This is a genomic window from Blautia wexlerae (assembly GCF_013300825.1).
Classification (GTDB): domain Bacteria; phylum Bacillota; class Clostridia; order Lachnospirales; family Lachnospiraceae; genus Blautia_A; species Blautia_A wexlerae_B.
Map to the genome: position 1 here is coordinate 1 of NZ_JAAIMY010000025.1, position 49,401 is coordinate 49,401.

Annotated in this window: 38 protein-coding genes and 1 tRNA gene; 10 read left to right on the forward strand and 29 right to left on the reverse strand. The window is 42.2% G+C overall.

Annotated features, from left to right (window positions below; all coding sequences use genetic code 11):
- The first annotated feature begins 621 nt into the window (after positions 1 to 621).
- Both G4417_RS12400 and G4417_RS12405 read left to right on the forward strand, forming a co-directional pair.
- Positions 622 to 1,143, forward strand: coding sequence for a hypothetical protein (locus G4417_RS12400; RefSeq protein WP_173683708.1), 522 nt, complete (start codon positions 622 to 624; stop codon positions 1,141 to 1,143).
- A gap of 51 nt (positions 1,144 to 1,194) precedes the next feature.
- Positions 1,195 to 1,671 (forward strand): putative ABC transporter permease, encoded by a 477-nt coding sequence (locus G4417_RS12405; RefSeq protein ID WP_173683709.1) that lies wholly within the window; start codon positions 1,195 to 1,197, stop codon positions 1,669 to 1,671.
- A gap of 30 nt (positions 1,672 to 1,701) precedes the next feature.
- Here the strand turns inward: G4417_RS12405 and G4417_RS12410 are convergent, their stop codons facing one another.
- Positions 1,702 to 2,325, reverse strand: a complete 624-nt coding sequence (locus G4417_RS12410; protein WP_173683710.1) for a hypothetical protein — start codon at positions 2,323 to 2,325, stop codon at positions 1,702 to 1,704.
- 926 nt (positions 2,326 to 3,251) lie between these two features.
- On the opposite strand from G4417_RS12410, the gene G4417_RS12415 reads away from it, so the two are divergent.
- Entirely contained in the window at positions 3,252 to 3,605 is a 354-nt protein-coding gene (locus G4417_RS12415; protein ID WP_173683711.1) for a hypothetical protein, read from the forward strand.
- On the opposite strand, the gene G4417_RS12420 is transcribed toward G4417_RS12415, so the two are convergent.
- Positions 3,573 to 3,911 carry a hypothetical protein gene (locus tag G4417_RS12420; RefSeq protein WP_173683712.1) on the reverse strand — a complete coding sequence of 113 codons (339 nt, stop codon included), beginning with the start codon at positions 3,909 to 3,911 and terminating at the stop codon, positions 3,573 to 3,575. The two genes, G4417_RS12415 and G4417_RS12420, sit on opposite strands and share 33 nt — an antisense overlap.
- 642 nt (positions 3,912 to 4,553) lie before the next feature.
- On the opposite strand from G4417_RS12420, the gene G4417_RS12425 reads away from it, so the two are divergent.
- The 3 genes from G4417_RS12425 (at position 4,554) to G4417_RS12435 (ending at position 7,023) form a co-directional block, all read left to right on the forward strand.
- Positions 4,554 to 4,748, forward strand: a complete 195-nt coding sequence (locus G4417_RS12425; protein WP_173683713.1) for a KTSC domain-containing protein — start codon at positions 4,554 to 4,556, stop codon at positions 4,746 to 4,748.
- A gap of 371 nt (positions 4,749 to 5,119) precedes the next feature.
- Positions 5,120 to 6,358 (forward strand): IS110 family transposase, encoded by a 1,239-nt coding sequence (locus G4417_RS12430; protein ID WP_173683714.1) that lies wholly within the window; start codon positions 5,120 to 5,122, stop codon positions 6,356 to 6,358.
- Between the two features lie 449 nt (positions 6,359 to 6,807).
- The gene (locus tag G4417_RS12435; RefSeq protein ID WP_173683715.1) at positions 6,808 to 7,023 is read left to right on the forward strand and encodes a hypothetical protein; all 216 of its coding nucleotides are present in this window, start codon (positions 6,808 to 6,810) and stop codon (positions 7,021 to 7,023) included.
- Positions 7,024 to 7,829: 806 nt separating this feature from the next.
- Here G4417_RS12435 and ppdK read toward each other — a convergent pair.
- Both ppdK and G4417_RS12445 read right to left on the reverse strand, forming a co-directional pair.
- Positions 7,830 to 10,460: a pyruvate, phosphate dikinase gene (ppdK, locus tag G4417_RS12440; RefSeq protein ID WP_055058049.1), complete on the reverse strand. Its 2,631-nt coding sequence runs from the start codon at positions 10,458 to 10,460 to the stop codon at positions 7,830 to 7,832.
- 351 nt (positions 10,461 to 10,811) lie between these two features.
- Positions 10,812 to 12,068: a 6-phosphofructokinase gene (locus G4417_RS12445; protein WP_173683716.1), complete on the reverse strand. Its 1,257-nt coding sequence runs from the start codon at positions 12,066 to 12,068 to the stop codon at positions 10,812 to 10,814.
- A gap of 362 nt (positions 12,069 to 12,430) precedes the next feature.
- On the opposite strand from G4417_RS12445, the gene G4417_RS12450 reads away from it, so the two are divergent.
- Both G4417_RS12450 and G4417_RS12455 read left to right on the forward strand, forming a co-directional pair.
- Complete coding sequence (locus tag G4417_RS12450; protein ID WP_173683717.1) at positions 12,431 to 13,306, forward strand: aldose 1-epimerase family protein; 876 nt, start codon at positions 12,431 to 12,433, stop codon at positions 13,304 to 13,306.
- 151 nt (positions 13,307 to 13,457) lie between these two features.
- The gene (locus G4417_RS12455) at positions 13,458 to 14,330 is read left to right on the forward strand and encodes a homocysteine S-methyltransferase family protein (RefSeq protein WP_173683718.1); all 873 of its coding nucleotides are present in this window, start codon (positions 13,458 to 13,460) and stop codon (positions 14,328 to 14,330) included.
- Between the two features lie 190 nt (positions 14,331 to 14,520).
- Here the strand turns inward: G4417_RS12455 and G4417_RS12460 are convergent, their stop codons facing one another.
- The 11 genes from G4417_RS12460 to glgB all read right to left on the reverse strand — a co-directional run bounded on the left by G4417_RS12460 (position 14,521) and on the right by glgB (position 28,137).
- Entirely contained in the window at positions 14,521 to 15,663 is a 1,143-nt protein-coding gene (locus G4417_RS12460; RefSeq protein ID WP_330598728.1) for a DUF362 domain-containing protein, read from the reverse strand.
- A complete protein-coding gene (ptsP, locus tag G4417_RS12465) occupies positions 15,660 to 17,294 on the reverse strand; it encodes a phosphoenolpyruvate--protein phosphotransferase (protein WP_173683719.1) in 1,635 nt (544 codons plus the stop codon). The genes G4417_RS12460 and ptsP overlap by 4 nt, the downstream gene beginning before the upstream one ends.
- A 9-nt stretch (positions 17,295 to 17,303) precedes the next feature.
- The gene (locus tag G4417_RS12470) at positions 17,304 to 18,338 is read right to left on the reverse strand and encodes a polyamine ABC transporter substrate-binding protein (protein ID WP_119253049.1); all 1,035 of its coding nucleotides are present in this window, start codon (positions 18,336 to 18,338) and stop codon (positions 17,304 to 17,306) included.
- Positions 18,339 to 18,427: 89 nt separating this feature from the next.
- Positions 18,428 to 20,272, reverse strand: coding sequence for an extracellular solute-binding protein (locus G4417_RS12475; RefSeq protein ID WP_173683720.1), 1,845 nt, complete (start codon positions 20,270 to 20,272; stop codon positions 18,428 to 18,430).
- Between the two features lie 11 nt (positions 20,273 to 20,283).
- On the reverse strand, positions 20,284 to 21,099 hold the full coding sequence (locus G4417_RS12480; protein WP_022381260.1) for an ABC transporter permease: 816 nt from the start codon (positions 21,097 to 21,099) through the stop codon (positions 20,284 to 20,286).
- On the reverse strand, positions 21,099 to 22,145 hold the full coding sequence (gene potA / locus G4417_RS12485) for a spermidine/putrescine ABC transporter ATP-binding protein (protein WP_202018839.1): 1,047 nt from the start codon (positions 22,143 to 22,145) through the stop codon (positions 21,099 to 21,101). The genes G4417_RS12480 and potA overlap by 1 nt, the downstream gene beginning before the upstream one ends.
- Positions 22,146 to 22,244: 99 nt before the next feature.
- On the reverse strand, positions 22,245 to 23,018 hold the full coding sequence (locus G4417_RS12490) for an ABC transporter permease (protein WP_118330422.1): 774 nt from the start codon (positions 23,016 to 23,018) through the stop codon (positions 22,245 to 22,247).
- A complete protein-coding gene (locus G4417_RS12495; RefSeq protein WP_173683721.1) occupies positions 23,015 to 23,878 on the reverse strand; it encodes an ABC transporter permease in 864 nt (287 codons plus the stop codon). The genes G4417_RS12490 and G4417_RS12495 overlap by 4 nt, the downstream gene beginning before the upstream one ends.
- Positions 23,865 to 25,064 (reverse strand): ABC transporter ATP-binding protein, encoded by a 1,200-nt coding sequence (locus G4417_RS12500; protein ID WP_173683722.1) that lies wholly within the window; start codon positions 25,062 to 25,064, stop codon positions 23,865 to 23,867. Before G4417_RS12500 ends, G4417_RS12495 begins: the two co-directional genes overlap by 14 nt.
- Positions 25,065 to 25,703: 639 nt before the next feature.
- A tRNA-Thr gene (locus G4417_RS12505) sits at positions 25,704 to 25,776 on the reverse strand.
- A gap of 60 nt (positions 25,777 to 25,836) precedes the next feature.
- A complete protein-coding gene (gene glgB, locus G4417_RS12510) occupies positions 25,837 to 28,137 on the reverse strand; it encodes a 1,4-alpha-glucan branching enzyme (RefSeq protein ID WP_173683723.1) in 2,301 nt (766 codons plus the stop codon).
- 253 nt (positions 28,138 to 28,390) lie between these two features.
- On the opposite strand from glgB, the gene G4417_RS12515 reads away from it, so the two are divergent.
- Entirely contained in the window at positions 28,391 to 29,365 is a 975-nt protein-coding gene (locus tag G4417_RS12515; RefSeq protein WP_025577613.1) for a carbohydrate kinase family protein, read from the forward strand.
- 192 nt (positions 29,366 to 29,557) lie between these two features.
- Here the strand turns inward: G4417_RS12515 and G4417_RS12520 are convergent, their stop codons facing one another.
- The 7 genes from G4417_RS12520 to tgt form a co-directional block, all read right to left on the reverse strand.
- Entirely contained in the window at positions 29,558 to 30,721 is a 1,164-nt protein-coding gene (locus tag G4417_RS12520; RefSeq protein WP_173683724.1) for a phosphoglycerate dehydrogenase, read from the reverse strand.
- The gene (serC, locus tag G4417_RS12525) at positions 30,721 to 31,803 is read right to left on the reverse strand and encodes a 3-phosphoserine/phosphohydroxythreonine transaminase (RefSeq protein WP_055058074.1); all 1,083 of its coding nucleotides are present in this window, start codon (positions 31,801 to 31,803) and stop codon (positions 30,721 to 30,723) included. Before serC ends, G4417_RS12520 begins: the two co-directional genes overlap by 1 nt.
- Entirely contained in the window at positions 31,787 to 33,478 is a 1,692-nt protein-coding gene (gene ilvB, locus G4417_RS12530; protein WP_173683725.1) for a biosynthetic-type acetolactate synthase large subunit, read from the reverse strand. The genes serC and ilvB overlap by 17 nt, the downstream gene beginning before the upstream one ends.
- Before the next feature lie 75 nt (positions 33,479 to 33,553).
- Positions 33,554 to 35,227 (reverse strand): dihydroxy-acid dehydratase, encoded by a 1,674-nt coding sequence (gene ilvD / locus G4417_RS12535; protein ID WP_118521614.1) that lies wholly within the window; start codon positions 35,225 to 35,227, stop codon positions 33,554 to 33,556.
- A 37-nt stretch (positions 35,228 to 35,264) separates the two neighbouring features.
- Entirely contained in the window at positions 35,265 to 36,347 is a 1,083-nt protein-coding gene (leuB, locus tag G4417_RS12540; RefSeq protein ID WP_008703487.1) for a 3-isopropylmalate dehydrogenase, read from the reverse strand.
- Positions 36,348 to 36,512: 165 nt separating this feature from the next.
- Positions 36,513 to 36,812, reverse strand: coding sequence for a preprotein translocase subunit YajC (gene yajC / locus G4417_RS12545; RefSeq protein WP_173683726.1), 300 nt, complete (start codon positions 36,810 to 36,812; stop codon positions 36,513 to 36,515).
- 248 nt (positions 36,813 to 37,060) lie between these two features.
- The gene (gene tgt / locus G4417_RS12550) at positions 37,061 to 38,212 is read right to left on the reverse strand and encodes a tRNA guanosine(34) transglycosylase Tgt (RefSeq protein WP_008703492.1); all 1,152 of its coding nucleotides are present in this window, start codon (positions 38,210 to 38,212) and stop codon (positions 37,061 to 37,063) included.
- 295 nt (positions 38,213 to 38,507) lie between these two features.
- On the opposite strand from tgt, the gene G4417_RS12555 reads away from it, so the two are divergent.
- A complete protein-coding gene (locus tag G4417_RS12555; protein WP_173683727.1) occupies positions 38,508 to 42,749 on the forward strand; it encodes a 2-hydroxyacyl-CoA dehydratase in 4,242 nt (1,413 codons plus the stop codon).
- Between the two features lie 226 nt (positions 42,750 to 42,975).
- Here G4417_RS12555 and G4417_RS12560 read toward each other — a convergent pair whose 3' ends face one another.
- The 7 genes from G4417_RS12560 to G4417_RS12590 form a co-directional block, all read right to left on the reverse strand.
- Complete coding sequence (locus tag G4417_RS12560; protein WP_173683728.1) at positions 42,976 to 44,604, reverse strand: putative polysaccharide biosynthesis protein; 1,629 nt, start codon at positions 44,602 to 44,604, stop codon at positions 42,976 to 42,978.
- A gap of 45 nt (positions 44,605 to 44,649) precedes the next feature.
- Positions 44,650 to 45,324 (reverse strand): uracil-DNA glycosylase, encoded by a 675-nt coding sequence (gene ung / locus G4417_RS12565; RefSeq protein WP_008703498.1) that lies wholly within the window; start codon positions 45,322 to 45,324, stop codon positions 44,650 to 44,652.
- Positions 45,325 to 45,356: 32 nt separating this feature from the next.
- Positions 45,357 to 46,115, reverse strand: a complete 759-nt coding sequence (hisF, locus tag G4417_RS12570) for an imidazole glycerol phosphate synthase subunit HisF (RefSeq protein ID WP_173683729.1) — start codon at positions 46,113 to 46,115, stop codon at positions 45,357 to 45,359.
- 1 nt (position 46,116) lies between these two features.
- Positions 46,117 to 46,755, reverse strand: coding sequence for an imidazole glycerol phosphate synthase subunit HisH (hisH, locus tag G4417_RS12575; protein ID WP_173683730.1), 639 nt, complete (start codon positions 46,753 to 46,755; stop codon positions 46,117 to 46,119).
- A 258-nt stretch (positions 46,756 to 47,013) separates the two neighbouring features.
- Entirely contained in the window at positions 47,014 to 47,253 is a 240-nt protein-coding gene (locus G4417_RS12580) for a hypothetical protein (RefSeq protein ID WP_173683731.1), read from the reverse strand.
- Positions 47,241 to 47,828 carry an AAA family ATPase gene (locus G4417_RS12585; protein ID WP_173683732.1) on the reverse strand — a complete coding sequence of 196 codons (588 nt, stop codon included), beginning with the start codon at positions 47,826 to 47,828 and terminating at the stop codon, positions 47,241 to 47,243. Before G4417_RS12585 ends, G4417_RS12580 begins: the two co-directional genes overlap by 13 nt.
- 12 nt (positions 47,829 to 47,840) lie before the next feature.
- A complete protein-coding gene (locus G4417_RS12590) occupies positions 47,841 to 49,208 on the reverse strand; it encodes an MATE family efflux transporter (RefSeq protein ID WP_173683733.1) in 1,368 nt (455 codons plus the stop codon).
- Positions 49,209 to 49,401 lie beyond the last annotated feature (193 nt).

Below are 49,401 nucleotides of genomic sequence, written 5' to 3' on the forward strand. Positions count from 1 at the left end.
TGCCGACTCCGTCATCATTAAGTGTTTCCCTGCAGTCAGGAAATTCTACACATACGCTGATCCACCAGTTCAATCCGTCAAAGGATATTCTCGGGTTCATATATTTAGCATTTGTCGGAATACGTCCATGTTCTGCAAGTCTTACCCAATTCATTTTTTGTTTATTTGCTTTCTTGCTGGAAGAAAAGCCTTCAAATTTAACGTGTGTATTACTGAAGCGTATCTTAACGTTGTCCTGATAGAACTTCGGCATTGCTCTCTTTTTTGACTTGAATCTTGGGAATTTCTGCAAACCCTTAAAAAAGTTCTTATACGCAGTACAGGCATCTTTGATCGCCTGTTTGGTTACATTATAGGTAAACATTATAAAAGGAGAAAACCGAAATGTTGTACTATAAAGTAATTAATGACAATATATTTATTGGTATATCTACTGCTTTGGATTTATGCAAATATAAATTGCGTGATGGTTTACCGCCACTTATGCTTACTTGTAATCTTGACGAAGCTCAATATATTGTTTGTGCCGACAACTATTATCATGATTCCTAGTTGCGTCCGGAAACTGTAAAAGGTCTATACCCTTCCGCTTCTATCATAGAAATTGATAAAGAAGAATTTATGGCACTCAACAAATCAATAGAGTCTGGAGAACAAATCGAAGTTCCGAAAACACCAGAGATACCAGATATTGATAATACGCCATCAGACCCAAATCAGGAAATTACAGTTGAATATGTAAAAAATACAAAAATAGCAGAGATGAATATGATGTGTACGAATCTTATTCAGAAAGGATTTGATATAAAGTTAAGCGATGGAAGCTCTTATCACTTCTCTCTTACCGAACAAGATCAACTCAATCTTATTACACTTTCTACTATGGTTGCATCTGGAGAAACCGAAATCCCATATCATGCCGATGGTGAACTTTGTAAATTCTATACAGTAAATGATATTAATGCCATCTTGACTGCTGCAACCGCTTGGAAAACCTATCAAGTTACATACAATAATTCTCTAAAAAAATACATCAATTCACTTGAAAAGATAACCGATATTTCTGCCATTACTTATGGTATAGAAATTCCTGTTGATTATCAATCAGATGTATTGAAAGCACTACTTATGCAACAACAATAATTATGTTGCACTTAAATAATCGGAGTGTCAATATTTTTATAAGGAGTGTATATGAAAGACAAATTTTTAAAGAATTTAGTTTTGTTTCTGGTTGGCTTCTGTTCTTATATCACTATAGAAACACTGTTTCGTGGATATAGTTATTGGCAAATGGGGATATGTGGTGGACTGGCAATTGTAATTCTTGATAAAATAAATGATATAATCTCATGGGATATTGACATTGTTATTCAAGGACTGACTGGCTCGCTGCTCATTACGCTGATGGAACTTTCTATTGGTTTGGCTTGGAATTATCTGCCAATTCCTCATATGTGGGATTACTCAAATCTGCCACTCAACTATCATGGGATTATCTGTGTTCCATTTATGGTTATTTGGTTCTTTTTATCATGGGTAGCAATCTTACTGGCAGACTGCATTAATTACTATGTTTTTGAAGAAATGCCAGTGCCATATTATAGATTATTTGGAAAGATTGTTTTTAGGTTCAAAGAAAAAGAATGTAAATTAAATAAAAGGGTGTAGTTATTTTCACCCTTTTATTTTTTTACGATTTTAAACATAGTCTATATCTATACCTTCATTATGGAATTTGTTCAATAAATATTCTTGGCTTATGTCCAAATTAATAATTTTAGGAACTGTTATCTTTTCTAAACTATTTCTTATTTCTGCATTTTTGCAAAGATCATGGAAATCTATGTACGTATGTACTGCATATAATCCGTTTATTTCATCCACAAACCATCCGGCAAGACCTACTGGACATACAATCCAACCTGATACAGATTTACCCGAAGAATTAAAAAAATATTTTTTATTATCTATCGTTACAAAGCCTTTATAAAAGTTAACTTGACTTTTGGAATTGAGATAATAGTATTTTGTACCGATTTGTTTCTGGATATTTTTCTCGGCACATCTTTTTCCGTTTGGTTGGTAATAATAGTTATAACCTTTAATTTTGACAATCTTATTTTTTACCATTCTTCCTTTTTTGTCAAAATAATAATAGTATTTCCCGATCTTTTTCGATCCAGTAATCTTCTTATTATTAATATAATAATATTTATTTTGACCATTTATTTTCCATCCATTTGTAGCTGCATTAATTTGATATGATGGAATTAACAATATAAGAAAAATCAACATAACACATATAATTTTTTTCTTTTTCATACTCAATACCTCCCCATAGTTTATCTTATTTACATTATATTATATTATGTTTTATGCTCTTTATCAAGCACATTGTATCATAAAACAAAAATGACCCAGAGAACTGTATTTCTACAATTCTCCAGGGTCGATTTTTACGTTTGGACACTTTCGGGGATGGTTGGCTATTTTACCTCTTTAGAGGATATTTAGCTTTGCCCCTTAACAATATGCTGTTATGGGGCACACCACTTCATCCTCAAAGGGGGCAAATCCCGCATCGTCCTAATAGAAATCAAGCCCATATCCTCAGAATTTGGAATAGAAACTAAATAAAATTTATCTTTTATTGAAGTATGAAAAATCGCATAAATTCAAGGTTTTGCTCTATGCAGTAAAACAAAAAAGACCCTGAAGAACTGTATTTCTACAATTCTCCAAGGTCGATTTTTACGTTTGGACACTTTAGGGCTGGTTGGCTATTTTACCTCTTTAGAGGATATTTCGCTTTGCCCCTTAACATTATTGTCAAAGGGCAATCTCTTTTATTCAGTTTTAAGACAAAAGCTCTATCCTCTTGATATTCTCTTGATATTCTCTCTTGATGCACTCTCAATCATTAAAATACTACCAAAATTTCACTCTAACTTTTGCCCTGATATTGCCCTTTATAACCTTGTTATTTTGAGAAAATATATTTTCCTTGTTATGACTGATAACTGTATTACAATTAACTGCTTAACTGCTGCCCTTGATAATTTGATAATATAACCGTCTACTGATTAACGCTTTCAGATTAACGCTTAAAGCTGTTCGCTTTCAGATTTACGCTTTACTCAGATTGATATTTTATTTCTATCACATTCTTTAATAATGTTGTATAATTCCTTCTGTATAGTTTTATCTGATATAGTTTCATCTATATAACCATATACAGGAGGTTTTCTATGAACAACACAAATAAAGATGTACTTACTAAAAATGTACTTACTGCTGCCCTTAATGATTATTTGTTACATATCCAGATTGACCCACTTGGAGATGTAACATCACAGGTCAATGCTGCAAAAGCTCTTATCAATTATATTTCTACCAATGATGATATAACTGCCGATTGGGTAAAATCTAATTGGATAATCTTATTACCAGCGATTGACTATCATCGAAATTCATTAAAAGAAAGTATTCATAATGCCATACTTGACAATGATGAAGATAAGCTTTCTGAACTAAGAGCTGAAAACAGGAATTTACAACCATTCCTTAATTTACTGAAACCATTCAGGACACTCACCAGCTAAAATATCATAGTCTGTTCCATTACGGACTCTTTCTATGATTCTCTTTTGTCTATCGTCATATGGCTCTTTCCAAGTGCTATTTTTTATATGGAACAATACATTAAATCTAGCTCGCTGCGAATTATATATTTTATAATCCACATCTGTCCATTCTGCCATTGGTTTTGTTATACGGAAATTCTTGAGGATGTAGTCGTAATATTCCGAAAACGGTACATCCTCTGGGATTTCTTCGCCTATATGTTTGAAATTCACTTTGAGGTATTTTGAATATTCCCAAGAATCTCGTCCATATTGTTTAGCCACTTTTTCTAATTCTTTTAACTCAGTTTCGGTTATTTCAGTTATTTCTTTTTAGTTATCTGGTACTTTTGCAGACAACTTTTCTTTATTACTTGTTTCCAAATTCAACACTCCAATCATATTTTTCTATAGATATTTTATATAGATTTTGTATATATAGATATTTTAATTGAAGTTGTGTTCCCACCACCCTCCCCTAGTCCAGTCTTGGGGGTTCTCAACCTGTAAGCAGTTCCTATTTCCATACGATTTCTCGTATAATAAGTGGAGGATTTTTTGATGCACCACCATCAAATTTCCTCTGCCTAAGAGTTGCTTACAGAAAGTTCTGTCTAGGTTAGTTCTGTTTAAGTTAGTTCAGCTCTCTCGCCAGAGCTTTACTATATAAACCTATACAGAAGGGAGGTGTTCGTTATGGATATTAATTTCAATAAGTCTACCAACATTACTTGGAAGCCTGATAATATCTTAGAAGTCGCATCTAGGATGTTCCTACCTCATAGGATGTTTATACCCTTCAGGACTTCCTATCTCTGTATGTTCCTATCTCTAAACAAATTCTCGTATACTAATAAGTGAGGGATTATTGATGCCCTTTTCACCATCAATAATTCCCTCTAATTTGTTATGGAGGGAGGTGTCATTATGGATATTAATTCTATTTCTTGGGATTCAACTTTACTGAAAGTTCAATTCTCAAATGGAAAAGTAATTGCCTTTGAAAATATTACTTTTTCTGAATATCAGCAGTTGTTGTCTTATTTAACTGCTGCTGACAAACCATCAATTGAAGCTATGCTTAATGAGCTAGAAATGTACCATGTTCATCATGTAGCTTAATTTTTGAAAAGGTTGCTCTATTCACAGTAGAGTAGCCTTTTCTTTTTGTTGCGTATCTGTTATAGTAGCGTGTCTATATTAGACGGTCACATTATCAAATTATCAACGAATCATGAAAGCTTATCTCAGCCTATAATGAAAATAGGATACTGACTCCACTACTTTTTTCACTTCTCTTTTTGCCTTACAATAGTCTTAGGCAGGATTAAGTTTGATTGCACCTTGGAGGATTTGCACCCCGTTTGTCAACGTAAATGATTTGCCCTTGAGCACAGCATATTGTCGCACCTTTTATGAATAGCACAAGTAGCAAAGTCCGTATTATCTCGGGCAAATCTCCTGCCGATTCTATAGTAAAGGAGTTGTTCTGTATGAAAGACCTTCTGGAAATTTCCTGTGGACTGGATGTCCACAAAGAAAAAATTGTTGCATGTATCCTGACTGGTCCTCTGGGCAAGCCAACCCGTTCTGAAATCCGTGAGTTTTCTACATTGATTCCGGATATGATAGCATTACGGCATTGGATCGTTTCTAAAAACTGCCATCATGTAGCTATGGAAAGCACCGGTATCTATTGGATGCCGATTTATGAAATACTGGAGGATGCTTTCTCTGGTGACATTACCCTGCTTGTTGTAAATGCACGCCATATGAAAAATGTTCCTGGTAAAAAGACCGATATGCGGGATTCCGAATGGATTTCCACTTTGCTTCGCGCCGGACTTTTGAACGGAAGTTTTATTCCCGAAAGAAGAATTCGGGAATTCCGCGATCTAAATCGTTACCGTAAGAGTGTCATCCGCGATATTACATCACAGAAGAACAGGATTGAGAAATTTTTACAAAGTTCCGGCTTCCGTCTATCATCCTTTATTTCTGATATTTTTGGCGCTTCGGGTAGAAACATCATTCTGCATTTAATTGAACATGGGCAGATTGATAAAACTGCTTTAGATTCTTGTCTCAAAACCAAGACCAGAAACCGTATTGATGAAATTCTCATGTCCGTGAACGGAACACTGTCAGAACACCAAAAGGCATTTTTAAGGATTCTCATGACTCATTACGATTCTTTAAAGAAACATCTTGCTGAAATTGAAACGAGTCTCGAGGAAGATATGGATCCATTTGCCCTGCAGGTTGAGCAGTTGAATAGCATCTATGGAATAAGCACAACTGCTTCCTGTGCAATTATTGCTGAAATCGGTATTGATATGAAGCCGTTTAAAACTGCGGAACACATCTGCTCATGGGCCGGTCTGTGCCCAGGTAATAACGAAAGTGCTGGAAAACGAAAAAGCACCTCTGTCACAAAAGGCAATCCTTACATAAAAAGTATGCTCTGCGAAATTGCCTGGGTGATTGCAGGGAAACGCAACACTTATCTTTCGGCATGGTACTGGAGAATCAAACAGAAAAAAGGAGCCAAAAAAGCGATTGTCGCACTTGCCCGAAAACTTCTTGTCATCATCTACACAATGTTAAAACAAGGAACTCTATTTGACGAATCCTGTTTTGAAACAAGACGTAAGCACTGTGAACAAAAACAGCTTTCTCGTTATATACGGGAATTGGAAAAGCATGGCTATCATGTGGAAGCTCAAAGCTAGCCTTTCTTAAATACGATCAATATCTCACTACAGGCAGCCAATACTGTGACTGCTTTATAGTGATGCTTTCATAATTGTTGAAAACATTTGTTGTCAAGGTTCAGTTTTTTGCTACGAGTTTTATTTTCGTAGCAAGGTTCTGTTGTCATAAGTGTTTTTGTTCCTCATAAAATTCGTATTTTATGAGGAAATCAAGACCTCTAAAAGCCCTTAAAACAAGGTATTTCTCCAATTATCAAAAACTGCTGCCAATAGCCTGTTTGAGCTTATAATAGCCTGTATTAAGCCTATATTAGCCTGTTTATTAACAAAAAAGACCCTGTAACCATTTATCAGTTCCTCTTTTCTCTACTATTCTCGTATAATAATATTGTGGTCTGTTAGTACCAATAACAGGCTGCAACACTTATATAACAGATTAATACTGTGCAGAGGAAAGAGGTGATATTATGAATATTCTTACAAGTCCAGTTCATACAAGCCAGAACCCAACACCAATTCAGGCAATAAACTGGAAAAGCAACTCTCTAACCATTACCTGTCAATCAGGTAAGGTTATTGAATTTTGTCCTGTTTCATTTTTTGAGTATATGGAAATCTCCAAAGCCATAACTCTTAATGAAGTTTTGATGTACAATCCTTTACTTATTAACAGGATAAAATAATACTTTTCCAATGATGGGAGCTTCCTATTCGCAGTAGGATGTTCCCATTTTTTTGTTAGTTGTAAGAAATTCATTATGGGTTACAAGGTCATTCTTTTCTGTATTTTGTCTATTTACTTTTCCTCAAAACACTGTAAAATAGTATGCGGTATACCAAAACTACATAGGAAGGAGCATATCTATGGATATATTGCAATTACTGTTTTTTATTGTCATTGCAATAGTGCTTATTATGTTAGTAGGGAAAGTCTCATTTTCCAAACACACTCAATCAATTCACATCCGTCTATTCGGTATGGTTGATTTTGAAGCACATTTTTACGAATCTAATGACAATAAGAATACTAATCAGTAGTTGTTGCTTTTTTTCTTGCGTTTGTATACTAAATCTCCTTAATGGCTCAGTAGTAATTATCTACTGGGCTGTTTTTAATTGATATTTAGTGTGTATGACATAGTGTTTAAGTAGTAATAAATGACATACAGGCAGTTCAAACAAATTGACTTGCACAAATTGTGTAACAAAAAAGACCTTGTAAGTCTGATGAGAAATATACTATGAGAAGTTATCTCTTTATTGAGAAGTTATTCTTGAAGTATTATCTCTATCAGACCAACAAGGTCAATTCTTATGCTTGGACAATTACTTGATTTTGATTGATTATGATTATGAAATATAATCATTTTGAATAACCATTTTGAATCAAGTTTTCATGTTACAGGACGGTCGTTTTGAGGAAACTAACTGGATAGAAAGTTTGCCCTAAAACTGGATAATCGGATTTGCCCTGTGACAATTATGTTAATTATGCATTCTTCTCAGCGATAGCTGCCTGTGCTGCTGCGAGACGAGCGATCGGTACACGGAATGGTGAGCAGGATACATAGTTAAGACCGATCTTGTGGCAGAATTCTACAGAAGACGGATCTCCACCATGCTCGCCGCAGATACCTACGTGAAGGTTCGGGTTAACCGGTTTGCCGAGTTCGATAGCCATCTTCATCAGCTTGCCAACACCAACCTGATCCAGTTTTGCAAATGGATCATTCTCGAAGATCTTAGCGTCATAGTATGCGTTGAGGAATTTACCTGCATCATCACGAGAGAAGCCGTATGTCATCTGAGTAAGGTCGTTTGTACCGAAGCAGAAGAAGTCTGCTTCTTTAGCGATCTCATCAGCTGTAAGAGCTGCTCTCGGGATCTCGATCATTGTACCAACTTCATACTGAAGATCAGAACCAGCGGCTTTGATCTCAGCATCAGCTGTCTCAACTACGAATTTCTTAACATATTTAAGCTCTTTTACATCGCCAACAAGTGGGATCATGATTTCCGGTTTGATTGTCCAGTCCGGATGAGCTTTCTTAACTTCGATTGCTGCGCGGATAACTGCTGTTGTCTGCATCTTAGCAATTTCAGGATATGTTACAGCAAGACGGCATCCACGATGTCCCATCATCGGGTTGAACTCATGAAGAGAAGCGATGATAGTCTTGATCTGCTCTACAGTTTTGCCCTGAGCATCTGCAAGTTTCTTGATGTCAGCTTCATCTGTAGGAACGAACTCATGAAGAGGCGGATCCAGGAAACGGATAGTAACAGGGTTACCTTCCAGAGCTTCAAAGAGACCTTTGAAGTCATCCTGCTGATATGGAAGAACTTTTTCAAGTGCTTTCTCTCTCTCTTCTGCTGTTTCGGAGCAGATCATTTCACGGAATGCATCGATACGTCCCTCACCGAAGAACATATGCTCTGTACGGCAAAGACCGATACCTTCTGCACCAAGCTCTACAGCTTTCTTAGCATCTGCAGGAGTATCTGCATTTGTACGAACTTTCATTGTTCTGTACTTGTCAGCCCATGCCATGATGCGTCCGAACTCACCAGCGATTGTAGCGTCTACAGTCGGGATGATTCCGTCGTAGATGTTACCGGTTGTACCATCGATGGAGATGAAGTCTCCTTCGTGGAATTCTTTACCAGCAAGTGTGAATTTCTTGTTTTCTTCGTCCATAGCGATATCACCGCATCCGGATACACAGCACTCACCCATACCACGGGCAACAACTGCTGCGTGAGATGTCATACCACCACGAACTGTCAGGATACCCTGAGCAGATTTCATACCTGTGATGTCTTCCGGAGATGTCTCAAGACGTACAAGTACGACTTTCTCTCCTCTTTCAGCCCATTCAACAGCGTCATCAGCTGTGAATACGATCTTACCGCAAGCAGCTCCAGGAGAAGCGCCAAGGCCTTTACCCATTGGTGTAGCAGCTTTCAGAGCAGCAGCATCAAACTGTGGGTGAAGAAGAGTATCAAGGTTACGTGGGTCGATCATAGCTACAGCTTCTTCTTCTGTTCTCATTCCCTCATCAACAAGGTCACAAGCGATCTTTAAAGCAGCCTGAGCTGTTCTCTTACCGTTACGTGTCTGAAGCATATACAGTTTACCATGCTCTACAGTAAACTCCATATCCTGCATGTCTCTGTAGTGTTTTTCAAGTGTTTCGCAAACCTGTTTGAACTGTACGAATGCTTCCGGGAATTTCTGTTCCATTTCGGAGATGTGCATAGGTGTACGAACACCGGCAACAACGTCTTCACCCTGAGCATTTGTAAGGAATTCACCAAACAGACCGTTAGCTCCTGTAGCAGGGTCACGTGTGAAGGCAACACCTGTACCACAGTCATCGCCCATGTTACCAAATGCCATCATCTGTACGTTAACTGCAGTACCCCAGGAATATGGGATATCGTTGTCACGACGATATACATTTGCACGTGGGTTGTCCCATGAACGGAATACGGCTTTGATAGCACCCATTAACTGTTCCTTAGGATCAGTTGGGAAATCAGCACCGATTTTTGCTTTATATTCAGCTTTGAACTGTTCAGCTAATTCATGAAGGTCTTCTGCAGTAAGTTCAACATCCTGCTTAACACCTCTTTTAGCTTTCATCTCATCGATAAGTTCTTCGAAATATTTCTTTCCGACTTCCATAACTACATCAGAGTACATCTGGATGAATCTTCTGTAGCAGTCCCATGCCCAACGAGCATTGCCGGATTTTTCAGCAAGTACGTTAACAACGTCTTCATTTAAACCAAGGTTCAGGATAGTATCCATCATACCTGGCATAGAAGCTCTCGCACCAGAACGAACGGAAACAAGCAGAGGATTTTCTTTGTCACCGAATTTCTTTCCGGTAACTCCTTCCATTTTGGTGATTGCTTCCATGATCTGAGCCATAATCTCATCATTGATCTGTCTTCCGTCTTCATAGTACTGAGTACAAGCTTCTGTTGTGATTGTGAAGCCCTGAGGTACAGGAAGACCAAGGTTTGTCATTTCAGCAAGGTTGGCACCTTTACCACCCAGAAGGTTTCTCATATTAGCGTTACCTTCTGTAAACATGTAAACCCATTTTGCCATTTTACATTTTCCTCCTAAATTATTGTTCTTTTGTAACTATTCAGCATTCTGTTGTGAAGTAACTGAACAGCCACACCTTTCGCACATAAGTAAATATATGTTTCTTATACGCACATAATTATTTTATAGAGTTTGTGTCATTTCGTCAAGGTTATTCTGCTAAAATCAGCTAAAATTTTTATATATTCTGCATAAAGTGATTTATTTTATTATTCTTATTATTGTTAAGGTTTTCTCAGTCCTTTATTCTGGTCTTTATCTATATTTTTCTCTCACATATATAACAGGAAAAAACGGGAAGCAAAACAGATAAGTTGATCTGCCCGGCTGCCCGTTTATAATTTTTATCAATTATTTCTTTCTGCCTTTTTTCACGTTCAGTACCAGATGTCTTGGCATACCATTTACCATGATAGGCTGATAATCTCCCTGGATCAGTGGTTTGATGTAATCCACAAAATCTTTGGTTACATTTGTAGCATCTTTATTCATCCATTCTCTCGGAACAAGTTTCTCCTCATTTGCAATTCTGTGTACATCGTAGATACCTGTAGCTGCCATGTACGGATCATCGGAAACACGATCAATAACAACCATTTTACCTGTGTCACCTTCATCTGCAGCTTTAACTGCAGCACCACCTACCATGAATGCTTCATCAATATCCACTCTGGATGCCATATGGGAAGCACTTCTCTGTAATGTGGAAAGTTCAACAGCTCTTGTCTTGCATCCGCACTCTGCTGCCAGGAAGTTTGCCAGATAAGTGGCTGTTCCCTGAAGCTGTTTATGCCCGAATGCATCCACATAGTCTCCCACGCTTCCAAGCTCACATACATATCTTCCGTCTGCCAGCTTAATTCCCTCGGAAACTGCGATCACAATAGATGCTTTTTTATTCAGAAGATCTTTTACTTTTGTAAGGAATTTCTCAACATCAAAAGGCACTTCCGGCAGATAGATCAGATCCGGTCCGTCGCAGTCCTCGGATTTTGCCAGTGCTGTGGCACCTGTAAGCCATCCGGCATTACGTCCCATGATCTCCATGATCGTAATCATATTTTTCTTATAAGTAAGTCCCAGTGCATCGCGGATCACTTCTTTTGTGGATGCGCCGATATATTTTGCAGCACTTCCGAATCCGGGTGTATGGTCTGTCAGCGCCAGGTCATTGTCGATTGTTTTCGGAACACCAAGGAACTTCTGAGTCTGTCCTGTGAGAATCGCATAATCAGACAGTTTCTTGATCGTATCCATGGAATCATTTCCGCCAATGTAGATAAACGCATAAATATCCAGTTTATTTAAGATCTCAAAAATTTTCTCATAAATTGCTTTATCTTCGTGAATCTCAGGAAGCTTGTAACGGCAGGAACCTAAAAATGCAGATGGTGTTCTTTTGAGTAATTCGATATCCAGTTCTGAATGAATCTGTGTTGACAGATCAATATACTGTTCATCCAACAGTCCCTGAATGCCGTGAAGCATTCCGTATACTTTGTCAAATCCTCGTTCAATGGCATTCTTGTAAACTCCGGCAAGACTGGAATTGATTACTGCAGTAGGTCCTCCTGATTGTCCAACAATGATATTTCTTTTTTTCGCCATAGCAATGACCTCCTTGTTTTCACGTTTTGTTCATTATGTCTTAGTCCCGCAGGACTCGTTGAGGTAAATTGTAACAAATATTTTTTTATTCGTCAATCATTTATTGTGGTTTTTACACATATGATTTCTGTATTTCGTCACTATATCAGTGTATTTTTCGATTTGCCACGACATTTCAAGTCTATTTTTGTATATTTATAACTATAATTAATCCGGTCCATGTGTTATACTTATAGACAGATTGATTCCGGCATCAACTTATAGCAATCAAAATCTTTTTGAAAATTGCCGGACATCAATGTCCGTAACTATTCGGTACCTTCGCAGTTACACAATATTTATCTATCAAGGAGGAGTCATTTATGATTCATACAATTGAAAACGACTATCTGAGAGTATCTGTAGACGATCATGGTGCTGAGCTTTGCAGCATTTTTGATAAAATACATAACAGAGAAGTGATCTGGCAGGCAGATCCTGCTTACTGGAAACGCCATGCACCGGTTCTTTTTCCTAATGTGGGACGTCATTTTGAGGACCATTATCGCATCAACGGGATCGAATATCCTTCCAGTCAGCATGGATTTGCCAGAGACAGCGAATTTACCTGCGTGGATATGACTGCTGATTCCATCACCCATAAGCTGAAATCTTCTGATGCCACAAGAGAAAATTATCCATATGATTTTGAGTTGAAGATCAAGCATGTTCTGGAGAAGAACCAGGTCAGTGTATGCTGGGAAGTAATCAGCCTTAATGACGAAACCATGTATTTTACCATTGGCGGCCATCCCGCTTTCAATGTACCTGCCGGAGGAATTGGTTCCCAGGAGCAATATCATCTTACTTTTGACGGCCAGGATTCCCTCTCCTATCTGCTGATCGATATGTCATCAGGCACCGCTGTTGCAGATAAAGCTTATACCCTGGAACTCGAGAATGGTTCCTGCCTTATTGATGCTCATATGTTTGACAAAGACGCTCTTATTTTTGATAACCAGATTGAAAAAGCCGGTATCGCTTTCCCTGACGGAACTCCTTATCTGGAACTGAGCTGTCATGGATTTCCAAGCTTTGGCATCTGGTCCGTCCCGGGTTCTCCTTTTGTATGTCTGGAACCATGGATGGGACGCTGTGATGATTTTGGATTTAAAGGCGAGCTTCCGAAAAAGAAATATATCAACACTCTGAACAAGGATGAAATTTTTACTGCATCATATGAAATAAAAATTTATTAATTTTCTCCATTTATCCTGAGACCTGTGCTATAATATCACAGTATATGAAAGTCATCCTGTCCGGTATCCACGAATTTCCCATGCATGTAGGCATGACTGATTCATGGCAGCCACTCAGGACTTTCATAGTAAAACACAGGAGGAAATTTCCATGACTAAAGAAGAATTTCAGAAGCTGACACAGAATGTTGTATTGCTTGACGGAGCAACCGGTTCCAATCTTATGGCTTCCGGTATGCCAAGAGGAATCTGTACAGAAGCATGGATCATGGAACACAAAGAGATTCTGCAGAATCTCCAGAAGGCTTATGCAGAAGCAGGAAGCCAGATTGTATATGCCCCCACTTTTGGCGGCAACCGTTACAGCCTGGGACTTCACGGACTGCAGGATAAGCTGGTGGAAATGAACCATGCACTTGTAAATATTTCCAGAGAGGCAGTGGGACATAAGGTTTATGTTGCAGGTGATATTACCACAACTGGAAAGATGATGGAACCTGCCGGTGATCTCACCTATGAGATGGCATATGAAACATACTGTGAACAGATTAAAGTTCTTGAAGATGCAGGTGTTGATCTGATTATTGCGGAAACTATGATTAATATCGAGGAAACACTGGCTGCGCTGGATGCCGCAGCAACTGTAAGTTCTCTTCCTGTAATGTGTACAATGACCGTAGAAGCTGACGGAAGCATTTTCAGCGGAGGAAATGCTGTGGAGGCTGCGATTGCCCTTGAGGGTGCAGGTGCTGTGGCAGTTGGCATCAACTGTTCTGTAGGACCCGACCAGCTGGTATCCGTTGTCCGCAATATCAAAGAGAACGTATCCATTCCTGTCATCGCCAAACCTAATGCAGGTATGCCAACGATTGATGACCAGGGAAATGCCATTTACAGTATGGACGCCAAAAACTTTGCAGAACATATGAAGGTTCTGATTGAAAATGGTGCGTCTGTTGTCGGAGGATGCTGTGGTACTACTCCGGAATTCATCCATGAGATAAGCAGAATCCTCGGAAGATAGATTTTGTATCTTCGACAGCCATAGTCAGACGAATAACGAATATTCGCAGCCAAAGCAGGGAACTTTCCTGATTCGGTTAAAGAGGGATATGACTCAAAAAAGCACATAACTTAGGATAGAATCTGTCTCAATCCGAGATATTCTCATCCTCTGTTATGTGCTTTTGCGCTTTTTATTATCTGCTTTTCATCTACTTCACTTTGATTGCTTTTTTCGGGCACATCTCCTGGCAGCAGAAACAGCGGATACACTTTCTGTAATCATATACCGGCGGCTTTCCCTTGCCTTTTCTGAAATCCACAGCTTTCCCCGGAACCGGGCAGCTCTGGACACAAATGCCACAACGGACACATTTATCAGCTTCTATATATGGTTTCTTCTGAAATATTTTTAATGCTCCCGCCATTTTTGTCCAGATATTCTTTCGTACTTCTGTACGGTCTACATTAAAAGCCGGATTTCCGTATTTTTTCACTGCCTCTGCCATGGAAATCTCCCCGTCTGGTGTCAGAAGGGTAATCTCCTCTTCTTTCCATGTACCAAGTCCCATTTTCTCACCATGATAGTTCGTCGGAACCATCTCCGGTTTCAGATAAACCAGACGGCTGAATACACTGTCCAGTGCGACCGGATCTGTGGACATCAACAGCACGTTCATAGGAACCGGATCTCCCGAACCCGGTCCATTGCCCTCCATGGCTACAATGCCATCCATCACATACAGCTTCGGTGCCACACATTTATTCAGATCAATAAGCATTCTGGCAAAGCTGTCTGCGCTTGGGTACTGCGTGTGCCCTTTCGCTTTATGGAACCCATATACAAACCCATAACTGTTCTTAACTGCACCAGTGATACGTTCTAATGCATGTGTTTTCATCTTACTCAGGGAAATCACACAGTCCTGCTCCAGAAGTTCTTTTGGCAGAATAAATTCTTTTGCCTGAATTCCCTGCGGATAAGCAGTTTTCACACCCTCAGAATAATCAACAGCCGGAATATGATATTTCTCCAGATAAGTATCCATTCCTGTTCCGCGGATCACTGCCTGAGTAGTTCCATGACCGCAGGAATCCGCAAGCACAATATTCTCATATCCACTTTCACACAGGATTCGCGCAAAAGCTCCTACTACAACCGGATGTGTGATCACTGCTTTCTCTACATCTGCTTTCTTCAGCAGATTCGGCTTCAGCAGGATCTTCGCATCCTTTAGAATCAGAGTCTCCACTCCACCCAGAAAATCCAGGCCCTGTTTCAGCAGCATATGGATTTTTTCTTCATCATATTCCCTGCAGGGAAGTAATACTACTTTACTTTTCACCAAATTCACGCACCCTTATCATCTTTGGACAGATCTGCCTGTCTCAGTGCTTTTCTTACCGGTAAAATACATGCCGGCACTACAGAAAGACAGTCCACCCCCATCCTCAGAAATTCTTCTGTCAGAGCAGTATCTGCTGCAAGTTCTCCGCAGATGCACACACGCTTATTCTCCGCATGTCCCGCTTCGATCACCATCCGGATCATGCGCAGCACTGCCGGGTGATGGTCATTATATTTCTTCCGCAGAAGTGGATTCTGTCTGTCCATTGCCAGTGTATACTGACTCAGGTCATTAGTTCCAAGACTCAGGAAATCTACCCTTCTGGCAAGTTCCCAGCTGATCATGACTGCTGCCGGAGTCTCGATCATGATTCCTGTTTTTATATGTTTATATGGAATTCCTTTTTCATCCAGCCCGCTCTTAACTTCCCGGATAATCTCTTCAATCTCATCCATTTCCTCTTCTGAACTGATCATTGGATACATCAGTGCCAGGTTTCCATAGGCACTCGCCCTGAAAATTGCCCGAAGCTGTGCCTTGAACATTCTTTTTCTGTCAAGACAGAGACGGATTCCTCTGTTCCCCATGATCGGATTTGTCTCATCCGGGATATTCAGATATTCTGCCTGCTTGTCTGCGCCAAGATCTGCCGTACGGATTACAGTGATCTTTTCTCCCATAGTCTCCGCAATCTTTTTGTATGCAAGAAACAACTCATTTTCACGTGGATAATTCTCTCTTCCAAGATACTGGAATTCACTGCGCAGAAGCCCAATCCCGGCAGCTCCGTAATACAGCACACTGTTCAGATCATCCATATTTCCGATATTGGCATAGATTTCAATTCTCCTGCCATCTTTTGTGATATCCGGTTCCCTCCTTAATTTCAGAAGCTCTTCCCTTTCTTCTTTATCAGCCTGTCTGCGGATCTCATATTCTTTTTTTACCTCTTCATCCGGATTAATATAGAAAGTTCCGGTATATCCATCCACAATAGCCTGCTGTCCGTCCCACTCCGAATCTGTGTCAATTTCTACCAGAACCGGTATATTCATGGTTTTTGCCATAATGGCGGCATGAGACATATCGGAACCATGATGGGTAACAATAGCCATCAGTTTGTCCTTATCCATCTCCATCAGTTCTGTTGGTGTAATGCTCTCCGTCACAACGATCACAGGCTCTTCTCCAAGATCTATTCTGGGAGAGATACCTCCCAGTTCACTGATCAGGCGTTCAGAAATCTCCCCTATATTATCCAGCCGTTCTTTAATCGCAGGTTCTTCCAGAGTTCTGAAAGTCTTAAGCATCTCATCCCTTGTAGTCATCACCGCATAGGCAGAATTTACTTTTTCACCCTGTATGACACTTTCAATGGCACGCTGAAAGCTTTTTCCCTCCAGCAGATTCTTCTGTCTGAGAAAAATCTCAGCCTGAGTCCCCTGAGTTATACAGTTTTTTTCATATAAATCTGCCAGTTGCTCCATAACTCTGACGCGCGCCTGCCGGAAAATATTCAATTCTGCTTTTACATCTGTGATTTCGTACTGGCGTATCTGATATTCACTTTTATGATAATACAGTATTTTACCGATGGCAATTCCGGAAAAGGCACCGGTTCCCTTGTAAACATCCATATTAACTCCTTAGTCGCAGGCAGCCTTGAATTCAGTCCAGTTCTTCTGATACTGTGCGTCTGCGTCCTGGCTTACATTCTGGACGATCTCGCCCTTTGTAACGTCATCCGGAACTACCAGATCCGGATTTACCAGCTCATCTGCTGCTTTATTTGTACTGTAATAGCCGATATAATCTGTGCATTTCGCTGCAACCTCCGGCTGCATGATATAATCCATGAAAGAATATGCCGCATCTTTATCCGGCGCTTCACTTGGAATAAACATACCCATAATACCAAATCCAAGTCCCTCTTCCGGATATACCACCTTCAGATCAGGATTCTCAGCCAGTGCAGCTGTTACCTGCGAAGTGTAAAGGAATCCTACGCTTGCCTCTCCGTTAAGAAGTGCATTCTGTGTATTGTCATCCTGGATCAGACGTACATTCGGAGCAAGTTCCAGAAGTTTCTCCCCTGTCTTCTTAATCACATCAACGTCCTCTTCATTCATGCTCTCGCCCATGGAAAGCTGGGTGATACCATTGATCACACGATAATTTGCAGTCAGCGCAATGCTGTCCTCAAGAGACGGATCCCAGAGGTCTTTATATCCTTTGATATCAATATCCACCTGCTCCGGATCGTAAACGATCAGTGGGATACCTGCTCCGTAAGGAACTGTGTATTCATCATCCGGATCATAGAACTGTCCCTGATATAATGGGTTGATATTCCCGATATTCTCCAGAGAATCCTTGTCAAGCTTCTCTGCAAGTCCTTCCTGGATCGCAGTTTCCAGAATATAATCATCTGCGATTACAATATCATAGTCGCCGCCCTTTGCCATGGAAAGCTTCTCAAGCATGGTTTCATCTGTATCGAAGTTTGAATAAACAACTTTAACTCCTGTCTCTTTTTCAAAATCATCCAGAACTTCCTGCGGGAACATTCCCTCCCAGGTAAAGAGAACAAGTTCTTTATCATCTCCTGCATCCTTGAATCCGGTGAATGCTGTTCCTGCCATTAATGCACACATCACTACTGCAAGTACTCTTTTTTTCATAAATGATCTCCCTTCTTATGCTCTGCATTGTTGTCTGTATCAGCCACTGTCCGCCTTCCACTGTATCGGCAGACAGCGGCTATCCTTTTTTACTTTGCTTTTACTTTTGTCCAGAGTTCCGCAAATTTCTGCTTGATCTTTGGTTTCTGATAAGCAAAGATTTCGTTATTCAGGTTGGTTGTATCCGGAATATAAGAACTGATTCCGGCATAATCCCCCTCCTTCATTGTTTCAAAAGCACTCTTCACTGTAGAAGTATACCCTACTTCTTCCGTATTGGAAAGAGCAGATTTATCACTGATCATAAAATTAATAAATTCATGGGCAAGCTGTACTTCGCTGCAGTCCTTTGTGATAACCATTGCATCATACCATCTGTTGGTTCCCTGTTCCGGTGTGAAGTAGTCCAGATTCGGGTTTTCGCTGATAATGTAAGATGCATCTCCGGAGTACACAACTGCCAACGCTTTGTTTCCTGAAATCATATTGTCGATCACATCATCGCCTGCATAGATCGGATCCATAGTGTCACGCTGATCAATCAGCCACTGATAAGCCTCCTCGATCTCAGACTCATTTGTAGTATTCATGGAATACCCAAGTGCCTTTAATGCTATCATAAAGGAATCTCTCTCAGAATCATACATGTAAATATTTCCTTTATATTTAGGATTACGCAGAAGATTCCATCCATCTTTCAGATCAGCCTCATCTACTACTGTCTTATCATAAAGGATTCCTACTGTTCCCCAGAAATACGGGCAGGAATAACGGTTGCCCGGATCATAGCTCTGGTTCATGACATCATCCAGCAGATTTTTCTTATTCGGAATTTCTTTCCAGTCAAGTGCCTGCAGATATTCTTCTTTGATCAGTCTCTCAATCATGTAATCAGACGGGATCAGCACATCATAAGTCTCACCGCTTGAAAGCTTGGTGTACATCATCTCATTTGACTCAAAAGTCTCGTATACGATAGTACAATCATACTCTTTCTCGAAATCCTCCAGCAGAGAAAGATCCATGTACTCTCCTGCATTGTAAACTTTCAGCACATGAGTGGACTGCGCCACGAATCCCCATTTAATCAGCCCTGCTGTAACGGCAACAACCAGAACTATAGAGACAATTTTTACTGCTTTTCTATTCAGCTTCCTGGCTTTATTCTTAAACTTCGGAAGCAGATTGGACAAAAGCAGTACCACGATGATGACTACGATCACGATGGTTGACAAAGCATTGATCGTCGGATTGATACGCTTTGTCATATTATATACAACAATAGAGATATTCTTTACACCATTTCCTGATACGAAATAGGAAATAACGAAATCATCAAATGACATGGTAAATGCAAGCAATGCACCTGCAAAAATACCCTCTTTGATCATGGGCACGATAACCTTTGTCAGAGCCTGAAAAGGAGTTGCCCCAAGGTCCATGGCAGCATTTGCCATATTCGGATCCAGAGCCCTTACCTTCGGATAAACGCTGGTAATTACATACGGGGTACAGAATGCAATATGTGCCAGCAGCATAGTCAGATACCCTTTTCGAAATCCCAGAGAAGAGAACAACAGCATCAGGCTGATGGCTGTTACGATCTCAGGATTCAGGATCGGAATATTATTAATACTCAAAAGTAGCTCTTTGATTACCTTCTTTGATTTGGATAAGCCGATCGCTGTAATGGTTCCAAGTATTGTAGAAACAATGGTTGCAATGATCGCAATGGTAACAGATACATAAACCGCCTTAATTACTTCCCCATTACCGAGAAGTTCCTGATACCAGCGCAGGGAAAAGCCTGTAAATCTGGTCAGTGACTTGGATGAGTTAAAGGAAAAGATCATCGTCACCAGAATCGGCAGGTAAAAGAAAGCAAGGCAGAGTACTACATATAACATTGAGAAAAATTTATTATTACGTTTCATGCCGTCCTCCCTTATTCATCTTTATCCATCTTCTTCATCAGGCTCATAAAGATCAGAATGAGCACAGCCAGAATCAGAGAAATCGCACTTCCGAAGTTCCAGTCACCAACTGAGATAAACTGAGACTCGATCAGGTTACCGATCAGCATGTACTGTCCGCCTCCGAGAAGTTTCGGAATAACGAATGTGGAAATAGACAGCAGGAATACCATCATGATTCCATTGAGTACGCCGGGGATGGACAATTTCCAGATAACCTTTGTGAAGGTCTGGAATTTATTTGCCCCCAGGTCATAGGCAGCCTCGATAAAGGATTTATCCATTTTACTCAGGGATGTGTGGATCGGGATGATCATAAACGGCATAAAGTTACAGACCAGACCAACCACTACGGAAAAGTCCGTATACATCATTGTCACCGGGGAAATCCCCAGTAATCCAAGCAAATGGTTGATGATACCATTGTCTGACAGCAGGTTCATCCATGCATAGGTACGCAGAAGCATATTGATCCATTCCGGAATAGTTACCAGCAGGATCAGAAGACTCTGGGATTTCTCCGGACATTTGGAAATAATATATGCCAGCGGATAGCCGAGTCCCAGACAGATGACCGTCGTCAGGATTCCAAGCTTAAAGGACTTGAAAATAACGCTCATATACGTTGCTTCCAGGAATTTGCGGAAATTCTCCAGTGTAAAGGAGAACGTCAGCACTTCGTTTCCGTCTTCTGTAAATGCATATAATGCGATCAGTATCAGCGGGATGACAATGACCACAAATGCCCACACAAGATATGGTTTGATAAGATTTCTGTACTGTTTCATCAGTAGCTTCCCATCTTACACATAACATGGATGTCTTCAGGCCCGAATTTCAGTCCCACTTCCCTTCCGACTTCCGCATAATCTGTGGTATGAACCATATAAGTACGAAGCTCTGTCTCGATCAGGATTTCATAATGCACACCCTTGAAGGTAATATTGCGCACGATTCCCCTGATCTTTGCCTGACCGGGATCTACGATATCCAGATCCTCAGGTCTTAATACAACTTCAATCTCTTCATTATCTTCAAATCCCTTATCCACACATTCAAACTCAAATCCGTCAAAAGCAACCAGATAATCACGGATCATAGTTCCCTCGATAATATTAGATTCACCGATAAAGCCTGCAACAAAACGGTTTTCCGGCTCATTGTAGATATCTGTAGGAGAGCCGATCTGCTGAATCTCACCGTTATTCATAACAACAACCGTATCTGACATGGACAGAGCTTCTTCCTGGTCATGAGTAACATAAATGAAAGTGATGCCAACTTCCTGCTGGATCTTCTTTAATTCTACCTGCATCTGTTTACGGATCTTTGCATCCAGTGCACCCAGAGGCTCATCTAAAAGCAGAACCTTCGGCTCATTTATCAGAGCCCTGGCAATGGCCACTCGCTGCTGCTGTCCACCGGAGAGCAGAGTTACATCTCTTTTCCCAAAGCCCTCCAGACCAACCATCTTCAGCATACGCTCCACCTTCTGGGCGATGACAGTTTTATCGACCTTCTTTAGATTCAGCCCGAAACCGATGTTCTCCGCCACATTTAAATGAGGAAAAAGAGCATACTTCTGAAACACAGTGTTAACCTCTCTCTTGTACGGGGGAAGCTTGGAAATCTCAATCCCGTTAAACAGTACTTCTCCGTCACTTGGTTCTTCAAAGCCTGCAATGATTCGAAGCGTGGTTGTCTTTCCACATCCGCTGGGTCCCAAAAGCGTCAGGAATTCCTTTTCGTAAATATCCAGATTGATGCCGCGCAAAACCTGCTGATCATCAAAATTCTTGGTCAGATTTTTTAACTCAATCAGTTTGTTCATCATCTTTTCCTTCCTCTGAATGTATTTTTCTCTGTTTTTTATAATCCGGCTGTTCCAAAAGCATTGACCGGCTGTTCAGAATGTTCCTAAAAGCTATATCATTTATTTTTTCTTCTTTGTTATCAGTGAATAAACAATAAAAATAATCAGTGTAGCTGCCAGCAGAATGGTACACAACGCATTGATCTCCGGCGTCACTCCCGTTTTCAGCTGTGTGTACACCTTGATGGGCAGCGTAGACAGACGGGGTCCGTTTACAAAGATACTTATTACCACATCATCCATAGACATGGCAAACGCAAGCAGCGAACCCGAAATTACCGCCGGCATAATTAATGGCAGCGTAATATCCCAAAATGCCCGGAAGGGTCCTGCACCCAGATCCCTTGCAGCTTCTTCCAGTGCCGGATCCATGCCTGCCAGTCTTGCCTTCACTTCCATCAGAATATAAGGCACGCAGAATACCGTATGGCCTATTAACAGTGTCAGCATGCCAAAGGGCAGGTTCAGCATATAAAAGAATGCCATCAGCACCATACCAAGGATGATCTCCGGTATCATTAACGGCAATATGGAAATGTATTCCAGTGCCCCTTTTGACTTCCAGTGAATCCTTGATAACCCAACTGCGCCCAGAGTACCGATCACTGCGCTTACCAGACAGCTTAATACCCCAAGAATCAGGCTGTTCACCAGTGCTTCCAGCATTGCTCTGTCATGGATCAGTTCCTGATACCATTTCAGAGAAAAGCCTGTAAATTTCACCGGCAGTTTGGATTCATTAAATGAAAAAACAATCACTACTGCGATAGGGAGATACATCAGAAAGAAAATCAGCCCCATATAAAATCCGGCAAATCTTGAATTCTTTTTCATCCGATTCCCTCCAGTTCTCTGGCATTTGTCACTTTCCTGTAAATCATGATCAGTATAGTTGTAAGTACCATCATCACCACAGCAAGTGCCGCTGCAAATGGCCAGTTACTTCCTCTTGTCATCTGATCCTGTATCAGGCTTCCCACAAGTACCACTTTATTTCCGCCCAGGATATCTGCAATAAAGAACAGTCCCATGGATGGCACAAAAGTCAGGATCACACCCGAAAGCAGCCCGGGCAGTGTAAGCTTCAGTGTTATGGTAAAAAATGCCTGCAGTCTGGATGCCCCAAGATCTCTGGCAGCCTCCACATAAGACCAGTCCAGCTTCTCTGCGCTGGAGTATACAGACATGATCATAAACGGGAGAAGTACATAAATCATACCGATCACAATTGCCGGATAGCTGTACAGGATAGACAGCGGTTTCTCAATAATCCCAAGTTTCATTAATGCAAAGTTCAAAAGTCCTTTTTTCTGTAGAATGATGATCCAGCCATACAGACGGATCAGGGAATTTACCCAGAACGGCGTGGATAACAAAAGCTGTGCCTTTTTCTTTCTGTGCTCCGGCAGCCTTGCCATGAAATACCCGAACGGATAGCCGATCAAAGCGATCACTATCGTGCTGGTAAATGCCAGCTTCAGCGATTCCGCAAATGTATTCAGGTATACAGGTTCCAGAATATTTCTGTAATTGTCCAGCGTAAATTTCCAGGTCACCCCAAATCCTCTGGACGGCGTAGCAAAACTCAGCGCCACCATATAGATAAGGGGACATACCACAAACACAATAGTAAAAATATACAGTGGAAGTGTCATCCATGCAGAACTGTCAGAACGGTTTCTACGCTTCTTCATGAATGTCCTCCCTGTCTACCAGTACTGCATCTGTCGGCAGAAAACTGCATCTTACTGTCTGGCCTTCTGCGACGGATGCGTCGATTCCGTACCTGCTGGCGATCAATTGTGTACCATCACTCAGCTTCAGAGTTACACGAAGCTGACCTCCTGCAAAGTTCTTCTCTGTAACAGTCGCCTGTAAGCCCGATATACTATTCATATCATGTATATCTGAAATCCCGCCTGTCACACTTATATCAACAGTGTCTCTGTGATCTGTACCGGTATCACCGATTACAGTAGCTTCCTGTAACAATATATTTTCGCTTCTAACAGCCAGAGTTACTTCCTCTCCTGCTGCAAGGTGCTGTTTTTCCTCTGTATCCTGCTGACTTGTTTCAAGCTTTACAATTACCCTGTCATTTCCGATTTTTACGATTACATTCTCTCCCTGAACACTCTCTGCAACCCCATGCAGGATATTGGCATTTCCTACAAATGTTGCTACATAACTGGTCTTTGGATGATTATAAATCTCATCCGGTGTTCCGATCTGCTCAATACATCCGTCCTTCATCACCGCGATCCTGTCAGACATATTGATAGCTTCTTCCTGATCATGAGTGATATAGATAAATGTAATTCCCAGCTTCTTCTGCAGATGCTTCAGTTCTATCTGCATTGCACGGCGAAGCTGCAGATCCAGTGCTCCCAGCGGCTCGTCCAGAAGCAGTACTTTGGGATTATTCACCAGTGCTCTCGCAATGGCAACTCTCTGTTTCTGACCGCCCGAAAGTTCGGAAGGCTTTCTTTTTTCATATCCTTTAAGCTGTACCAGTTCCAGCATCTGAGAAACTTTTTTCCTGATCTCACTCTTTGGAACTTTTTTCAGTTTCAGGCCATAGCCAATATTCTCCGCAACATTCATATGCGGAAAGAGCGCATAATTCTGAAATACTGTATTCACATCCCTCTGGTTCGGCTCCAGACCTGTCACTTCTCTGCCGTCCAGCCAGACACTTCCTGCATCGGGCTGTTCCAGACCGGCAATGATTCGCAGTGTTGTCGTCTTGCCACATCCCGAAGATCCCAGCAAAGTAATAAACTCCCCTTTACTGATCTCAAGACTGATATTATCCAGAACTGCTTCGCCTTCTGTAAAACTTTTCTTTATCTCCTTCAGTTCAAGTGAAACCTCTGCCAACTATACTCAGCTCCTTTCATGTAAAAAAGATACCAACCTCTTTATACTAAAAAAGATACGAAACCACGCGTAAAAGCTCTCGCCCCTACATCGGTTTATGCCAATGCTGACGCCTGTTACAGTGCCAGTCTCTGCATGGTTTCGCATCTGTATATGTCCATTTTCCCAATTATAGATATATCCGGTCCGTTTTTGTTCCATCCAGTCTGCGTGCACTCCTGACCATGATGTCCACATAAGAAAACCGGAAATCAACCATTCTTCTTGATAGATTCCCGGTCATTATTTATTTGGTATAATCCAAAAGTTATATTAAAGGATAGGCCCAAGATTGTCAAGTAAATTTGTTACTGTTCACTCCGTTCACAGTAACTTAGCCAAAATTCATTCCAGATTGCCTGCGGCAATGGAATTTTGGCTTGTATGTCTCGGGATTTTTGCATATTCATGCCAAAACACCTCGCGGGATAGTGGCGTGTGGACAGTAACGTAAATTTCTCTTTACAATCATTTCAATTCCTACCGGCAATTTTAAGGTACTCACCATACGAACCTCCATAAAAGTATAAAAAATCCACTATACTCTGCTTTTCAGTATAGCGGATTTTCTATAAAATTACAATTGCCCAATATCTTTCAAGCTGAAAATGAGACTCGAACTCACGACCCCTTCATTACGAGTGAAGTGCTCTACCGACTGAGCTATTTCAGCTTATGCTGTAATCTGTCAGAAATTGATAATTCTGACAGTCACAGCATTTAGTTTATAACATTATTTCTTCTCTGTCAAGTCCTTTTTGACTGGTATTTTCTCCTCCGTTTTATTCACTATTTGGGGTGCTTCTTTTGTCACCTTTTTCGTCACCGGTTTCACTGCGGTTTTTACAGCTGCTTTTGTTTTCCCGGCAGCCTTTCGTACAGTTCTTGTCTTGGTGATGGATTTCTTGATCTGGCTGTGCTCGGCAGCAGGCTTTTTCTCAATTTCTTCCGGAGTGCAGGTAAAGACTGCCACGCCAAGTGCCGGAAGCTTCAATGTGATGGAATACTCTCTCTCATCACACTCAGCCTTCTTCGCTGCTTTAACTCTCGTATTTACTACACCATTACCACCGTACTTTTTATCATCACTGTTAAAGATTTCTTTATATTTGCCGGCAAAAGGAACTCCCACATTGTAGTTTTCATATGGGATTGCCGCGAAATTGCAGACAGCCAGAACAGTTTCTTCCGGTTTCTCTGTCTTTCTCATGAATGCGATCACATTCTCCTCATACTTCATCAGCTGAACCCATTCAAATCCATCATATTCATCATCCAGCTGATAAAGTGCAGGATGAGCAAGATACATATTATTGAGGTCTTTGACAAATACCTCCAGTTCCTTTGGCATATCTTTATCCGGTGCCATCATCTTGCATCCCGGATGAAGCATCATATAAGCATAAGCCTCTCTGATCTGCGCATTCTTCTGTTCTTCACTTCCAGGCAGCTTATCTGCGAAATCCTTCAATGTACCAACATCCCTGCTGCCAAGCGTCAGAATATAATGTTCACAGTATGCATAGAGCATGGACATGGTCAGCTGATCATGGTAATTCTTTCTCTCAATAGGATCCTTACTCAGATATTCAAGCAGATCTTTTGTCCATCCGCCACTCCATTTATAGTCAAATCCCAGATGGTCATTTCCCACACTGTCTGTCAGCTCCGGCCAGAGTCCGTTCTCCTGAGCAACTAAAAGCAATCCGGGATTTCTCTCCTTTATCACAGAATTCAGATGCTTCAGAAATTCCAAAGCATCCAGGTTCTCATTGGTTCCGTAAATATTAGGTGTCCACTCTCCCGGATTTCTGCCATAGTCCAGATACAGCATGGCATCCACATCATCCATACGCAGACCGTCAGCATGGTAGACCTCAGCCCAGAAGCAGGCATTGGAGATCAGAAAATCCTTAACCATCGGGCTTCCATAATTATAGAGCAGTGTTCCCCAGAACGGATGAATAGCCTCTGCCGGATTCTGTCTCTCATAAAGAGGTGTTCCGTCAAATTTCTCCAGGCCGGAGACATAACGCGGGAACTGTGCAGGTGTCCAGTCAAGAATCACACCGATTCCTGCCTGATGCAGTTCATCTACCAGCTTCTGAAAATCCGCCACGCTTCCAAATCTGGAAGTAGGTGCATAATATGCATATGTAGAATAACCACCTGTAATATCATCCAGGTATTCCATCACAGGATGAAGTTCCACATGGGTAAAATCTTCCTCTGCCAGAAATTCCACCAGTTCCTCAGCAGATTTCCATTCCTCCAGAGATGTTTCATATATAGAAACCGGCTGTTTCCTGTCATCAAATCTGGAACGCTCTTTCATCCAGTCTCCGTCATTCCACTGAAAAGCACTTACATCTGCTACCACAGATGCTCCCTCAGGATCATGCTCTGCACTGTTCCCATAAGGATCAGCCTTTAACAGAACTTCGCCGCCTTTGACTTTAATTTCATATTTATAGTGTGTTCCTGCCTCTACTCCGGGTACAAACAGCTCAAAGATACCGGACATAGGCATACGATGCATAATAGTCGCACGTCCGATCCATCCATTAAAATCACCTGCAATATTTACACTCACTGCGTTCGGAGCCCAGACAGCGAAAAGAGTACCTTTCACTCCTTTAATCTCCACAGGGTGTGCGCCCAGCTTCTTATATGCCTCATAATAAACACCTGCGCAGAAAGCCTTCTCCTCTTCTTCTGTGATCTGGCATGGAAAAGCATAGGGATCATAACATTCGGTCTCTGTTTCTCCCATTTTTATAAGGAATCTGTATTCCGGCACCTTGCGTACAGGAAGCAATACTGCAAAATATCCTGCCTCGTCCTCTTTCTCGCAGACATAGGTTTTCTTTCCACTGATTACACTGACTTCTTCTGCATCAGGAAAAAATCCCTGAATAAGAACTCCGTCCTGTGTGATCCTTGGTCCCATCACATCTCTGGGAGCAGTTTCCTCTCCATACACAATAGCTTCAATCCTCGGCCAGTCCATATAGCCGTATACTTTTTCGTCCATAGCTGCGTTACCTCCCCGATTGTCAGAAATACGATGATCGGTTACTCTTACCGGCAGCGTATTTATGGTACATTAAACGTCACCTGTAAACAATAACAAATCAAGTTATGTTTATTTTAGCATCTTTGCACAAAAAAATAAAGAAAATTGTTTGACAAATTCCCTTTCCTGCGCTAAATTTATGTTATTAACTATGGAAAGAATCTTGTTCCGGATACTATGCTTCTTTCCATCACAACAAGGAGGATACAAAATGGGAAACAAAGCCTTTGACGTAACCGCATTAGGCGAATTATTGATTGACTTTACTGAAAACGGTAACAGCGCACAGGGAAATCCGATGCTGGAAGCCAATCCGGGCGGTGCTCCATGCAATGTGCTTGCAATGCTTGAAAAACTTGGCAAAAAAACTGCATTTATCGGCAAAGTCGGAAACGACATGTTCGGAACCCAGCTTAAGAATGCTGTAGAGGAAGTAGGGATCGACACCCGCAACCTTGTGATCGACAACGAAGTACACACAACACTTGCCTTCGTACATACTTATCCTGACGGAGACAGAGATTTCTCCTTCTACCGTAACCCGGGTGCAGATATGATGCTAACCAAAGATGAAATCCAGGAAGACCTGATCAGAGATTCCAGAATCTTCCACTTCGGAACTCTTTCTTCCACTCACGAAGGAGTACGCGAGGCAACCCGCTATGCCATCGATGTTGCAAAAGAAGCCGGATGTATCGTCAGCTTCGACCCGAACCTTCGCCCGCCATTATGGAAATCTCTGGATGACGCAAAGGCAGAAATCGAATACGGCCTTGGCAAATGCGATATTCTGAAAATCTCAGATAACGAAGTTGAATTCCTGTTCGGAACTACAGACTATGACAAGGGTGCCGCACTTCTGAAAGAGAAATACAACATTCCGCTTATCCTTATCACACTTGGAAAAGACGGAAGCCGCGCTTACTACAAAGACATGAAAGTAGAGGCTGCTCCTTTCCTTCAGGAAAAGACTATCGAAACAACAGGTGCAGGCGATACCTTCTGTGCAAGTTCCTTAAACTATGTTCTGGAACATGGTCTGGACAATCTGACAGAAGAGAACTTAAAAGAACTGCTCACATTCGCAAATGCGGCAGCTTCTCTTATTACTACACGTAAGGGTGCTCTTCGCGTTATGTCCACCAAAGAAGAAGTTCTTGACTTTATGAAATCAAGAGGATGCTGATTTAACATCATAGTTTTTTAAGGAAGCCCTCTGGCACCGCCAGACCGGGCTTCTTTTTTATCCTAACATGAAAACAAAAATATCTCCCGGCAATTGAAAATCTCAATTGGACAGGAGATATTTTAAATATATAAATCTCTATTGCAAATCAACAGTCATTATAAAAATACTAAACCATTAACTTGTATCTTACTATTTTACCACACGAACTCTGGAAACGCCTTCAATTGCTTTTAGCTCATCCAGTGCTTCTTTGGATGCTGCGCTTTCCAGATCGATGAGAGTATAAGCATATTCGCCTTTACTCTTGTTTGTCATATCTGCGATGTTCAGGCCTTCTGCACCAAGGATCTTGGTAAACTGGCTGATCATGTTCGGGATATTTTTGTGGCAGATGGCGATACGTCCTACTGCCACGCAGGTTCCCATATCACAGTTCGGGAAATTTACAGAGTTTTTGATATTTCCGTTCTCAAGGAAATCTCTCACTTCTTTTACTGCCATCACTGCACAGTTTTCTTCGGATTCCTCTGTGGATGCTCCAAGGTGTGGAGTTACCAGAATTCCCTTATGTCCTGCTACTGTATGGTTTGCAAAGTCTGTCACATATTTCTTCACTTTTCCGCTGTCCAATGCTTCGATCAGAGCATCCTCGTCAACCAGAAGATCCCGGGCAAAGTTCAGAAGTACTACGCCGTCTTTCATCTTGTCTAATGCTTCTTTGTTGATCATCTGTCTTGTGCTGTCAAGAAGAGGTACATGGATGGTGATGTAATCACACTGGGAATAAATCTCATCCAGGCTCTTGATGTGCTTGATGGTGCGGGAAAGATTCCATGCAGCATCAATGGAGATGTATGGGTCATATCCGTATACTTCCATTCCAAGTGCAGAAGCAGCGTTTGCCACCATTGCTCCGATGGCACCAAGACCGATGATACCCAACTTCTTGCCCATGATTTCGCATCCTGCGAACTGTTTTTTCTGTTTCTCAGCAAGTTTATCGATATCTTCCTGATCTTTCTCTTTGGCAACCCATTCGATACCGCCTACAATATCACGGGAAGCAAGGAGCATACCTGCAAGTACAAGCTCCTTCACACCGTTTGCATTGGCGCCCGGTGTATTGAATACTACCACACCTTTTTCTGCACAGTCCTTTATCGGAATATTGTTGACACCTGCACCTGCACGTGCGATTACCTTTACGCTCTCAGGAAGTTCCATGTCATGCATTTTTGCACTTCTTACAAGGACTGCATCACACTCCTGCAGATCTTCGCTTTTCTTATATTCTTCATCAAATAATCCCAGACCTTTTTCTGCAATGGGATTCAGGCAATGATACTGAAACATTATGCATTTTCCTCCTCAAACTTCTTCATGAAAGCAACCAGCGCTTCCACACCTTCTTTTGGCATAGCGTTGTAGATACTTGCACGCATACCGCCCACTGTACGGTGTCCCTTTAAGTTTACAAGTCCTGCCTCTTTTGCTTCTTTTACAAATTTGGCATCCATGTCCTTGTCACCTGTTACGAATGGTACATTCATAAGAGAACGGTCTTCCGGTACAACAGTTCCTTTGAACAGCTTGCTCTGATCAAGGAAATCATAGAGGATTTTCGCTTTCTCAATGTTACGTCTCTGCATTTCTTCCAGGCCGCCCATTTTCTTCAGCCATTTGAAGACCTTACCGCATACATAGATGCAGTAGCAGTTTGGAGTATTGTAAAGAGAACCTGCATCTGCCTGTGTTTTGAATTTCAGCATAGTAGGTGTTCCTTCCAGAACATCGTCTGTGATCAGATCTTCGCGGATAATGGAGATTACCATACCTGCAGGTCCGATATTCTTCTGTACACCGCCATAGATAATTCCATATTTGGATACATCAACAGGCTCGGATAAGAAGCAGGAGGAAACATCTGCTACCAGAGTTTTTCCTTTTGTGTTGGGAAGCTTCTTGAATTTTGTTCCGTAAATTGTGTTGTTTTCACAAATGTATACATAGTCTGCATCCGGGCTGATCGGAAGGTCGCTGCAGTCAGGAATATAGGAGAAAGTCTTATCCTCGGAAGAAGCGATCTTGTTTGCTTTTCCATATTTCTGTGCTTCCTGGTATGCTTTCTTTGCCCACTGTCCTGTTACAATGTAATCAGCAACCTTGTTCTTCATAAGGTTCATAGGGATTGCTGCAAACTGCTGGGAAGCTCCGCCCTGAAGGAATAATACCTTATAATTATCCGGAATCTTCATCAGATCACGAAGATCCTGCTCTGCCTCGTCAATGATCTTCTGGAAATCAGCACTTCTGTGGCTCATTTCCATTACAGACATACCGGAGCCCTGATAGTCCATCATCTCCTCTGCTACTTCTTTCAGTACCTCTTCCGGCAGTACAGCCGGTCCTGCGGAAAAATTATACACTCTGCTCATTGTTTTTCATATCCTCCTCATCAAAAATATCATCAATGCTTGCGCCTGCCGGTACCATGGGGAATACGCTGAGATCCTGATCGATCATACAGTCAAGTACGATAGGTCCCGGACATGCCAGAGCCTCTTTTAATGCCGGCTCTACCTCTTCCATCTTTGTGATACGGATTGCTTTTGCTCCCATGGCTTCTGCCAGCTTCACAAAATCTACTGCATCATTTAAAATTGTATGGGAATATCTGTGGTCGTAGAACAAGGTCTGCCACTGACGTACCATTCCCAGTACATGATTGTTCAATACGATTTCTATTAAAGGTCTGCCACAGCGGACTGCTGTTGCGATCTCATTCATATTCATACGGAAGCAGCCGTCACCTGCAATGTTTACCACAGTTTTGTCCGGTCTTCCCATCTTGGCACCGATGGCTGCACCCAGTCCATATCCCATAGTTCCCAGGCCACCGGAAGAAAGGAAGGTTCTTGGCTCTTTGTATTTGAAATACTGAGCTGCCCACATCTGGTTCTGTCCAACCTCTGTTGTGATGATGGCATCTCCTTTTGTCAGTTCGTACAGCTTTTCAATAATGTATGGGCCTGTAAGCTGGGAGTGATCATATCTTAAGGGATATTTTTCCTTCAGTTCACTGATTTTTCCGGTCCATTCAGAATGCTTCATCTGTGGAAGCTTCTCCAGGATCCGTTTCAGTACTTCCTTCTCATCCCCGATAACGCTGGCATCCACAACAATATTTTTGTTGATCTCTGCAGCATCTACATCAATCTGAAGAATCTTTGCCTGTTTTGCAAAGGTCTTTGTATTTCCGGTGACACGGTCACTGAATCTGGCTCCAAGCACGATCAACAGGTCACATTTGGAAACTCCCAGGTTGGAAGCCTTAGTTCCATGCATTCCCAGCATACCTGTATACAGAGGATCTTCTCCTGAAAATCCACCTTTTCCCATAAGGCTGTCACACACCGGCGCATCAATTCTGTGTGCCAGCTCTGTCAATTCCGGGGAAGCATTGGAAATGATGGTGCCACCGCCGGTAAAGATAAATGGTTTCTTTGACTCACTGATCAACTGGACAGCAGTGTCAATATCTTCTGACTTAATTGTATCTACCTTCGGCAGAACAGCCACCGGACGCCGGGAGGTATATTCATATTTTGCACCTGTCACATCCTTTGTCACATCCACCAGCACAGGACCCGGACGGCCACTCTGTGCAATATAGAATGCTCTGCGGACAGTATCTGCCAGAGTCGTAATATCCTTTACAATAAAGCTGTGCTTTGTGATAGGCATTACGATTCCGGTAATATCCACCTCCTGGAAGGAATCCTTTCCAAGAAGGGGTGTTCCTACGTTACATGTGATGGCTACCATTGGTACGGAGTCCATGTATGCAGTTGCGATTCCTGTTACCAGGTTGGTAGCTCCCGGACCGGAAGTTGCGAGACACACGCCGACTTTTCCGGTTGCTCTTGCGTAACCGTCTGCTGCATGGGAAGCTCCCTGTTCATGGGAGGTCAGCACATGTGTGATCTGGTCTTTATATTCATAGAGGGCGTCATATACATTCAGGATGGCACCGCCCGGATATCCGAATACAGTGTCAACGCCCTGTTCTTTTAAACATTCAACGATGATTTCAGCACCTGTAAGCTGCATCTTTACGTATCCTCCTAACTTTTCAGGCAGGAATCACAGGTTATGCCGCAATTCCCGCCGGGTACTTGTTCATCTTTATTTTGCTTTTGGTACCTCAAGGATTGCTCCTCTGTTTCCGGAGGTTACCATAGCAGCATATCTTGCAAGATATCCTGTTGTTACCTTTGGCTCACGAGGCTGCCATTTTGCTTTTCTTGCCTGCATTTCTTCATCGGAAACCTTAATCTCCAGTTTCAGTTCCGGAATGTTGATGCTGATGATATCGCCTTCTTCAACAAGTGCGATGGGGCCGCCGACTGCTGCTTCCGGTGATACATGTCCGATGGATGCTCCTCTGGATGCACCGCTGAAACGTCCGTCTGTGATCAGGGCTACAGAAGATCCCAGTCCCATACCTGCGATTGCAGATGTAGGGTTCAGCATCTCTCTCATACCAGGACCGCCTTTCGGTCCTTCGTAACGGATAACTACTACGTCACCCTCTACGATCTTGCCGCCTTTGATAGCTGCGATTGCGTCTTCCTCGCAGTCAAAGACTCTTGCAGGTCCTTCATGGACCATCATCTCTTCTACAACTGCAGAACGTTTTACAACACCACCGTCCGGTGCAAGGTTACCCTTAAGAACTGCAAGTCCGCCTGTCTGGCTGTATGGATTGTCGATCGGTCTGATAACTTCAGGATTTAAGTTTACACAGTCTTTGATGTTCTCTCCTACTGTCTTACCTGTGACTGTCATGCACTCAGTATGAAGAAGTCCCTTCTTATTCAGTTCGTTCATAACTGCATATACACCGCCTGCTTCGTTCAGGTCTTCCATGTATGTAGGGCCTGCAGGTGCAAGGTGGCAGAGGTTTGGAGTCTTTGCGCTGATCTCGTTTGCAAAGCTGATATCAAAGTCCATTCCAATTTCATGAGCAATAGCCGGAAGGTGAAGCATACTGTTTGTGGAGCATCCAAGTGCCATGTCTACTGTCAGGGCATTGAGGATTGCTTCTTTTGTCATGATATCTCTTGGACGGATGTTCTTTCTGTACATTTCCATAACCTGCATACCTGCATGTTTTGCAAGACGGATACGCTCGGAATATACAGCAGGGATGGTTCCGTTTCCTTTCAGACCCATACCAAGAACCTCTGTGAGACAGTTCATGGAGTTTGCAGTGTACATACCGGAACAGGATCCGCATGTAGGACATGTTTTCATTTCACATTCTGTCAGTCCGTCCTCATCAAGCTTGCCTGCTGCGTAAGCACCTACTGCCTCGAACATACTGGAAAGGCTTGTCTTGTGTCCGTTCAGATGTCCGGCAAGCATTGGACCGCCGCTTACAAATACAGTAGGAACATTCAGTCTGGCTGCTGCCATCAGAAGTCCGGGTACGTTCTTGTCACAGTTTGGAATCATTACCAGTGCATCAAACTGATGTGCCATTGCCATTGCTTCTGTGGAATCTGCGATCAAGTCTCTGGTAACCAGAGAATATTTCATTCCAACGTGTCCCATTGCAATACCGTCGCATACTGCGATTGCCGGGAACATAACAGGTGTCCCGCCTGCCATTGCCACACCAAGCTTAACTGCCTGTGTGATCTTGTCAAGGTTCATATGACCCGGTACGATTTCATTGTAAGAACTTACGATACCTACCAGAGGTCTGTCCATTTCCTCTTTTGTCATTCCAAGAGCATTAAACAGGGAACGGTGAGGTGCCTGCTGTGTGCCTGTTTTTACTGCATCACTTCTCATTATCTATTTCCTCTTTTCTTAATTGTTTATCATTTACTTACAGAGCTGCTGCGATCAGATCGCCCATCTCTTTTGTTCCTACAAGTTTGCATCCCTCTGACATAATATCACCTGTGCGGTATCCCTCTGTCAGGACTTTCTGCACTGCTGCTTCTACTGCATCTGCTTCTTTATCCATATCAAGGGAGAAGCGAAGCATCATTGCTGCGGAAAGAATGGTTGCAATAGGGTTTGCCTTATCCTGTCCTGCAATATCAGGTGCAGAACCATGGCTTGGCTCATAGAGACCGAATTTTGTCTCATTTAAGCTTGCAGATGAAAGCATTCCGATGGAGCCTGTTACCATACTTGCCTCGTCTGAAAGGATATCTCCGAACATATTCTCTGTCAGGATAACATCGAACTGTTTCGGATCACGTACAAGCTGCATTGCGCAGTTGTCAACCAGCATATGCTCTAAGGTAACATCCGGATAATCTTTGGCAACTTCCTCTACCACTTTTCTCCAGAGTCTGGAAGAATCCAGAACATTTGCCTTATCTACGCTTGTTACTTTATTTCTTCTCTTACGTGCGATCTCAAATGCTTTGATGGCAATACGGCGGATTTCGTTTTCATTATAGGAAAGTGTATCAATTGCTTTCTTCACACCATTCTCTTCAATAGTCTGACGTTCTCCGAAATACAGACCGCCTGTAAGCTCACGTACAATGATCATGTCAAATCCGTCTCCGATGATCTCATCGCGGAGAGGGCAGGCTTTTCTCAGCTCATTGTAAAGATAAGCCGGTCTTAAGTTTGCAAAAAGATTTAATGCCTTACGGATTGCAAGAAGTCCTGCTTCCGGGCGTTTGGACGGTTCAAGCTTATACCATGGAGAAGTTTTTGCATCTCCGCCAATAGAGCCCATCAGTACGGCATCTGATGATTTGGCAGTAGCAATTGCCTCATCAGTAAGGGGTACGCCGTGTACATCGATGGATGCGCCGCCTAACAGAACTTCTGAATAGGAAAAGCTGTGTCCATATTTCTCGCATACCTTGTCCAGTACTTTCTTTGCTTCTCTTACGATTTCCGGTCCGATTCCGTCGCCGGGGATCAATGCAATCTTATAATCCATAATAATTTCCTCCAAAATACTCTAATTGCGTAATTGTTATTATAATAACGCACTTTCCGACAGATTTCAACCTATTAAAGTGAAAAAATACAAAAGTGCCAATCAAAAAAGCAGAACCACAGTCATCACTGACTATGTGTTCTGCTTTTTATCATTTCACTTTCATTATTCAGCAGCGCTTCCGGCTTTCTCAACTTCAGCGATTGCCTGTTTTCTCATTGGAATACGGCAGTTTTTGTTGTTACCGAATTCTACGATCACGTCTTCTTCTGTCATGTCAATGATCACGCCATAAAAGCCGCTGGTAGTAACAATGCTGTCACCAACTTCCATGTCATTTAACATTGCCTGAAGTCTCTTCTGCTCTTTTTTCTGAGGGCGAAGCATTAAGAAGTACATAATTCCGAACAGTACTACCATCCAGACAATAGCGCCAACCATACCCATTCCGCTTGATGCGTTCATTTTGATTCCTCCTGTAACTTTTCCTGTTATTCTGCATATTTGCAGTCCATCATGTATTCACAGACCGTCCTGACGGCTGCTCATACTGAAGAGCTGCTTTGCGATCCACTTATAATCTCCGTTACCTTCTGTATGAAATCTTGTTTTCATGCATAACAATCTGATTAAAGCGTCACTACACATCATACACAAAAAACCGCTTTACTTCAAGAGTTTTTGGCATATTTAATAATAATTTTATATACAAATTATCTTTTCGAGTTTATTTTGCCCTCTTCAAAGCCTTCCAGCCGCATTTTCTTATATTCTGCGAAGTTTCCTGCATCAAGCGCATCTCGGATCTCTTCCATCATATGATTGTAGAAATACAGATTGTGAAGTACACAGAGACGCATTCCCAGCATTTCCTTTGCTTTCAGAAGGTGACGGATATAGGCTCTGCTGTAATGCTGGCATGCAGGACACTGACAGCCCTCTTCTATAGGACGTGTGTCCAGTTCATATTTTGCATTGAACAGATTCATCTTTCCATGATTGGTATATACATGTCCATGGCGGCCGTTACGGCTTGGATATACGCAGTCAAAGAAATCAATTCCTCTCTCAACACCTTCCAGAATATTTGCCGGTGTTCCCACACCCATCAGGTAAGTAGGTTTATTCTGAGGAAGATAGGGAACTACCGCATCCAGGATTCTGTACATCTCTTCATGGGTTTCTCCAACTGCCAAACCGCCGACCGCATAGCCATCCAGATCCATTTCAGAGATCGCTTTGGCATGCTCAATACGGATATCTTCATAAACAGCACCCTGGTTGATTCCAAACAGAAGCTGTTCTTTGTTAATGGTATCCGGCAGACTGTTCAGTCTTGCCATTTCTGCTTTACAACGGGCAAGCCATCGTGTGGTTCTGTCTACAGACTTCTGCACATAATCCCTGTCAGCCACACTGCTGGGACATTCATCAAATGCCATGGCAATAGTGGAAGCAAGATTGGACTGGATCTGCATACTCTCTTCCGGACCCATAAAAATCTTATGTCCGTCAATATGGGAATTAAAATAAACTCCCTCTTCTTTGATCTTTCTCAGCTTTGCAAGGGAAAATACCTGAAATCCGCCTGAGTCTGTAAGGATTGGTTTGTCCCATACCATAAATTTATGAAGGCCGCCTAACTGCTTTACTATTTTATCACCCGGACGCACATGAAGATGATAAGTATTTGATAATTCTACCTGTGTTCCGATCTGCTGTAAATCCATGGTGGATACAGCGCCTTTAATCGCACCGATCGTTCCCACATTCATAAAAACAGGAGTCTGGATCGTACCATGCACTGTATGAAACTCCGCACGTTTGGCACGCCCCTCTGTTTTCAGAAGTTTATATTCTGCCATTTTTCTTCTCCTCTTGATAAAAATCACTTTTTTCATTATATCTTGAAATAGCTGAATTTTCAACTACAAATCACTCAAACCTTGGTAAACTTTCATCTTGTCTTTTCCAGACCATTAGCGTATAATATTACGGAATATTCCATATCTGGAAACAGATATTTAATAGGAAAGAACAGGATAGATTTTTACTGTTTACTTCGTGTCCGGCAACACGCTTTGCATGATATCAGCAGCAAACAGTAAGGAAAAATTCAACTTTGTTTATATACAATACGAGGAGGCTTGAATTTACTTTATGAATTACAAAACACTTGGAATTGACATTGGTTCCACTACTGTAAAGATCGCGATCTTAGATGAGAATGAAAATCTCATTTTTGCGGATTACAAGCGTCATTTTGCCAACATTCAGGAAACCCTTGCAGACCTTCTTCAGGAGGCCTTTGACCAGTATGGTGAGATGACTCTCCATCCTGTGATCACAGGTTCCGGCGGTCTGACCCTTGCCAACCATCTGGGCGTTCCTTTTACTCAGGAGGTTATTGCCGTTTCTACTTCTCTGCAGAAACTAGCACCAAAAACGGATGTTGCCATTGAGCTTGGCGGCGAGGATGCCAAGATCATTTATTTCGAAAACGGAAACGTAGAACAGCGTATGAACGGTATCTGTGCAGGCGGTACCGGTTCTTTCATCGACCAGATGGCTTCTCTTCTCCAGACAGATGCCACAGGTCTGAATGAATATGCAAAAGATTACAAAGCCCTCTACCCGATTGCTGCACGCTGCGGTGTTTTCGCCAAAACGGATATCCAGCCGCTGATCAATGACGGTGCAACCAAACCGGATCTGTCAGCTTCTATTTTCCAGGCAGTTGTAAACCAGACTATTTCCGGTCTTGCCTGCGGAAAACCCATTCGTGGACATGTTGCATTCCTGGGTGGTCCGCTTCACTTCCTGTCCGAACTGAGAGAATCCTTTATCCGTACCCTTAAACTGGATGAGGAACACACTATCATTCCGGAGAACTCCCATCTTTTTGCAGCCATTGGTTCTGCATTAAATGCAAAAGAAGACAACTCCATTTCCCTGACAGAAATGAAAGACAGACTCCGCAATTCCATTAAGCTGGATTTTGAAGTAGAACGTATGGAACCACTTTTTGCTTCTCAGGAAGAATACGATACATTTGCGAAACGTCAAAGTTCCTACAAAGTAAAAACAGGAGATCTGGCTACATATAAAGGAAACTGCTATCTGGGTATTGATGCAGGTTCCACCACAACCAAAACTGCACTGGTAGGCGAAGATGGAACACTTCTCTATTCTTTTTACAGCAGCAACAACGGAAACCCGTTAAAAACTACCATTCGTTCTATTAAAGAGATTTACGAACTGCTTCCCGAGGATGCAAAGATTGCTTATTCCTGTTCTACAGGTTACGGCGAGGCTCTGATTAAAGCTGCTCTGATCCTGGATGAGGGCGAGGTTGAGACCGTATCCCATTACTATGCAGCTGCGTTCTTTGACCCGGAGGTAGACTGTATCCTGGATATCGGCGGACAGGATATGAAATGTATCAAGATCCGCAACAAAACCGTTGACAGCGTACAGTTGAATGAAGCATGTTCCTCCGGATGCGGTTCCTTCATTGAAACCTTTGCCAAATCCCTGAATTATACAGTACAGGATTTCGCAAAAGCTGCTGTTTTTGCACAGCATCCTATTGATCTGGGTACCAGATGTACCGTATTTATGAATTCCAAGGTAAAGCAGGCGCAGAAAGAAGGTGCCGAGGTTTCCGATATTTCCGCAGGTCTGGCTTACTCTGTTATCAAAAATGCTCTATATAAGGTTATCAAGGTTTCTGACGCTTCCGAACTTGGCAAACACATTGTTGTGCAGGGTGGTACCTTCTACAATGATGCAGTTCTGCGAAGCTTCGAAAAGATTGCCGGCTGCGAAGCTATCCGTCCGGATATCGCCGGAATCATGGGTGCATTCGGTGCTGCACTGATTGCCCGCGAACGCCATCAGGAAGGCGCAGAAACTAGTATGCTCTCCATTGATAAGATCAACGAGCTGAAATATACAACTTCTATGGCAAACTGTCGTGGATGTACCAATAACTGCCGTCTGACTATCAACAAATTCTCCGGCGGCCGCCAGTATGTAAGCGGTAACCGCTGCGAGCGTGGTATTGGCAAGGAAAAGAATAAAGATCATATTCCGAATCTTTATGAATATAAATATAAACGAATTTTCTCCTACACGCCGCTTACTGCTGATAAGGCAACGCGAGGCAAAGTAGGTATCCCGCGTGTTCTGAATATGTTTGAGAATTATCCTTTCTGGTATACTTTCTTTACAGAACTGAAGTATGAGGTTGTGCTCTCTCCTACTTCCACCAGAAAGATTTATGAGCTGGGTATTGAGTCCATTCCAAGTGAATCTGAATGCTATCCTGCCAAACTTGCCCATGGCCATGTAACCTGGCTGATCCGCAATGGTGTGAATTTTATTTTCTATCCATGTATCCCATATGAACGTAACGAGTTCCCGGATGCAGTCAATCACTATAACTGCCCAATCGTTACCTCGTATGCCGAAAACATTAAGAATAACGTAGACGAATTAAATGATCCGTCTATTACCTTCCGCAATCCGTTCCTTGCATTTACTTCTGAGGAAATTTTGGCAGGCCGTCTGGTAGAGGAATTTAAGGACATCCCGGCTGAAGAAGTCAAAGCTGCTGTGCATAAGGGCTGGGAGGAAATGGCTGCTGCACGCCGCGATGTACAGAAAAAAGGGGAAGAAACCCTAAAATATCTGGAAGATACAGGACGCCATGGTATTGTCCTTGCAGGACGCCCATATCATATTGACCCGGAAATCCATCATGGTATCCCAGATTTAATCAACAGCTATGGTATTGCCGTACTTACTGAGGATTCCATCTCTCATCTGGCACCTGTGGAACGCCCGATCCGCGTCAATGACCAGTGGATGTACCACTCCAGACTGTATGCTGCTGCAAACTATGTAAAGACACGCGATGACCTGGATCTGATCCAGCTGAACTCTTTCGGATGTGGGCTGGATGCAGTTACTACTGACGAGGTTTATGAAATCCTTGACGGAAGTGACAAAATCTATACCTGCTTAAAGATTGACGAGGTAAATAACCTTGGTGCTGCAAGAATCCGTATCCGTTCCCTGATCGCAGCGATCCGCGCGAAGAAAGCACAGGGACAGAAACGTACTGTCAAACCCGCTTCCATTGATAAAGTATCCTTTACAAAGGAAATGAGAAAGGACTATACCATCCTCTGCCCGCAGATGTCACCGTTCCATTTCAGCCTCCTGCAGGCAGCATTCAATTCCTGCGGATACAACCTGGAGGTGCTTCCGAATGACAATAAGCATGCAGTGGATGTTGGTCTGAAGTATGTAAACAATGACGCCTGCTATCCGTCTCTGATCGTTGTGGGACAGATCATGGATGCTCTGCTTTCCGGTAAATATGACCTGAACAAAACGGCCGTTGTCATGTCACAGACAGGTGGCGGATGTCGTGCTTCCAACTATATCGCATTTATACGACGCGCATTAAAGAAAGCCGGTATGGAACAGATTCCGGTTATCTCTGTTAACTTAAGCGGTCTGGAAAGCAATCCCGGATTCAAACTTACGCTTCCATTAGTGAAGAAAGTTGCTTACGGTGCCGTATTCGGAGATATCCTGATGAAATGCGTATATCGTATGCGTCCTTATGAACTGGAAGAGGGAATCGTAAACAGGAAACATAAAATCTGGGAACAGCGTGTAATCTCTTTCTTAAGCGGAAGCAGTGTCAGCCACAGCCAGTTTAAGAAAATGTGCCGCGAAATGGTTCACGAATTTGATACCATTCCGATCAGTGATGTGAAGAAGCCTCGTGTGGGCATCGTAGGTGAGATCCTTGTCAAGTTCCTGCCTGCTGCAAATAATCATCTGGCAGAGCTTCTGGAATCTGAAGGCGCTGAGGCAGTTGTACCGGATCTGATCGATTTCATGTGCTACTGCTTCTATAATCAGAACTTTAAGGTAGAAAATCTTGGATTCAAGAAGTCCAAGGCAACCATGGCAAACTGGGGAATCAAAGCAATCGAATGGGTGAGAAAGCCTGCAAGCGAAGCTCTTGCACAGAGTCGCCATTTTGCACCGCCTGCTGATATCAGAGATCTGGCAAAAATGGCATCTCCGATCGTTTCCACCGGAAACCAGACAGGTGAGGGATGGTTCCTGACAGGTGAGATGATGGAACTGATCCATGGAGATGTTCCGAATATTGTTTGTATCCAGCCTTTCGGATGTCTGCCGAACCATATTGTGGGTAAGGGTGTTATCAAAGAAATCCGCAGAGAATATCCGACAGCCAATATTGTAGCCATCGACTATGACCCGGGTGCAAGTGAAGTCAATCAGCTCAACCGAATCAAACTGATGCTCTCCACAGCTCAGAAGAATCTGAAAAAAGTAGAAGAAAAAAATGCATAAATAATACCGTAATGGATATATTGCAATGTATTTTACCTTGCAATATATCCGCCTTAGAGCGTATTTGAAAAATCATTCTCGCAATCTACATATCCTGCTTTGCGAAAAGCATTTTTCAAACGCGCTCAAAAAAGAGTTATATTTCAGAAATTTTAAATGTGTTTCTATTTCAGAACTACATTTAAACCATGAAATATAACTCTTTTGTTTTTTATAATTTCAGTGTTTAATTATTCTGCCAGAACGGAAGTTTCTCTGCAATCCTTATCAGATAGCTTCCACCCGGAATTCTTCTAAGCTGTGATTCTGACGGCTTGCTGATAACCAGATAAGCAAACAAATAAACAATCGCAGCAACAGGAATGGAAACGATCAGACAAATGAAATTGGATTTTACAAAAATATTCAAGCCATAGCAGATACAGCCTGCAACAATTCCCATGGGAACAGATGCAAGAACAGGATACAGATATCCTTCTTTCCACGGGTTTTTATACTGCAAATACTTCTTCATCGCCCTGTCGTTTAATACACATACAACCACAGAATAGATCACCATTGCGATCAGAAGTGCATAAACTCCAAGGTTTGTAGTAAACAGTAACACTATCACTACCACAATATCCACAACCAGTGCGATTGCAGCCGTAATCACCGGAATCCTCTGCTGTCCGATTGCCTGCAGAACTCCATTGGAAATATTTGACATTCCATTGAGCAGGATTGAAAACGAACCAAGGATCAACAGATTGGCTGCCAGTCCTGTGGAATTTCCGTAAAGCAAAAATACAATCGGCTGTGCAAGCACTGCCAGTCCCATTGCACATGGGGCAGAAACTACCATAGAAAGCTGTACGGTCTGGTCAATACACTCTCTGGTCGCTTCAATGTCTCCGGTGGCATACAGGGCAGAAACTTCCGGAATCATGGAAGTAGGTGCCGTACTGGACAGGGTCAGAGGAATATTAATAATTGTCATAAAGTAAGTGGCATACTCTGCATATAAAATACCGATCTGTGCGGCATCTCCACCTCTTCTTCCCAGAATATCCGAGAAAAGATACCCATTGATATAAGCATTTACATTATAAACAAAGGCGCTGAGAATGATCGGCGAAACAACCAGGATGATCACACGAAAAATCTCTTTGTAGGACTCTTCCTGATGTCTGTGATCTCTCTCTACCCGGTGCAGGATTTTTCTGCGGTTTACACCATATACCAGAAGCATGAATGCCAATGCAGTCACCACTCCGGCTCCGGTTCCTACTGTGGAACCTGCTGCCCCCCATTTTGCAATGCTGTTCCCTGTTCCATCTGAGAATGCATTGATGAATCCCCAGGCTGCCAGAAGACTGACTGCCGCATTAAATACCTGCTCAATGATCTGGGAGATAGATGTTGGCATCATATTTCTGTATGCCTGAAAATATCCTCTGAATACCCCAAGAATACCGGACAAAAAAATCGTCGGAGCCAGGATCTGAAGTGCCGGAATTGCATCCTTCTGATTCTGAGGGATGATCAATCCTGCTCCAAAGAGACAGAATAAACCGACCACTCCACCAATCACCATGGCATAGATCATAGCACCCTTAAAGAACTTATGTGCATTTCTGTAATCCTTCAGAGCAATACGCTCGGAGATAAGCTTGGATACCGCCTGTGGAATACTAAAGGATGCGATCATCAGAAGGATCATATAGGCATTCTGCGCAAGGCTTGTATAGCCCATTCCCAGACTTCCGATAATATTGGAAAGGGGACTCTTGTACAGAAGACCGATCACCTTGGAGATCATAGCTGCAATCATCAGAAAGGATGCATTTTTTACTAAATTGTTTTTCTGATTCATGTTATCACTGTGTGTCTTTTACCTGACTACACATTACCTCTTTTCTTATATATTTTCTATCTGCCAGTCGATTGGTTCCAAACCATTGGCAACAAGAAATTCGTTTGTTTTACTGAAATGTTTACACCCGAAAAATCCCCTGTAAGCAGACAAAGGACTTGGATGAGGTGCCTCCAGGATCAAATGCTTCGGATTATTCAGCATGGATTTTTTCATCTGCGCCGGACGTCCCCAGAGTAGAAATACAATAGGACGATCCTGCTCATTCAGAACCTGGATCGCAGCATCCGTAAACTGCTCCCAGCCGATCCCCCTGTGTGAATTTGCCTGATGGGCACGTACAGTCAGAACTGTGTTCAGAAGAAGCACCCCCTGCTTTGCCCATTTCTCCAGATAGCCGTTATTGGGGATATAGCATCCGCAGTCATCATGGAGCTCCTGATAAATATTCACCAGAGACGGCGGAGTCTCCACTCCTCTCTTCACGGAAAAACAAAGCCCATGAGCCTGTCCGTCATTATGATAGGGATCCTGACCCAGAATCACTACCTTCACTTCATTTAACGGTGTAAAATGAAATGCATTAAACAGATCATCTGCAGGAGGAAAAATCTTCCTGGTCTGATATTCTGTCATCACCGTTTTATATAATTTTGCATAATACGGCTGGTGAAACTCTCCCTTCAGGGCTTCCAGCCAGTCACCTGAAATTGCTGACATACCTTATCCTTCACCTCTTGTATTTTTCGTGGTCATCGTCTGACAGAAATTCCCCTGTCAGACAGATAATCCTTCACCTGAGAAATCTCCAGTTCTTTATAATGGAACAAAGACGCAGCCAGTGCAGCATCTGCTCCCCCTTCGGTCAGTGCATTATAAAAATGCTCCAGTGTCCCAGCACCCCCTGATGCAATCACAGGAATGGAGACAGCATCAGCGATTGCTCTGGTAAGAGCCAGGTCATATCCTGCTTTTGTACCGTCACAGTCCATACTGGTGAGAAGAATTTCCCCTGCGCCCAAAGCTTCCACTTTCTTTGCCCACTCTATGGCATCAATTCCTGTATCCAGTCTTCCGCCATGTTTGTAAATATTCCATCCGCCGTCTTCTCTGCGCTTGGCATCAATAGCCACAACTACGCACTGGCTTCCAAACTTGTCAGCCGCCTCACTGATCAGTTCCGGTCTGTCAATTGCTGCAGAATTTACGGAAATCTTATCTGCTCCTTCTCTCAGCAGTTTCTTGAAATCATCTACAGTACGGATACCGCCGCCTACTGTAAACGGGATAAATACATTGGCAGCAACCCGTCTTACCATGTCAACTACCGTATCTCTCTGTTCGCAGGATGCTGTAATATCGAGAAACACCAGTTCATCTGCTCCTGCTGCATCATAGGCTTTGGCAATCTCCACCGGATCACCCGCATCGCGAAGCTGCACAAAATTTACGCCCTTTACCACACGTCCGTTATTTACATCCAGGCAGGGAATAATTCTCTTTGTAAACATCTTATTTTCCCTCCTTCTCAGTATTGCCGTCTTTTCCCACAGCAGCAAAATTTTCAAGTATCTTCAGTCCCCATTTGCTGCTCTTTTCCGGATGGAACTGGCAGGCAAATACATTGTCCTTTTCTACGGAAGCATGAATACAGGTGCTGTATTCTGTAGTAGCCTTTACAATCTCAGGCTCCTCTGCCTGCAGATAATAAGAATGCACAAAATATACATAGGTCTGTTCCGGGATTCCCTGAAACAGTCTGCCATTATTCTGAAAATGCAGGGAATTCCATCCCATATGTGGAATCTTAAGCCCCGGCGCAGGCGGAATCTTAACAATTTTCCCTTTCAGGATTCCAAGACCTTCCACACCCGGTGTCTCCTCGCTGCTTTCAAACAGAAGCTGTAATCCCAGACAGATTCCCAGAAACGGAGTCTTCTTCTCTACAATCTCATGGATCACAGGCACAAGTCCGTATGTATGAAGATTCTCCATAGCCTGTCCAAAGCTTCCCACGCCCGGCAGAATGACTTTATCTGCATTTAACAGAATCTGTGGATCGCGGGTTACTGTTGTTTCTTCCCCAAGATAATGAAGTGCTTTTTCCACACTTTTAATATTTCCGGCATCATAGTCGATTATTGCTATCATTTTATCCTCCTGATGTCATTATCTTTTTTCCTCATTATGGTAATCCGAAATCTATCCGGATCACACGTCAGACCGGAATAAAATATCCGATTAAAACGCTACAATACAGTATACCCCAAAAACAGACAGTTGCAAAGTGCTTTCTTTTTTCTACACAAAAAAAGTGTGTACCTTGTCACATAAGCTGGACTTACGCTGACAGAATACACACTTTTCACAGCAAAGTTTCCTGTTTTTTAATCAAATTTTGCAGGTTATTTAATTCAGATAATCACCAACCGGCGATGTATTATACTGTTTCTTAATCTCAATCACAATAGAACCATCCTCATTTGTTTTTTCTGATAAGATTCTGTACTCTGTCCCGCTCTTTTCCAGCTGCGCTTTATACTTTTCACACTCCTGTACAATCGTCTTTTTTGCATACTCTGTCGTTTCTCCGTCATGGTTGGAAAAACACAATGTCTGAGTGATACAAGCTGTTTTTATTTCGCGCATTCCATAATTATCATCTCACATCTGTCATATCCAAGCTGTGAGCTGTTCAGGCACAGTGTGTAATTGCTGGCTTTTCCCCAGTTCTGATCTGTGTAAAAGTTATAATTTGTTCTTCGCCTTTTATCTGTGTCTGCCATCATTTTCACAGCTTCCTTCTCTTCTACATTGTATAAACTAGTAATACGCTGTATTTTTTCCGGCATGTCCCCATGAATAAATACATTCAGCACATCGTCCCTGTCTTTCAGGATATAGTCTGCATTTCTTCCAATGATCACACAAGGCTCCTTCTCCGCCAATTCTAAAATAATATTTCTCTGTGCCTCATACACCATGTCCTCCACAGATTTTCCTGTGATATCACGACCGGAAAATGCATATGCGAACAAACCCTTTTTCGGTGATAATTCCGCATTTTCCTGAATATATTCCGGTGATAAGCCAGACTTTTCTGCAATCTGACCAATGATATTTTTATCATAATAGGCAATTCCAAGTTTCTTTGCCACTTCTTCTCCGATAAAACGTCCACCGCTTCCAAATTCCCTGCTGATCGTAATAATTCTTTTTGCCATCTCTGATTCCTCCTACTTTAAAACATCAACCTTATTTTTTCTGATTTTCTTTAAAAATACATATCCTACAAAACATGAAATTATCTCAGTAATTGGAAATGCCCACCAGATCAACCATACTCCCATCTGACCATTTCTGACAAACAGAGAAAAGATTCCCGCCAGTGGCAGAATGATAATAAGCTGTCTCAAAAGTGAAATCACTAGTGATTCCAGGCCGCCATCCAATGCCTGGTAAATTCCCTGATAAGCAACATTAATTCCGGCAAACAAGAAACTCACTGAAATCACTCTCATCGCGGCAATAAAATATTCTCTTGACTGTCCTGCATTAAACAGCATTGCAAACGCTCCGGGGAAAATCTCCGTAATTGCAATTCCCAGAATCATTAATGCAATGGTATAAATAAGTCCATATTTGATACCATCCTGAATTCTCTTTTTACTTCTCATTCCATAAGCAAATGCAATGATCGGAGTGATCGCATCTCGCAGACCAAAAGCAAGGAAGAGAACAAACTGCTGGACTTTATAGAACAATCCATAGGCTGTCTGTGCTGATGGATTGAACTTCAGGATCAGATTCATCACATAAACCATAATAGACATCAGAGCCTGCGCAATAATTGCCGGAAGTCCGATTGCATAGATTTCTTTTATAACACCAGCATTCGGTTTCATGTATTTCGGTCCATGCCCGAATTCCCTGTTCAGTTTCATATGAAAAATAAGCAGCAATACAGCAGAAGCAACCTGACCAATTACAGTTGCGTAAGCTGCACCTTTCACTCCCATTTCAGGACAAGGTCCAATACCATAGATCATGATCGGATCGAGAATAATATTTACAACAGCACCAACTACCTGTCCGATTGTAGAATAAAGAGAACGACCTGTTGCCTGTAATAGCTTTTCAAATAAAGAAAAGAAAATAATACCAAAAGAAATCACACAGCATATCCGCAGATAGCTGACTCCCATTTCAAGTACTTCTGCATCAACTGTCTGTGATGAAATATATACTTTCACTCCAAAAATACCAAACAGTAAGCAGACCACATAAATGATCACACCCAGGAACAGACTGTTTCCTGCTACCTTTGCAGCCTTTTCCCTGTTTCCCTGTCCAAGTGTCCTTGCAAGAAGTGCATTGGTTCCTACACCTGTTCCGATTCCTGCCGCTACCATAAGCATCTGAACCGGAAATACCAGAGTGAGGGCATTTAATGCAGCTTCACTGCCCACTCTCATATTTCCTACAAACGCACTGTCTACAATGTTATAGACCGCCTGCAATGCCATGGATAAGATCATAGGGATTCCCATCTGGATCATCAGCTTATTCACCGGCATATCCTTCATTTTGTTGCTTTCTGCCATTTTACTTTAACTCCTCTCTTTTCTGCACAAAAAAAGTGCGCACCCTGTCACATAAGCTGGACTTACGCTGACAGGCTACACACTTTTTTCATGGCAAATATTTTATTTTAACAAAATCTGCTCCTTGCTGACTGGCATTCTTATTCCGTAAAAGTATAACGTACAAAAGAACCCTGATTGTCTCCTGTTACTA

Coding starts and splice junctions, on each gene's coding strand:
- G4417_RS12400 (WP_173683708.1), top strand. CDS start 622: ATGGCACTCAACAAATCAATAGAGTCTGGAGAACAAATCGAAGTTCCG.
- G4417_RS12405 (WP_173683709.1), top strand. CDS start 1,195: ATGAAAGACAAATTTTTAAAGAATTTAGTTTTGTTTCTGGTTGGCTTC.
- G4417_RS12410 (WP_173683710.1), bottom strand. CDS start 2,325: ATGAAAAAGAAAAAAATTATATGTGTTATGTTGATTTTTCTTATATTG.
- G4417_RS12415 (WP_173683711.1), top strand. CDS start 3,252: ATGAACAACACAAATAAAGATGTACTTACTAAAAATGTACTTACTGCT.
- G4417_RS12425 (WP_173683713.1), top strand. CDS start 4,554: ATGGATATTAATTCTATTTCTTGGGATTCAACTTTACTGAAAGTTCAA.
- G4417_RS12430 (WP_173683714.1), top strand. CDS start 5,120: ATGAAAGACCTTCTGGAAATTTCCTGTGGACTGGATGTCCACAAAGAA.
- G4417_RS12435 (WP_173683715.1), top strand. CDS start 6,808: ATGAATATTCTTACAAGTCCAGTTCATACAAGCCAGAACCCAACACCA.
- ppdK (WP_055058049.1), bottom strand. CDS start 10,460: ATGGCAAAATGGGTTTACATGTTTACAGAAGGTAACGCTAATATGAGA.
- G4417_RS12445 (WP_173683716.1), bottom strand. CDS start 12,068: ATGGCGAAAAAAAGAAATATCATTGTTGGACAATCAGGAGGACCTACT.
- G4417_RS12450 (WP_173683717.1), top strand. CDS start 12,431: ATGATTCATACAATTGAAAACGACTATCTGAGAGTATCTGTAGACGAT.
- G4417_RS12455 (WP_173683718.1), top strand. CDS start 13,458: ATGACTAAAGAAGAATTTCAGAAGCTGACACAGAATGTTGTATTGCTT.
- ptsP (WP_173683719.1), bottom strand. CDS start 17,294: ATGGATGTTTACAAGGGAACCGGTGCCTTTTCCGGAATTGCCATCGGT.
- G4417_RS12470 (WP_119253049.1), bottom strand. CDS start 18,338: ATGAAAAAAAGAGTACTTGCAGTAGTGATGTGTGCATTAATGGCAGGA.
- G4417_RS12475 (WP_173683720.1), bottom strand. CDS start 20,272: ATGAAACGTAATAATAAATTTTTCTCAATGTTATATGTAGTACTCTGC.
- G4417_RS12480 (WP_022381260.1), bottom strand. CDS start 21,099: ATGAAACAGTACAGAAATCTTATCAAACCATATCTTGTGTGGGCATTT.
- potA (WP_202018839.1), bottom strand. CDS start 22,145: ATGATGAACAAACTGATTGAGTTAAAAAATCTGACCAAGAATTTTGAT.
- G4417_RS12490 (WP_118330422.1), bottom strand. CDS start 23,018: ATGAAAAAGAATTCAAGATTTGCCGGATTTTATATGGGGCTGATTTTC.
- G4417_RS12495 (WP_173683721.1), bottom strand. CDS start 23,878: ATGAAGAAGCGTAGAAACCGTTCTGACAGTTCTGCATGGATGACACTT.
- glgB (WP_173683723.1), bottom strand. CDS start 28,137: ATGGACGAAAAAGTATACGGCTATATGGACTGGCCGAGGATTGAAGCT.
- G4417_RS12515 (WP_025577613.1), top strand. CDS start 28,391: ATGGGAAACAAAGCCTTTGACGTAACCGCATTAGGCGAATTATTGATT.
- G4417_RS12520 (WP_173683724.1), bottom strand. CDS start 30,721: ATGTTTCAGTATCATTGCCTGAATCCCATTGCAGAAAAAGGTCTGGGA.
- serC (WP_055058074.1), bottom strand. CDS start 31,803: ATGAGCAGAGTGTATAATTTTTCCGCAGGACCGGCTGTACTGCCGGAA.
- ilvB (WP_173683725.1), bottom strand. CDS start 33,478: ATGCAGCTTACAGGTGCTGAAATCATCGTTGAATGTTTAAAAGAACAG.
- ilvD (WP_118521614.1), bottom strand. CDS start 35,227: ATGAGAAGTGATGCAGTAAAAACAGGCACACAGCAGGCACCTCACCGT.
- leuB (WP_008703487.1), bottom strand. CDS start 36,347: ATGGATTATAAGATTGCATTGATCCCCGGCGACGGAATCGGACCGGAA.
- yajC (WP_173683726.1), bottom strand. CDS start 36,812: ATGAACGCATCAAGCGGAATGGGTATGGTTGGCGCTATTGTCTGGATG.
- tgt (WP_008703492.1), bottom strand. CDS start 38,212: ATGGCAGAATATAAACTTCTGAAAACAGAGGGGCGTGCCAAACGTGCG.
- G4417_RS12555 (WP_173683727.1), top strand. CDS start 38,508: ATGAATTACAAAACACTTGGAATTGACATTGGTTCCACTACTGTAAAG.
- G4417_RS12560 (WP_173683728.1), bottom strand. CDS start 44,604: ATGAATCAGAAAAACAATTTAGTAAAAAATGCATCCTTTCTGATGATT.
- ung (WP_008703498.1), bottom strand. CDS start 45,324: ATGTCAGCAATTTCAGGTGACTGGCTGGAAGCCCTGAAGGGAGAGTTT.
- hisF (WP_173683729.1), bottom strand. CDS start 46,115: ATGTTTACAAAGAGAATTATTCCCTGCCTGGATGTAAATAACGGACGT.
- hisH (WP_173683730.1), bottom strand. CDS start 46,755: ATGATAGCAATAATCGACTATGATGCCGGAAATATTAAAAGTGTGGAA.
- G4417_RS12580 (WP_173683731.1), bottom strand. CDS start 47,253: ATGCGCGAAATAAAAACAGCTTGTATCACTCAGACATTGTGTTTTTCC.
- G4417_RS12585 (WP_173683732.1), bottom strand. CDS start 47,828: ATGGCAAAAAGAATTATTACGATCAGCAGGGAATTTGGAAGCGGTGGA.
- G4417_RS12590 (WP_173683733.1), bottom strand. CDS start 49,208: ATGGCAGAAAGCAACAAAATGAAGGATATGCCGGTGAATAAGCTGATG.